Origin of the sequence: Halomonas jincaotanensis (assembly GCF_018448785.1) — a bacterium.
Classification (GTDB): Bacteria; Pseudomonadota; Gammaproteobacteria; order Pseudomonadales; family Halomonadaceae; genus Halomonas; species Halomonas jincaotanensis.
The window spans coordinates 284,904-341,936 of sequence record NZ_JAHCLU010000003.1; the positions used below are offsets into that span (position 1 = coordinate 284,904).

Below are 57,033 nucleotides of genomic sequence, written 5' to 3' on the forward strand. Positions count from 1 at the left end.
GGGCATGATGCGGCGGGGAAGGGCGGCAGCATCCACCGGCTCACCGCGGCTCTGGATGCCCGCCAGTACCGCGTGCACCGCATCGCTGCCCCCAGTGACGAGGAACTGGCGCTGCCCTGGGCCTGGCGCTTCTGGCGTCGTCTGCCCGCCGACGGGCGCATCGCCATCTTTGACCGCTCCTGGTACGGGCGGGTGCTGGTGGAGCGAGTCGAGGGACTGGCCAGCGAGGCGCAGTGGCAGCGTGCCTATGGCGAGATCCGCCACTTCGAGCAGCAGCTCCTGGAGCACGGCAGTGTGCTGATCAAGCTGTTCCTCTCTATCGACAAGGACGAGCAGCTCAGGCGCTTCGAGGCCCGGGCCGCCATTCCCCACAAGCGCCACAAGCTCACCGACGAGGACTGGCGCAACCGTGAGCGCTGGGATGATTACCAGCAGGCCATCGACGAGATGTTTGTGCGCACCCACGCCCCCGGGGCAGAGTGGTTGCTGGTTGCCTGCGACGACAAGCGCCATGCCCGGCTGGCGGTGCTGGAAGGCGTCAACGAGCGGCTCGAGGCGCGCCTCGCCTGGGCCAATTGAGATAGGCTGTCTGGGTGGGGCTATCTCCCATCAGGCCCTCTTCCTCGATCACAACGGAGGTAATCCATGTCTTTCCCCATTCGCACCGCTGGGCTGTTCGCCTTGCCCCTGAGCCTCGCTTTTGGCTTTGGCATAGCTACGCCGGCGCTGGCCGATGCCCAGCGCCTGGAAGCCGATCTGCGGGCGCTATTTGCCGATCGTGGCGAGCTCGAGATCGGCGATGTCTCCGAGGCGGCGGTGCGCGATCGTATCAGCGCCGAGGCGATCCGCTTCGAAAGCGAATCGGGGGAGCGCCTGCTGCTGGAACGCTACGAAGTGCGCGGCAACTACGATAGCCCCGATTCGGTGCATCTCGAGGGCCTGAGCGTGCTCGACGAACTGACGCAGCTGCCGTTGCTCGAGGCCGAGCGCATCGTCATGGAGCAGCCCTCCCGGGCGGTGTTCCCCTTCCACGAGTCGCTGCATTCGGACGAGGTGTCCGTCGGTGAGCTGCAGGTCGACAACCTCTCGGCCGACATGAGCACCGAGGCCGCGCGGCGCTATCTGGATGACGGTCTCGACGCCCAGGGCAGCGGCCGGCTCGAGATCGAAAGCCTGCATGGCGTTGAGCTGACCCCCTCGACCATCGGTCGCCTGGAACTCAGCGGCATCGCCGGCCATGGCGATGGGGGCGATGGGCTCGGCACGGGGCGCTTCACGGTCGCAAGCCTGGTGATGGAAGGCCTCGCTGGACTGGATCAGGAGGGCGAGGAGCGCTTCGAAAGCCTTGAGCTGCGCGAGCTCGATGTTGAGTCCGACCACCTGGTCGCCAGCCTCGAACGGCTGCTGGCAGATGGTAGCGTCGCCCAGGGCGGCGAGATGCGCCTCGATGCCTTGGCGCTGGATCTGGCCCGCATGATCGAGCTTGCACCGGCCGAGGAGCGCACTCGGTTGCGCATGGTCAGTAACGTGTTGACCGATGGCAGCGGCGAGCTGTTGATGGACGCCCTCTTCTCTGGCCACTGGGAAACCGACAACGGCGAGACGCTCCTGCTCAGCGACAGCCACATCGATGTCGACAACGCCTTCCGCTGGAATCTGGACGTGGACCTGCCGGTCAGGCTGCCCGAAGGCGTCGAGCCCGAGCGCTACCTTGCCGGCATCGAGGGTCTCGACGATCTGGAGGGCCTGACGATCCTCGGTGGGGAGATTACCAACGTGCTGTCCAACCAGGGGCTGTTCGGCCGCCTGGCGCCGATCATGGCCGCCACCCAGGGCGTGAGCGAGGCCGACTTTATCGCCCAGGCACGCACCCAGGCCCAGGGGTTCGGCATGATGCTCGGCCCGGAGATCGGTGCGGTGCTGACCGGCCTGGTGGACATGATGGATGGGCGCGCCAGCGAGCTCGAGATTCGTCTCACGCTGCCCCCGGACAGCGAGATCGACGCGCTTTCCGCCGACCCCCTGGGGCTGCCGAGCAAGCTTTCCATGCAGGTCGAGACACGCTGATCAAGTAGATTGAGTGGCGCTGACGCTTGGGCCGACGACGGGCACGGCAATGTTTCAGTCTTACTGAACCCTGCATGAGAAACGATGCAGGTGTACGTGATGGCCTTTCATGTGAAAGGCGCCAGGGGCTGGGGTATCATTCAGGCCTCAGATTTCTTTCGTGATGCGAGGTTACCCGCCGATGTTCAGCCGTGACATGCAGATTGCCGGTTTCGATGATGTCCTGTTCGATGCGATGCAAAAGGAGGTCACGCGTCAGGAAGCGCACATCGAGCTGATCGCCTCCGAGAACTACGCCAGCCCCCGCGTGCTTGAAGCTCAGGGCAGCCAACTGACCAACAAGTACGCGGAAGGCTACCCCGGCAAGCGGTATTACGGTGGCTGCGAGTTCGTCGATGTGGTCGAGCAACTGGCCATCGACTACGCCAAGCAGCTGTTTGGCGCCAGCTACGCCAACGTCCAGCCGCACTCGGGCTCCCAGGCGAACTCGGCGGTTTTCCAGGCGCTGATCAAGCCGGGCGACACCATTCTCGGCATGAGCCTGGATGCCGGCGGCCACCTGACCCACGGCGCCAAGCCCAACTTCTCCGGCAAGCACTACCACGCCGTACAGTATGGCATCGACGATCGCGGCCACATCGATTACGACGAGGTGGCACGCCTCGCCCGCGAGCACCACCCAAAGATGATCATTGCCGGCTTCTCGGCCTATTCACAAATCATCGACTGGGCGAAGTTCCGTGAGATCGCCGACGACGTGGGCGCCTTCCTGCTGGTCGACATGGCGCATGTGGCCGGCCTGGTCGCCGCCGGTGTCTACCCAACACCGCTGCCCCATGCCCACGTGGTGACCACCACCACCCACAAGACCCTGCGCGGCCCGCGTGGGGGATTGATTCTTTCCTCTGAGGGCGACGCCGATCTGGAGAAGAAGCTGCAATCCGCGGTGTTCCCCGGTGGGCAGGGCGGTCCGCTCGAGCACGTCATCGCCGCCAAGGCGATCTGCTTCAAGGAAGCCATGGAGCCCGGCTTCAAGGCCTACCAGCAGCAGGTGGTGAAAAATGCCCAGGCGATGGCCGGCGTATTCATCGAGCGCGGCTACGAGGTCGTCTCCGGCGGCACCGAGGATCACCTCTTCCTGCTCTCGCTGATAAAGCAGGGCCTGACCGGCAAGGACGCCGACGCCGCCCTGGGGCGCGCTCATATCACCGTCAACAAGAACGCCGTGCCCGGCGACCCCCAAAGCCCCTTCGTCACCTCGGGCCTGCGCATCGGCACCCCGGCAGTCACCACGCGCGGCTTTGGTGAGACCGAGTGCCGCGACCTGGTCGGCTGGATCTGCGACATCCTCGACGCCATGGCCAAAGGCGCCGATACCGCCACCGTCGAAGCCGATGTGAAAGCCAAGGTCGAGGTCGTTTGTCGCCGCTTGCCGGTGTATCGGTAAATACTAAATATTATAACTCAAGTATGACTGAGCTATTCGCTGGGCCTTCAGCTTGGCGCCGGAGAGGACTACCAGGAACTCAGGGCCTCGGTCGGCCTGCACCTGCTGGACTTCGATCTGTTCACGGCCACAGAGGCCGAGCGTCAGCAGACGGTGTGGCGATTCGAGATGCGTGATTAACGTCAGCCCGAGGTGTCGCTGGGGAACATCCTGCAGATGAACCTGATCGTTCGTACCGAGATGAATGATGCGATGGTCGCGGAGATTGCAGGGCTTGCCATGAAAGAGGTCGTCAGGCTACGGGCAGAGACTAAGCCCTGATCTGTGCGTTGCCTACGTAACACCGGAAAGGAAGTGGTCCAATTGGACGATGAGGCGTTTCTGGCGTTACGCAGAGCTCAGGCGCTGTTCATCGCCTACGCGGTGAACCTGTTTCTCCCCCAGACCCACCTGCTGTCCCGCTTGGCACGGCTGAACCCCGGTAGCGTGGCCGCCCCGGAGAACCTGGATAGTTTCTTTGATAGCGACGAGGACTTGAGCTTTGATTTCGATGATTAAGTTGAGCGCAGTGATATTGATGGCCGCCATACTGGGCGGGTGCGTGCCGTTCGTGCCGATTATTTGACGGCAGGTTGGCTTAACGGAGTGTAGCCCACGGAAGCCAGGGGGCGCTGTGCTATGCCGAAGTCCATCATGGGCGGCTTCCAAGAGGTAAGTTCAATGCAGCTTGAAGAACTCATTGCTAAGGTCAGCCGACTGCCGACCTTCCGTCAGCAGGAGGTCATGGATTTCGTGGCGTTTCTGGAACAACGTCATGGCGATTCAGCGCAAGCTGAGCAGGCCGATTGGTCAGAGCAACAGTTTCGTGCCATGAGTGTCGAGCAAGCCATGCGTGGGCTGGACGACGAGCCGGAGATCTACTCCGAAGACGATCTCATGGAACGCTGGTAATGAAGCGTGCCGGCCCGCTTGCGCTGATGCCGTTTCTCTATACCGATCTAACGCATAGCAAGAAGCGGCCGGTACTCCTGCTACGTCATCTTGATCATTTCCATGATGACTGGGCTCAAGGTGACCAGCGTATTCCGACTTTCTCGTTTGTCGGTGCTTGATGGTTCACTGCTGCTGGGTCGGATGGGATCGGTGTCCGAGGCCAGGTTATACGATCTAAGACATCGGTTGGGTCACTGGATAACGTGCAAGGACGAGTAACGAGAATTCTTGCTGGGCAATCTGTTGGACTGGCTCAAGGCCCCAGAGGATACGGGGCTGCGACGAGCGTTCGGAGTGGATGTGGTGAGCGTGGCGGTGCTCGCCGACACCCGCGAGAGCTTTCGGCCCACTACATCGCCTCACGGCTACTGACCGGCAGCGCGTTGATGACCTGCGCCAGGACGGCTTCATCGCCACGGTGGGTGGGCTTGTCATCGCGGCGGCGTAGTTTCTCTAACCGACCCTGGGCATTCGGGATGAACGACACGGACGGAGATCCATCCCTTAAGATTGAGCATCAGGGGCCGAGCGGAGCGGTGAGGTTCTACCGAACTCCGAGGCTCCGTCTAGGCCTACGGCACTGGGTCATGCTTAGCGTCCGCCCACCGATCCATGAACAACCCTTCCGAGTTCCAGGCTACCTGTCCAATTATCGGTACACGGATGAAGACATCGCCTATCACCAGCCTGATGATAATGCTACATACACGTGCTTCGATTCCCCAGCGTTCCAGTTTCAGCCACATTGGTGCATCTCCTGGTCTGTCTATTGTTGGTTTGCTTGGGCTTCTCTTGCCACACAGTGAGGATTCTACATCTTATGGCTGAAGAATTTCATGTTATTGAATTAGCCAATCGAGTAATCGATCGGGGGCAGACTCTCAAAACCCTTACGCCATGCAGGCGAATAAGCGCATGCCTTGCGTGAATACTGTTGAGCGTCCGCGACCGCGCTGACGCCTACGCGGTCGGCGAGAGCCAGTGCCTAAGCCTTGTGGTCTTGGGAGTGGCGGGGACGGGTCTTCTTCGTTGAAGGTGCTTGCCTTGCCATGTTTCACCTCGTCTCAGTGTACTGCCTTGACGAGGTGTCCACTGCTGCCGGGCAAGATTACGAACGCCTTGCTCCAGGCCCCGGCGCCTTGTCAATAGCCCATCCGCGGGGTACAGACCAATGAATTGCTAACAGCACCGTCAGAATGGATACCGACGGCGCGTTTCCGTAGAATACCCCGTCATCAAACGATACCGGCATCGAACTCAATCGTTGGCGGTATGCTCGATAGAGGGCAAGGGAATGCGCCCGGACAATCCCCGGGCGGTAGCGTGCCTAAAGCGCTATAATGTTGTACTTCCCGTGTGTTTTGTTTCATCTTTGTATAGAATTTTGCCATATTCGTTTTAATGCATTGGCTGAGCCAAGATTGAGAAACGATATTTTGTTTCTTTAGAATAAGTCAATTTTTTAATCCATCTATCGTTTGATTTTTCGTAATTTAACGATTGCCAAGCAAATGTATAACAAAGAGTTTTTTGACTTCAATGGAGCTAGCGGCCTATCTAACCTTGGCAGTCGTGGTGGCGGTGCTCCTGACGTTGGCCTTCACGCGCATCGCCCCGGACGTGATCGTGATGGCGGCGCTGGCGTTTCTGGTAGTGTCCGGCATTCTCTCCCCTGGCGAGGCCCTGGTAGGCTTCTCCAACCCGGGCGTCATGACGATTGCCGTACTTTATGCAGTGGCGGCGGGCCTGAAGGAAACCGGCGCGATTCAATGGATCGCCCATCGCCTGCTCGGTCAGCCGCAAAAGCTGAAGTACGCCCAGCTGCGGGTGTTACTGCCGGCCTCCGGGCTGAGTGCGTTCATGAACAACACCACGGTGGTGGCGATGTTCATTCCCGCCGTTCAGGAGTGGGCCGGGCGCCTCAAGCTGCCGCCTTCCAAGCTGCTGCTGCCGCTCAGTTATGCCGCCATCATGGGCGGCACCTGCACCCTCATCGGCACCAGCACCAATCTGGTGATAAACGGCCTGCTGCAAAGCGAAAAGGGCATCAGCCTGACGATGTTTTCATTGGCCTGGATAGGGGCGCCCATCGTGTTGGTCGGGGGCGGTTTTCTTTATCTGTTCGCCGACCGGTTGCTGCCGAACCGCCAGGGAGTGCTGGAACAACTCGAGCAGGCCCGGGAATATGCGGTGGAGGTGATCGTCGATGACAAGGGGCCGCTGGTAGGCAAAACCATTGCCGGTGCCGGGCTTCGTAGCCTGAGCCATGGCTATCTGGCCGATATCGAGCGTCAGGGCCGGTTGCTGACCGCGGTGCCTCCCGATACGCAGCTCCAGGCCGGCGACATCCTGGTGTTCATCGGCGCTCCCGAGTGTGCCCGCGAGCTTCGGCGCATTCATGGCCTTAAGCCCGCGGGGGGCGATGTACACAAGCTGGATATCGCCCATCATCGACGGTGCCTGGTGGAGGCGGTGATCGGCCCGGACTTCGGTGGCCTGAATCAGACGGTACGCGAATCGCGCTTTCGCTCCCGCTACCAGGCGGTGATCATTTCGATTTCCCGTCATGGCAAGCGCCTGCCCGGCAAGCTAGGCGCGATCCGCCTGCAGGTGGGCGATACGTTATTGCTCGAGACAGCCCAGGACTTCGTCGACCAGTATCGCTACCGCAAGGATTTCCTGTTGGTCAGCGGGCTGAACGACTCGACACCGCCGGATTTTCGCAAGGCACCCCTGGCACTGGGTATTCTCGGCGCCATGGTCGTCGCCAGCGCCACCGGCCTGCTCAGCATTCTCGAGGCGGCCCTGCTCGCCGGTGGCACCATGCTGGTGACGCGCTGCGTGCCGGCCAGCAAGGCCCGGCGCTATGTGGATCTTTCCGTGCTGGTCGTGATCGCCGCCTCCTTTGCGCTGGGGGCCGCCATGACCAAGACCGGCGCCGCGGCGCAGATCGCCCAATGGCTGCTGCTGATCGACGGTCTGGCGCCCTGGGCGGCACTGGCACTGGTCTACCTGATGACGGTGGTCTTCACCGAGCTGATTACCAACAACGCCGCGGCGGTACTGATGTTCCCCATCGCCGTCGCCGTAGCTGAACAGCTGGGTGTCGATTTTCTGCCCTTTGTCATTGCCGTCATGTTCGCGGCCTCGGCCAGCTTCATGACCCCGCTGGGCTATCAGACCAACCTGATGGTCCTGGGTCCCGGGGGGTACCGTTTTACCGACTATCTGCGCCTCGGCGCCCCATTAAGCCTGCTGGTGGGTGGCACGGCGATCGGCTTGATCCCGCTGGTGTGGCCTTTCTGAGGGTGAATTTTTCTGCAAGGAGCTGTTTTGACGCGATTAGCGACAGATGACCCAGTGACAGATGACATGGCGACGCGCCTGCTCGAGGGCGTACACGCCGCGGGGCGCGAGGTGCTGGCGATTTACCAGCGTGACTTCACGGTGGAAACCAAGGCCGACCAGAGCCCGCTGACCGAGGCGGACATGGCCGCCCACCACGCCCTGGTCGCGCTGCTGGAGAGCGTCTCGCCAGGGGTGCCGATCCTCTCCGAAGAGTCCGGCGAGATCCCCTTCGCCACCCGCCAGGCGTGGTCGCGCTACTGGCTGATCGACCCGCTGGACGGCACCAAGGAGTTCATCGGCAAGAACGGTGAGTTCACCCTCAACGTCGCGCTGATCGAGGACGGCGTGCCGGTGTTCGGCATCGTCCATGCCCCGGTGCTCGAGACCACCTGGGTCGGCCAGCTCGGCCAGGGCGCCTTCAAGCACAAGGGCGGCGAGACGACCCCGATCCGCGTGCGCGCGCTGCCCGACCCCACCGAGACGCCCTGGCAGATAGTCGGCAGCCGCCGCCATGGCGCCGAGACCTTCGATGCCTTCTGTTCGCGGTTGCCGGCGCATGAATGCGTGTCGATGGGCAGCTCGCTCAAGCTGTGCCTGGTCGCCGAAGGCGAGGCGGATCTTTACCCGCGCCTCGCGCCCACCTGCGAATGGGACACCGCCGCCGCCCAGGCCGTGGTCACCGCCGCCGGCGGCGAGGTGCTCGACGCCGAGACCCTCGAGCCGCTGCGGTGCAACCAGCAGGACAGCGTACTCAACCCGTTCTTCATCGTCGCCGGGCAACGCGACCCTCGGTGGGTCGAAGCCTTAAGCACGGCGCTACGCGCCTGAAGCGGTAAGCTGTAAGAAATCCCCTTACGGCACCAAGCACACTTGCTATGGTTTAATCTAAGAAGGGTAGTGCTCTATGAAGAAAACCGTTGTATCGCGGCTGACCATATCGATATTGATGCGGGCGCCCTTGCTAACGAGGTGCATAGAACATGAATACCACTGAAAAGATTACCAACAATATCAACCGACTCCCCGAATCACTTCAGGAAGAAGTGTTGGACTTTACTTATTTTCTGATACAGAAAGCGGAAAGAAGTGAGCTAAAACGTCTTTCTCAGGCCCAAATAACGAGTATGGAAAAGCTATGGGACAATGACGAAGATGAGGTTTGGAATGATGTACCAGTCCGGTGATGTCGTTCTCATCCCTTTCCCATTTTCTGATTTGAAAGCGACGAAGAAAAGGCCTGTACTCGTCTTCACGTCTGCTGATAGCCATGGCGATATGGTTTGTTTGGCTATTACTTCAAGATCAAATCATCAACAATCAGTGCCTATTTACGGCGACAGTTTCAGTGATGGCGTGCTTCCCAAATAAAGCTGGGTCAGATATGGAAAGGTTTATACACTGAATGAATCGGTCGTGGTCGGCCAGTTTGGTGTTTTGAAAAAAGATATTTTTGACAATATATGCGCTAGTTTTTGCCAATATTTTTCCTGCTGATTACATCATCGCCACTGTTAAGCTTCCAGTGTATGGCTTACCGCGACCCCCCGTTATCCTGACTCCTGAACTTCCCGGATATCCTATGACCGAGATCACCCCCGAACGCGCGACCCACCTCAAGCAGCTCGAGGCCGAGTCGATCCATATCATCCGCGAGGTCGCCGCCGAGTTCGCCAATCCGGTGATGATGTACTCCATCGGCAAGGACTCCTCGGTGATGCTGCATCTGGCGCGCAAGGCCTTCTACCCCGGTGTGCCGCCGTTCCCGCTGATGCACGTCAACACCACCTGGAAGTTTCGCGAGATGATCGCCTTTCGCGATGCGATGGCCGCCGACTCCGGGATGGAGCTGATCGAGCACATCAACGAAGAGGGCCGCGCGGCCAACATCAACCCCTTCGATCACGGCAGCTCGAAATACACCGACATCATGAAAACCGCCTCGCTCAAGCAGGCGCTCGACAAGTACGGCTTCGATGCCGCCTTCGGCGGCGCGCGGCGCGACGAAGAAGCCAGCCGCGCCAAGGAGCGGGTGTTCTCGTTTCGTGACAAGCACCACCGCTGGGACCCCAAGAGCCAGCGCCCGGAGCTGTGGAACGTCTACAACGCAAAGGTCAACAAGGGCGAATCGATCCGTGTGTTCCCGCTCTCCAACTGGACCGAGCTGGACATCTGGCAGTACATCTATCTGGAATCGATTCCTCTCGTGCCGCTTTACTACGCCGCCCCCCGCCCGGTAGTCGAGCGCGACGGCATGCTGATCATGGTCGATGACGAGCGCCTGCCGCTCGAACCTGGCGAGGTCCCCGAAGAGAAGTGGGTACGTTTCCGCACCCTCGGCTGCTATCCGCTGACTGGCGCGGTGGAATCCCACGCCGCCACGCTGCCCGAGATCATCCAGGAGATGCTGCTGACCAAGACCAGCGAGCGCAGCGGCCGCGCCATCGACCATGATCAAGCCGGCTCGATGGAAAAGAAGAAGCGCGAAGGTTATTTCTAAGGGAGCGGGACCATGTCACACCAGTCAAGTTTGATCGCCGACGACATCGAAGCCTACCTGCACGAGCACGAGAACAAGGACCTGCTGCGCTTCATCACCTGCGGCAGCGTCGACGACGGCAAGTCGACGCTGATCGGGCGCTTGTTGCACGACTCCAAGATGATCTACGAGGATCAGTTGGCGGCGATCACCCAGGCGTCCAAGACCAGCGGAACCACAGGCGACGAGGTCGATCTCGCCTTGCTGGTCGATGGCCTGCAGTCCGAGCGCGAGCAGGGCATCACCATCGATGTCGCCTACCGCTATTTCTCGACCGACAAGCGCAAGTTCATCATCGCCGACACCCCGGGCCACGAGCAGTACACCCGCAACATGGCCACCGGCGCCTCGACGGCGAGCCTCGCAATCATCCTCATCGACGCCCGCCACGGCGTGCAGACCCAGACCCGCCGGCACAGCTTCATCGCCGACCTGCTGGGCATCCAGCACCTGGTGGTGGCGATCAACAAGATGGATCTGGTCGAGTACTCCCAGGCGCGCTATGACGAGATCGTCACCGAGTACCAGGCCGTCGCCGACAAGCTCAATGCCCGCGACATTCGCTTCGTGCCGATGTCGGCGCTGAAGGGCGACAACGTGGTCAACCGCAGCGAGACCATGGACTGGTACCGCGTCGACGGCCAGCCAGGCCCGGCGCTGCTCGAACTGCTCGAGACGGTCGAGGTGACACACGACCGCAACCTGCGCGACCTGCGCCTGCCGGTGCAGTACGTCAACCGGCCCAATCTCGACTTCCGCGGCTACGCCGGCACCCTGGCCGCCGGCATCCTGCACCCCGGCCAGGCGGTGCGCGCGCTACCCTCGGGCAAGACCTCGACGGTCGAGCGGCTGGTCACCTTCGACGGCGATCTCGACGTCGCCTACCCCGGCCAGGCGATCACCGTGACGCTGAGCGATCAGATCGACATCTCGCGCGGCGACTGGCTGGTCGCCGCGGACGACCCCGTGCCGCTGGCCGCCAGCTTCGAGGCCGACATCGTCTGGATGCACGAGACCGCGCTGGAGCCCGGCAAGCTCTATGACCTCAAGCTTGCCACCCGCGACATCGCCGGCAAGGTCACCGCCATCGACTACCAGATCGACGTCAATATCCTCGAGCAGCGCCACGCCGACCATCTCGACCTCAACACCATCGCCCGCTGCCGCGTCGAGCTGACCGCCCCCGTACCCATCGACGACTATCGCGCGAGCCCCGGCACCGGCAGCTTCATCCTCATCGACCGGCTCAACAACCTCACCGTCGGCGCCGGGATGATCCACCAGCCTTTCGACAGCGAGCTGCCCTACGAATACCGCGACAACGACAGCAAGGCCAACGTGGTGTGGAACCGCACCAGCGTCACCCAGGCCATGCGCGAGCAGCTCAACGGCCACGCCGGCAAGTGCGTATGGTTCACCGGCTACTCCGGCTCCGGCAAGTCGACACTCGCCAACGCCCTGGAAGTCGAGCTCAACCGCCGCGGCTATCACACCATGCTGCTCGACGGCGACAACGTGCGCCACGGCCTGTGCAAGGACCTGGGCATGAACGAAATCGACCGCGGCGAGAATATCCGCCGGGTCGGCGAAGTCGCCCGGCTGTTCGCCGAGGCCGGGATCATCGTCATCACCGCCTTCATCTCGCCGTTTCGCGCCGACCGTGACGCCGCCCGCAAGCTGTTCGACGAGCACGATTTCGTCGAGGTACATGTCGACACCCCGCTGGACGTCTGCGAGCGCCGCGACCCCAAGGGCCTCTACCAGAAGGCCCGCGACGGCAAGCTTCAGGACTTCACCGGCATCAACAGCCCGTATGAAGTGCCGAAAGCGGCCGAGCTCACGGTCAATACCGAAGAACTCAGCCACCAGGACATCATCAGTCGGTTGTTGAAGGTTCTGTAAGATATGAAATCGCCGCACCCTTGGGGCCAGACCCCAGGGGGCTACGGCCTGGCAGCAGGGTGGCACCTGCCCTGACGGAGTGTGAGGACCAACCCATCTTTCAGCAGGGACCAAGCGCCATGCCTCGTCGCGTCAGTCACGACCAGAACTTCAAGAACCTGACCTTTGATCCTGCCCAGTAGCAGTGGACGCCGGAGCAGAAGATTGACATCTACGCCAAGGCGATCGAGGGGCTGCTGACGCTGGAACCGATTATCGAGAAGCAGATCAAATACTTGGATTTTGTCGATATTTACACCGGATTGAGCGACGCCGAACGACGCCTCTATGAATCCCGGTATCCCAAGGAGAGCACCGCCATGACTGGACTGGCTGAGCGGTTACGGACTGAGGGCATGCAACAAGGCATGCAGCAAGGCATTCAGCAAGGTATGCAGCAAGGTATGCAACAAGGTATACAACAAGGCATGCATCAAGGCATGCATCAAGGCATGCAACAAGGCGAGCGACCCTGCTGCGCAAGCAACTGGTGCGCCGTTTCGGCCCGCTCGATGCCGATACGCAGCGACGGTTGCAGCAGGCCACCACCGACGAGCTGGAGCGCTGGGCCGAGAACGTGCTAGACGCCCCGTCACTGGCCGAGGTCTTCGGCGAAGGGTAGAGAGCCCAATACCCGCCGACCGGCGCTGCGGCTTCTCACCTCTCACTCTGCCACTCCGGCAGCAGGGCATTTCCTGCAGCCCGCGGGCGCGGGGTCAGACCACAAGGGCTGCAAACACGAAACACGACGACCAGTTTCTCGCCACATCCGTTACGCACGATGAACGGTTCGGGGTAGGTACCCTGTATGCCTGCTCGACCGTTCAAGCATTCACCAACAAGACACAGGCAACTGCCTATGCCGATCAAGACTCTGTGCGTGTTCGGTACGCGCCCCGAAGCCATCAAGATGGCGCCCCTTGCCCTTTTGCTGGCGGCCGATAAACGCTTTGATGCCCAGGTCTGCGTGACCGGTCAGCATCGCGAAATGCTGGATCAGGTGCTGGAACTGTTCGAACTCAAGCCCGATCACGATCTGAACATCATGACCCCGGGGCAGGACCTCACCGACGTGATGACAGGGATCCTCCAGGGCATGAAAAAGGTACTGGCCGAGGTTAAGCCCGATATCGTGCTGGTACATGGTGATACCGCCACCACTCTGGCAACGTCTCTGGCCGCCTACTACCAGCAGATACCCGTAGCGCATGTTGAGGCCGGCCTGCGCACCGGCAATATCTACTCCCCCTGGCCGGAAGAAGCCAACCGCAAGCTGACCGGAGCGCTGGCCGAGTTGCACTTCGCACCGACCGATCGTTCCCGCCAGAATCTGCTGGAAGAAGGCATTGCACCGGCCAAGGTGCACGTCACCGGTAACACCGTGATCGACGCGTTGCTGGAGGTAGTTCACAAGCTCGAGGATAGCGAGCGATTCCGGCAGCAGTTCGCCGAGCAGTTCGACTTCCTGGATGCCAACCGCAAGCTGATCCTGGTCACGGGGCACCGTCGCGAGAGCTTCGGCGGTGGCTTCGAGCGTATCTGCCGGGCGCTTCACGATACGGCGGCTGCGCACCCCGACACCCAGATCGTCTACCCAGTGCACCTGAATCCCAATGTCCTCGAGCCGGTGAATCGACTGCTCTCGGATATCGACAACGTGCACCTGATCGAACCGCTGGATTACCTGCCGTTCGTCTACCTGATGAACCGCGCCCATCTGATTCTCACCGACTCCGGTGGTGTGCAGGAAGAAGCACCATCACTCGGCAAGCCGGTGCTAGTAATGCGCGAGACCACCGAACGCCCGGAAGCCGTGGAAGCCGGCACCGTCAAGCTGGTGGGAACCGATGTGGCGCGTATCGTCGACGAGATGCATTCCCTGTTGACCGACACCGCCGCTTACGAAGCCATGAGCTATGCCCATAATCCTTACGGGGATGGCAAGGCGTGCCAGCGGATCCTAGAGACACTGGCCAGCACCCTGTAGCGAGCCGGCATCATTCGCGCTGACATCGCATCAGCTCCAGGTTCCTTGAACTCAACCTGTCTTTGGATGGATCCATGAACTTCGACACCATCTCCGTTATCGGCCTGGGTTACATCGGCCTGCCTACCGCCGCCGTTATCGCTTCTCGTCGCAAGCAGGTCATTGGCGTCGATATCAACCAGCACGCCGTGGATACCATCAACCGCGGTGATATCCATATCGTCGAGCCCGAACTGGATATCGTGGTACATGCTGCCGTGAAGGAAGGCTACCTACGGGCGACCACCACGCCCGAGCCGGCGGATGCCTTCCTGATCGCCGTGCCCACCCCGTTCAAGGCGGAGAATGGCAACGACCATGTGCCGGATCTCACCTACATCAAGGCCGCCAGCCAGGCGGTGGCACCGGTACTCAAGCAGGGCGACCTGGTGATACTGGAGTCCACCTCGCCGGTAGGCGCCACCGAGCAGGTGGCCGCATGGCTGGCCGACGCGCGGCCCGATCTCACCTTTCCGCAGACTCATGGGGAAGGGTCGGATATCCGCATTGCCCATTGCCCCGAGCGGGTGCTACCCGGTCACGTGGTGCGTGAGCTGGTGGAAAATGACCGTGTTATAGGCGGCATGACAGCGAAGTGCTCTGCGGCGGCAACGGAGCTCTACCAGATCTTCGTCGAAGGGGAATGCATCACCACCACGGCCCGCACCGCCGAAATGGCCAAGCTCACCGAGAACAGTTTCCGCGACGTGAATATTGCGTTTGCCAACGAGCTCTCCATCATCTGCGACAAGATTGATATCAGCGTGTGGGAGCTGATCCGGCTGGCCAACCGCCACCCGCGGGTCAACATTCTGCAGCCCGGCCCCGGTGTGGGGGGGCATTGCATTGCCGTGGACCCTTGGTTCATCGTCAGCGAAACGCCGGATGAGGCTCGTCTAATTCGTACCGCGCGCGAAGTCAACGATAGCAAGCCGCAGTGGGTGATCGACAAGGTTAACGAAGCCGTCGGCAAGTTCCTGAGTGTCAACCCCGATAAAACGGCCAAGGACGTGACCATCGCCTGCTTTGGCCTTGCCTTTAAGCCGGATATCGATGACTTGCGTGAAAGTCCGGCTTTACAAATAGCGGAGCAGGTTATTCGTGAGCATCCAGGCGAAGTGCTCCTGGTCGAGCCGAACATCCTAGAACTTCCACCCGGCAATCTTGAAGGTGGTAGCCTCGTGAACCAGGACGAGGCCGTCGCCAAAGCTGATGTGATCGCCCTCTTGGTGGACCATAAGCCCTTCAAGGCGACCGGTCGTGATGATCTGAGTGACCACCTTTTAGTGGACAGTCGCGGTATTTGGACGGCTTGAGTTAGTCCTTTCAAGGAGTTTATGCTTGACAGGATTCCAGTCTACCTTTTTAAAAACTATGGGAACGCTAAAGAAAAGATGACAAAAGAACCTGCCGATATGGACAAAGAACCTGTCTCCATGGAAAAAGAGCTTCTCCAAGGAATCAAAGAGAATTCCGGGAAGTTGACTCGCGACCTGCTTATTGTCCAGAACCGTCTCTACACCCAGCTGGAGAGCCTCTCGTGGCTGCAGCGGCGTCTGGCTATCAAGGGCCATTTGCCGCAGTTGCGCGGCTGGGCAGCGTCGCCTGATGTGCTTCTTCGCCTGCATGCTCACATCATCGCTACACGCCCGCAGGTGATCGTCGAATTCGGCAGCGGAGTTTCAACGCTAGTGATCGCTGATGCCTTATGTCAAAACGGTGTGGGTGAGCTGATATCAATTGAACATAGTGAACACTATGGCGCGCAGACCCTGAGCACTCTGCAAGCTGAGCGCCTAGAAGACTGGGTAGACCTGCGTATTTGTGACTTGGAAGCATGGGAAGGTGAGCATCTGAATCCCGACGATGCCGATAATCCGTCGCAATGGTATTCGTTGTCGGTGCTGGAAGATGTCAAGCAAGTTGATCTTATCTGGGTAGATGGCCCACCGGGAATCACGTGCCTATTTAGTCGTTACCCGGCTCTACCTGCGCTGGCCGATAAGCTTTCCCCGAATGCCGAAGTGTGGATGGATGACACTATTCGCCAGGAAGAGAAGGATATCTGCGAACGCTGGGCCAATGTCTATGGATTTGACGTTGAGTTTCTTTCATTAGAAAAGGGGCTTGGGCGATTAACCCGCCCTGGTGCCAAAAAAACTCTTTATTCCGAGCCCACACTTCGCCAACAGGTCTCTCGTCTTGAAGAGAGGTTGTTAGTCGCAAGTAAAACGCATGAACAGATGAGAGCGGAATTCGATGAGTTGTCCGCCAAATACAGGGTCGCTAACGCAAAGTATCGGGAGCTCAGTCACAAGCTCTCGGCTCTGAAATCCAGCCAGACTTACAAAGCCGGCCTGTATGTAAAAAAAGCTTCCGGCTCGGTAATTGATGCAGTCAAACTGCCTGTACGACTGTGGCGTCTTAAGATGCCGAAAAAAAATCTACCTAAACAGCGCATGAACCTTCAGCAATACTTGCGTAAAGTAAAATGGAAGGTTGTGGTTCCCCTCGCAACACGGTTTGGCGTTCCCTATAGTAAAGTTGCCTACCTTAGTTACCCTCAGTCAATGAAAGTCCTCATAGGGGGCGTTAAGCAGCAAAATCAAAAACGCGGTGGAGAAAGTGCGCAGTCCGAAACATTCACTCCGCCTTCTTCCGCGGCACAGGAAATCAGTATTCTTGGCTGGCCCGAGTACCCGCCGAACGACAAGCCTTATGTGATTGGCATCATGGACGAATTCACTTCCGGGTGCTTCGAGCAGGAGGTGAATCTGATCCAGCCTCGCCCTGACAACTGGTACGCTCTTGCGGAGAAATACCGGCCGGCGTTGTTCTTTATCGAAAGCGCCTGGAGAGGCAATCATGGCAGTTGGCAGTACCGAGTGGCGGACTACTCTAACAAGCCTGGTCAGGAAGTGGCGCATATCTGCCAATACGCCCGCGAGAAGGGCATCCCCACGCTGTTCTGGAACAAGGAAGACCCGGTCCACCACGACAAGTTCATGTGCAGCGCCAAACTGGTGGATCACATCTTTACCACCGACGCCAACATGAAGGCCTCCTACCAGGCCAAGACCGGCAACCAAAACGTTCATGCGCTACCTTTTGCCGCTCAGCCTGGGCTGCATAAGCCCGCTCCGCTGGCGGGCCGCAAGCCGCGTTCCTGCTTTGCCGGCAGTTGGTACGGCAACCGCCACGCCGAGCGGGGGCAGGCCATGAAATGGCTGCTACAAGCTGCTAATAAGCACGGCCTGGATATCTACGACCGCAACCACGGCACAGGTCTTTTCCCCTTCCCGGAAGAGTATCAGGCCGGTATTAAGGGCAGCCTGCCTTATAAAGAACTGTGCAACGAATACAGCCGCTACCGGGTATTTCTGAACGTCAACTCGGTGACCGACTCGCCCACCATGTTCGCGCGCCGGGTGTTCGAACTTATGGCTTGCGGCACCCCGGTGGTTAGCACCTACGCCAAGGGCATCGAGAACCTGTTCGAGTCTGATGCCGTATGGATGGTGCATAGCCAGGAAGAGGCCGATGAGGCCATCCGAACCTTGATGACCGATGACACCGAGTGGCGGCGTCGTAGCCTTGCGGGTATCCGCGAGGTGTTCGCTAAACACACCTATGCCCACCGCTTGAACGATATCTTCGTTCAGATGGGCATCGAACACCGCCTGCCCACCGACCCGCAGATGCTGCTGATGGCTGATGCCCACGGCCAGGCGGAGTTAGAGGCCCTGGATCACTTCGCTAAAAAGCAGTCCTACCGCGCCTTCCGTCTGGGTATCACCTGCCCGCCGGGCATCGCCACTCTGGCTGATTCACTTTCCGAGCAAATACTGCTGCTGCAGCCAGGCGAGAAAGACGCTTGGGTGACCGAGCAGCAGGCGGAGCATCCCATCGCGGGCTGGATTACTCCCCACAGCCATTACGGCGAGCACTACTTGCGCGACCTGGCCAACGCCAGCATCTACGAGCCCGATGCCGCCGGCTGGGCCAAGGCGCTCGGCCAAGATCGGTTTGCGTACGGTGAACCAGCCGTCCTCTGCAGCGCCTTGTGGAAAACCGCCGAGTTCCTGAAGCACTATCTCAATACCAGCCCCGAGGTTAGCGTTACCCACGCCAACCTTTATCTGGCCGATAGCGACCAGTTCCAGCCCGTCGATGTTGCACATAAGCAAGTGGCGGGAGGCTGAACCATGAGCAAGCGTGTACTGGTCTGCGGTAATCCCGACCTCAACTTCATCGATGGCTCCTCCATCTGGTCGCAAACCATCGCCTTGGCTACCGCAGCCACCGGTAGCGCCCAAGTCGACTTTTTGGCCAAGAACACCCCGCAGCGCGATGAGCTTTTCGGCCCACTAAAAGGCGTCGACAACCTCACCATTATCGACGGTACTGACCGTCAATACTGGAAGGGCAGGGGCTTTGCTCGCATAACACCGTCGATGATGGCCGAGCTGGCGATCCGGCTGGACCGCGCCAACCCCTACGATGTGATCATCGTGCGGGGACTGGAGATCGCCACCCAGCTATTGGAAGCGCTGGACGTGCTGGCGAAGTCTTGGATATACCTGACGGATATTCCCCAGCGCCTGGAGGAGTACAGCGACGATCAGCGCCGTGGCATGCAGCGTATTGCCCACGGCTGCCACCGCCTGCTGTGTCAGACACGGGGCTTTCAGGCCTTGTGGCAGGCGCTGGTCCCGGACCTCGACGCCGCCAAGGAGCGCCTCTACACCCCGGTGATCCCTGACCTGACCAAGGCGCTGCCGCCGCTGGATGAACGCCCGTTACGTGCCATCTACGCCGGCAAGTTCAAGGGCGACTGGATGACCCTGGAAATGGCCGAGCAGTGGCCCGCCATTCATCACCAGGTGCCCGGTAGCGAGCTAGTAATGATCGGCGACAAGATCCATGACGAGCTGGATCAGCCCGATTATCAACGGCGTATGCGACACGCGCTAGAAACCACTCAAGGCTTGCGCTGGCTAGGTGCTTTGCCGCGTGATGCCGTTCAGCAGCAGCTGCAGCAGGCCCGCGTAGGCCTCTCCTGGCGCGATGAGGGTATGAACGACACCGTGGAGTACTCCACCAAGATTCTGGAGTACGGTGGGGCAGGGTGCGCGGTGATCCTCAATCGCAATCCACTGCACGAACAGCTAGTGGGAGAAGATTATCCGCTGTTTGCCAACAGCGCCGAGGAGTTCGCTCGCCAGCTCACCTTGGCACTCAGCGAGCCGGAGATTGCCCGGCAGGCCGCCGATGCGCTCAAACAGTTGGCCGAGCGACACACCTTCTCCACCCGCGTCAGGGAAATGCGCCAGTGGCTAGATGAGACACCCAAAGCGCCCAAGCTCCAGGCCAAGGCCAAGGTGCTAGTGGCCGGGCACGACCTCAAGTTCTTTACCCCGCTGCAGCAGAAACTGGAAGCCACCGGCCAGTTCGAGTTTCTGATCGACCAGTGGCAGGGCCACAACCAGCACGATGAGACCCAGAGCCGCGCCTTGCTGGAACAGGCTGGCGTGATCTTCTGCGAATGGTGCCTGGGTAATCTCAAGTGGTACTCCCACCACAAGAAGCCCCATCAGCGCTTGGTGGCTCGCTTCCACGCTCAGGAAGCCCGTGTGCCCTATATGAACGAGGCCAACTGGGACAATATCGATCATGTCAGCTTTGTTAGCGAGCACACCCGCCGCCAGGCGCTGGAGGTTTTCCAAGGTTTCCCTATTGACAAGACCTCGGTGATTCCCAATTACCTGGACGACAGGAAGTTCACGCCCAAAAAGAAAACTGGCGATGCCCCCTATACCTTAGGCATAGTTGGGGTAGCCCCCAAGAGTAAACGACTTGATCGCGCTGTTGACCTCCTCGAAGTGTTGCTCAAAGAGGACGATCGTTACTGCCTGCGAATCAAAGGCAAGCACCCCTTGGACTACGGCTGGCTGCTCAAGCGCGAAGACGAGTTGACCTACTACCGTCAGGTATTCGAGCGTATCAATAGCAACCCAAAGTTACGGCATAAAGTAATTTTTGATCCGCCCGGTGACGACGTGAACGACTGGTTCACCATGGTGGGCTTTATCCTATCGCCATCGGACTTCGAGTCTTTCCATATGGCCATCGGGGAAGGCATATTGACCGGTACCACGCCGATCATCTGGGGTTGGAATGGGGCGGCAGAGATTTGGGGCGATGCGTGGGTGGTCAGCTCACTTGAGCATGCCAAGCAGGCCGTGGTGAGCGGCGAAACGACCAAAGGCTTGGCACCATATATGAAAGGCGCGATTTTTTCGCAAGATATAAGCCAGCGTTGGAAACAAGTTATTATACAGAGTTAAGCAGATCCTATGACCACTAAAGAGCTGTTGGCCTGCACGACACCCGAAGCGATTCAGTATATTAAAAAAAACATTAAATCAAAGAATAAGGAAGAATATTATAAGCTGAAAAAACTGGTTGATGAGCAGCAATTCGAAGCTAGGAACTTTGAAGATACTGTACTGGACATTCTCAACTTTGACTGGCAAAGCCTGGAGCGTGATCGAAACTGGTGGTGGCAACTGCAGGCCCTACCTTTTCTCAACTGGTTTTCTAACAGCCTGGAACTGCAAAGCGAAGAAGAGAGATCACGTTATTTTACATACTGCCTGGATGCCATTCAATGCTGGGCCAACAATGCCAAGCACAATGAGGAATCCCCGCTGGCATGGCACGATCACGCCTCCGCGTTCCGTGTGCGGAACCTGACTAACTGGCTGCTGTTCTGCCATGTCGCCGGACTTACTATAAGTGAAGAAGCACGTGCCGAGCCTTTTGCCAGCTTGGTCATCGAACACCTTGAATGGCTCCAAGAAGACAAGCATTACTCAAAACACACCAACCATGGCTTCGACCAGGCGATGATTGCCCTGACCGTAGGACTGATGTTTGCCCGTGATGATTTCGAGCCCTATCGGCAGCGTAACCGCGAACGACTTAAAGATGAAGTGACATTCGCCTTCACTGAAGAGGGTGTGCATAAGGAAAATAGCCCTGGCTACCAAAAGATGATGCTGGGTAGGCTCAAGCAGCTGCGTACTTTTATTCACTTAGGGGAAAAGGATATATCGGAACTGGGTGAACGGTATATCAAAACAGCTGAAGCTTTCTTGAGAGCGATTACATTACCTGATGGCTACTTACCGATGATTGGCGATACTCAAGGCGGGGAGGCAGGCTTACCAGACAATTGTGGTGGTGAAGAGAGCCTTAGAATTTTTAACTATAGCGATTCTGGTTATGTGATTATCAAAGGGAAAAATAAAAACATAGGCGATTTTTTTCTACTAGTAAAAAACTGCCACTTCTCTAACTACCATAGGCATGATGACGATTTAATGGTCTATCTATGGTGTAATGGTGATGTCATTCTCGGGGATGGTGGTTTATATTCTCATAATGAAAAATCTACTATAAGAAAGTTTATGAGATCTCACTTGGCGCATACAGTAGCTTACGTTAAAGGTAAGCCAGTAAGAGATAAATGGAAATTAAAATCATTTCCTAAGATTGGCTTAGACGAAAACTGCAATATTATTTACGCAGACAGCTTTATGTTCGGAGATAAAATTTCAAGAAAAGTAGACGTATCAAGTATAGAGAAAGGGGTTTTTACAGTAAAAGATGAATCATCAGGTGAGCCACTTTTTTTAAATTTTTATTTTGGTGAATGTGCAGAGGTAAAGTCCATAAGAAAAAATCATCTCAAGGTTGATTTTGCATTCTCTTATTGTCACATCGGATCTACAGCTAGGTTTTATGGGTTCTTTCAAGGTAAAAGCAATAAAACCTTTGAGGCCAGTTATTCATCGAGCAAGTATAATGTCGCCAATGGTAATCCGCGTATAGTGCTCTCATCTCTTTCTTCTTGCGTGGAAAGTTCAATAGAGTTCGGGTTTGTAGGCCAAAATCATGAGTAGAGTTATCAGGTTAAAAGAATGGGGTTGCAACCTGAGTACATTTAAGCGGCCGAGCGAAAAGCAAATTGCAGTAGCAACATCAGCTTTAGAAGATAAAGACTATGCTCTAAACACAGACTCTAACGGATTCATAATAAACAGTCTTTTAGTCGGGCGAGATCAAAGGAAAAAGCATATAGTTCTCCTTGGTGATTCATTTGTTGAATCTTTGTTCGTTGATGAAGATAAAAGGTTGAACGCTATAATCGAGAGGCTGGTTCCGGATGTAAATGTTTTGAACGGCGGTTACTCAGGTGCAACGTCACTACATTTAATAAATATTATTATTAACAAAGTAATACCCTTTGCCCCAGACTATACTGTTGTGTTTGTTCCAACAAACGATCAACGGATTCAATCCTTAGAAAATGGCTACTGGAATAAAGATCCAAAACTATCTCCTTTAGTGCCTCTTGGGAAAAAAAATGAGCTGACGGATAATTATAAAAACAATGCACGGCTTAAGTCCGTAGAAAAAGCATTGAAAACGATTCATTTTTTACTTGATAGTTCCCATATACCGCACTGTTTTGTAACGACACCTCATCGACATAACGTAGAAGAAAATGATGAATGGCTAAATAAAACAAGAATCCAATTTAATAGGTATAATGCTAAGGTTGATCAAAGGAAATTGGTGAATCTTGCTTGTCGAGATTTTTGTAAAAAATACTATATCGATCTTGTCGACTTGGAGTCACAGGCTTGCGATAGTAATTTTTTTTACGACGATTTGCATTTAACAATTGGTTCAAGTCAAGTGGTCGGGAAAATTTTGTTTGAAAAGTTGAATAGTTTAGGAATTTTTTGAGGGTGTTGGATGGATATTGAAAAGCCTGTTCATGATTTAAATAGCCATATGTATATATCGCTAAAAAACAGATACCTTTTTCATTCTGTAGGAAAAGCCGCGAATAGCACTGTAAAGTACTTCTTGTACGCTGAAGAGTCGCGTGGAACACGTTTGAAATATGATAACGTTCATGATCGTCGCGCTTCTCCTCTGATTTCCCCTTTTCAACTTTCCGAAGATTGCTTAAACAATGTTTTGACGAGTGATAAATTTTTTAAATTTACATTTGTTCGTAACCCTTACTCAAGATTGCTTTCATGCTACCTGGATAGGATCGTTCCAAAAAAGTCCACTCCATATAAAGAGTTGGTTAGGTATCTTGGTAAAGAGATAGGCTACGATGTACATTTCGCTGAATTTATTGAAGCAATCTGCGAGCAAAGCAATTTCGAACAAAATAATCACTGGCGTTTACAATATGCGGATGCAATGTGCGGTTTAATTAATTATACATTTATAGGCAAGCAAGAAACATTTAATGTTGATATGTTGAAAATATGGAAAAATATTTACCCTAAGTCTAAAATTCCTGACTTTGGATCAAAAAATATGTCTCCATCTAAAACTGGGTCGACTGATAAAGTCAGCCAGTATTGGACAAAACCTCTAAAATCATTAGTCTCCGAACGATTTGAAAAAGATTTTCATTATTTTGGCTACGTCGATAACAACTAATTTAAACTTTCGGGGGCAGTATGGATGAAGTAGGATTTTTGCTTAGTGATTTTTTGGAAAATCTGGATTATTACTGGTGTGGCAATCGCCGCCAAGTTAAAAAAACATCCAATAGGGTCTCAAAAATAAATGATTTTTACGGATGGTCTAAAGATGAGCTGGTGTTTTTTTCTTTGTCGGCAGCTAAAAATAGAATTTATAACAATTACCAAACTGTTTATATATCAAGTTATGGTTCTTCAGGATCGCATCTTCTCCAAAGTATTATGTCGGAAGCTAAGCGCTCGATACCCTTGGGTGAGGTGTATATAGCACCAAATATTATTAATAAAGTTCAAGATTTAAGTGATAGTGACAAAAATAAATTTATGGAGGCCTATCACTTAATTCATTGTGGGGCCGCGAGTAATTTCTTTTGCAACGGGCCTATAATTAACACCGCACATAAAGCTAACTTACAATATTTTTCTGAATGGACAATTCATTACAATTCGTGCTTCTTACTTAGAAACCCTGTTGATTTGGTGATTTCTAGAACATTCCGGAAGAGTGAGTATAAGGAATACCTTCATCCAGAGGGGATATCAAATAAAGAATATCTAAATGAAAATATACGTAAGACGGAAAGATTTTATAACTCAGCGCTAAGATTTCCTTATGATGAAAAAATAAAATTTGAAGATATAATAGAGAATAATGAGCGGTTCCATAAAAGCTTGGCAAATATAATCGGAGGACGTGTAGACTTAGAAAAACTTCCTTTTTTGGTTGAGCAGTCAATTAATAATGGAAAGAAAACTAATAAGCACTCTGGAGCTAAAGAAGAAATTCCAAAAGAATATATCCGGATGTCAAAAACAAATCTTAAAAATGTTGTTTTGAAGGCTGGGTATAATTATTGAGTGGCTTTTGCAATCTTGATATGGATCATGCATTTATTATTGTTACCTATGGTTTCATGGAATAGATGAAGCGCTTTGGGTCACCCGGTAAAAGCAGGAGGGGCTGCGCCATCCTTTGTATTAAACCGGCAATCAAAAAGGTTAGTCGCAATGCTTCGCGTGCCCCATAAATACGGGGTTTGGAGCATACATGAAAGGTTGCTGGGTTAATAATCCAGCTTGATGAACTCGAACACCTGTCACCGCATGGATTTCCGCGTTTCGAATCGCTATCCATTGGTGGTCCCAGCTGGTCTTGCCGACAATGGTGTACAAAACCGGACACCGCGAGCAGTGCGATTGTTTATGAATTCAGGAAACTATCTCAACATGATCCCTACGGTGTGAGCGTCGGTAGCCTATCAGTCTTTGCTCAAGCCTACGGTAAAGGTGGAGAACTTTATTATGAGGTTTTACTCATTTAGACGCCTGATGAGTTATATGCGCGATCTCGCCAAATTACATGAACCAACAAAGAACCTTTTTGATGCTTAATAGCTATGTTTAATAACTTATATATTTCTCTTAAATGGTTCAAGAGTTTGAGTGCCAAATTCTTTCGTGTTGTTCCAGCTTTCACAGCGCTAATTGTGTTGCTAACCCTCGTGTCTCAACTGTCAACGCTATTGGCGTCTTTCCTTCCCCTTAAAGTTGTCATCATGCTGGGTTCCGATAGGGTCCCTCGTTATTTCCCTGCCTCTTTCGCTGAAATCGATCGCGACGTGTTGATTGCAGCGCTGAGTGTAGGAACAGTAGGTTTCTTCCTTTTGTATTTACTTGCCGAGCGAATGATTGCTTGGGTGACATCGTTATCTACATCTCGGCTGTTGGCCATGAGTCAAAAGATGGTGTTGTTCGAAAATCAGGAAGAGTTGGCTGCCAGTTCTTACCAGCGATACTCCCGCGCTTTAGCCAGTGGTGTATTCATTGCGTTGGCGCTTTTCGGGCTCGGCTGGTTTTACCCTTGGATGTCACTTGTCATTACAAGCTACTTTTTTATGGTATTGGTATTATTTTGGGGGTTGCATGAGCAAAGCCCCGGCTTTCGTGAACGTTTGGAGTCGAAATTGCCTCAGACGCTGACCTTGGCAGGGGGGGTTGGGTTTTTCATTGCCTTCGGGTTTCTGGTGGCGGATTTCATCTTCTGGTCTCCTCCCGGAGTGATTATTGCGATCGTATCGCTTTTGCTTAGTCGCCAGATAATGCAGCGTGCTTCCGGAATGATTGGAGATCTGGCTTCGCTGCGCCGCCAGCAATTGAAGCTAGATGCATTGTTTTTTCACGGCAAGGTGCTGCTGCCCCAGCAGACGCGCCCGGAAAAGTCGCTATGGCCACTGCTGGTTCCCGGAGGTCGGCAGGCCTGGGTAGCAGCTGTCTTGAATAAGCTGGTGGGCCCGGAAGAGGGTAACGTTGTTTGCCGTTGGCATCAGTTGGGAATCCCCAATGTGGTGGGGCTAATTGTTAAACGCGGAGAGCGACAATTCCTCATCAAGCTATTCGAAATTAACCGTAGCTCCTGGGCGCTGCATGAAGCGACGCTGATGGCCGAGCCTGCCAGTCGACTATCTGCCCCGCGTTGGGTTGGCGCCACCCAAGTGGAGAAGTTCCATTGCCTAATCTTCGAGCTACCCCAAGGTGAACAACCGCAGGTTCGTCAGGTGAAGAGGCTAAGCCAGCAGCTGCTTGGGGAGCTGCTGGCCGCTCAGCCACATCCAGATGCCGTAAAGCGCTATCTGCGTTCCAGACCATTGCTGTGGCAGCGCCTGGAGCTCAGTCTTGTTGAACGGCTGCGAGTTGCCGCGGATACGGCTGAGCAGCAAGAAGATCTGGCTATGTTGCTCGAACAGCTGCCATTGCTGCAGCAGCAGCTGAAAGCGCTCCCCGTGGTGTTGCACAATCCCGAGATCAACCAGGATGCTATCTGGGTGCCAACAGCGGATACTGGTCAGAGTGTGGCACCTATCTTGCTGAATTGGGGGCGGTGGTCGCTGGAGCCTGTGGGCTCTGGGTGGCCCGAAGCTCAAAAACCGCTGGCTAAACTTGGTGACGCTCTGCAGTTAGCTGTCGAGCAGCGTGCGGAGCTCGGCGACATCAGGGTCGAGCAGGCAGAGCTGGCTGCTCTGGCGTTTGCGCTTGAGCGTGAGTGCAACCGGCAGCGCTATGTGCAGGCGCTGGAGCTCTTGCCTCGTCTACTGGAGCGGCTAGCCACTCTGGAAGCGATTGTTCGACCAGGAGCCGTCAATGCAGAATAATCATCGCCCTGTGACGCGCGCTCGCGAAGTGTGCGTCAGTATGCTGGTATGCAATCCCTTTCTGAATGATGCACGCGTCCGGAAGGAGGCTGAGACCCTGACGCTACCCGGCTATCAGGTGACGGTTCATGCGCTCGCCTTGCCGGGGGTTGCGCCTCGCTCCGAGGTGCTGGGTAGTGGCGTACGGGTGCAGCGCCATGGAGCCAGCGAGGCCAAGCCGGCGAAGCCATATGGCGCCACCAAAGGGGGGCGCTCCAGGCGGGAGGTGCTGGCTCTCGTGGCCTCTCGTGGCAGAGCGCTGCTCAGCATGGCCTGGGCGATATTTCGAGCTCGGCCGGATATCGTGCATGCCCACGACGTGAACATGCTGCCAACCGCCTGGCTGGCGGCCCGCCTGGTCAAGGCACCCCTGATCTATGACGCCCATGAAATCAGTACCGACCGTGAGGGCTATCGGTCGTTTCGAGGCATGGTGGGCTGGATCGAGAAGCAGCTGGTGCCCCGCGTGGCGGGAATGATCACCACGACGGATGCGCGCGCCAAGTTCTTCGCGCGCGCCTATGGGGTTGCGCGCCCTCTGGTACTCCAGAACCGCCCGCGCTTGGTGAAGGTGGAAGTCACTAATCGCATTCGCGAGGAGCTTGGGTTGAGCGAGCCCTGGCCGATCGTGCTGTATCAGGGCGGGCTGCAGCCGGGTAGAGGGCTTGATCGCCTGGTCAAGGCGGCTGCCAAGGTGCCGGAGGCCTATTTCGTCTTCATTGGTGGCGGGAGCCAGGCCGATGAGCTGAAGCTGCTGGCCAAGGCCTCGGGCCTGGGTGGCCGCGTCTGCTTTATCGATACCGTGGCGTTGGACGAGCTGCCTTCTTACACAGCCTCGGCGGATATCGGTGTGCAGCCCATCGAGAACACCTGCCTGAACCATTTCACGACGGACTCCAACAAGCTGTTCGAGTACGTGATCGCGGGGTTGCCGATAGTGGCTAGCCAGTTGCCCGAGATCAGTAAGGTGGTGCGCAAACACGACCTGGGGTTACTGGTGCCGCCCGGCGATACCGAGGCCTTGGCAGAGGCGATTCGCTCGCTGGTGAGCGATCCTGAGTTGCGCTTATGGTATCGTGCCCACGCCAAGCAGGCGGCACAGACACTCAATTGGGAAACTCAGGAGCAGACATTGCTGGACCTTTACGCAAACGTATTGCCGAATCGGGCCGTCGCGGAGTCTCGCCGGTGAGGCAGCATGGCAGAATTCTACTGCTGAGCTTCTACTTCCCGCCCGATCTTGGCGCCGGATCATTCCGCAGTCAGGCCTTGGTCGAGGCGCTGATGAAGCGGTTACCGGCAGGCTATACGCTTGAAGTGATGACCACGGCACCCAATCGCTATGCCCAGTATGCCAGCCAGGCGCCCGCTTTCGAGACTGCCTACGAAGGGCGCCTCACTGTGCGGCGCATAGAGCTGCCCAGTCATCGCAGTGGCATACTGGATCAATCAAGAGCCTTCGCGGCGTATGCTCGCCAAGTGTCGCGACTCACACGAGGTCAGCACTACGACTTGGTGATAGCGACGTCGTCACGGCTGATGACCGCCGTACTGGGCCGTTATGTCGCGGGTCGTGTATCGGCGCGCCTTTATCTCGATTTACGCGATATTTTTGTCGAGAACTTGCCCTTTCTCCTGCCGAAAGGCGCGCGATGGCTTGGCATCCGTTTTTTCAGCGCCCTGGAGCGATGGGCGGTTAGCGGCGCCGCCAAGGTTAATCTAGTATCGCCAGGCTTCGAAGCCTACTTCAAGCCACGTTATCCCGAGCAAGCGTTCACTTGGCATACGAATGGTGTGGATCCGCTCTTTGCCGATTCGACAAGGGGTGACGTCACAGCCCAACCGTCTTCGTTTCAATCGCCGATCCAGAATGAACGGGCGCGAGAGTCGTCGCGTCGTTTACGCATACTGTATGCAGGCAATATTGGCACGTGCCAAGGCATCGACCGTATCTTGCCGACCTTGGCGAAGCGCCTGGAAGATCGTGCCGATTTCGTTTTGATCGGTGATGGAGGCAAACGCGAGGCGTTGGAGGCGGCCCTGAGGATAGAAGGGGTACCTAACGTGGAGATCAGGCCACCAGTGGCAAGGGAGCGGTTGAATGAGGAATACCAAAAAGCCGATATTCTGTTCCTCCACTTGAATGATATGTTCTGCTTTTCACGAGTGATACCTTCCAAGCTTTTCGAGTATGCCGCGACGGGAAAGCCTATCTGGGCCGGTGTGCGAGCCTTTCCCGCACAGTTTTGCAACCAGCATATCGAGAATGTCGGCGTATTCGAGCCTTGCGACTCTGGGGCAGCGGTGAATGCGCTCGAATCGTTAGAACTAACGGCTCGTTCGCGTGAGCCATTCATCAAGCGTTTTCTACGGGATAAAATTATGGAAAAAATGGCTGATGATGCAGTGGAGCTACTGGGGAGTTCGACTAAGCAGGCGACGGCTGCGTCTTTGTGATTTTCGCTTTACTTTTTTAAAATAGTATGAATCTTCTGTCCTCGAGTCACCTGTCAAGCCGATGAGCGATCCAAGACAACAGAGAAACATTACAGACCGTTATCCTGCCCAGATATTCGTGCCCTTGATCGACGCCGGGGCCGTGCTTTTTTCAGGTTTTCTGGCCCATTACATTCGTTTTGGTACAACGGAAGTACATGATCGTTTCCTGTTGGGTATGGTCATCATTGCTATTTTTGTGGTGATGGCAAATTTCATTGATGGTGCCTACGTTCGTTGGCGTACCACACGTCTCTCCAACATCCTTTTCCGGTTGATCGGGGTCTGGGTCATCGTTGCGCTGTTGGCTACATCGATCATCTATCTGGCTGAAGCGTCGGTACGCTATTCGCGGTTATGGTTGGGGATGACCCTGCTCTTTTCGCTGGGTATTGCCGCTGGTTTTCGTGTTCTGGTGATGCTTATGCTCAAGCGAGCGAGGCTATTGGGCAAGAACTTGCGGGGTGTTTTTCTTGTGGGGCCTTCGCAAAACCTGCTCAAGGTAGCCAGGGGGATGCGCAAGATGCCCGGAGAAGGCTTTGCGATTTCAGGCATTCAGCGCCTCAAGGAAGCCCCCGATTCAGATTTCTACGATTGTCTGGCACGCAGGGTTGAGGCTTCTGGGGCACGCGAGGTTTGGCTCTGTCTGCCACTCGAAATGGGTGGCACGGTGCGTAATGTCATGTTCGCGTTGCGCCATCTGACGGCGGAAGTGCGTTACATTCCTGAGTTTCGCGACTTGACGTTGCTCAACCATCGTATCAGTGAAGTGGCAGGGCATTTTGCCATTGATCTGAGCGTTACCCCCATGACCGAGACGGCACGCTTTCTCAAGCGTGTTGAGGACTTGGTGTTGGGTACGGTTTTCTTGATTGTGTCGCTGCCCATTTGTGCTGTCATCGCTGTAATTCTGAAAGCCCAGTCCTCAGGCCCTGTATTGTTCAAGCAGTACCGCATGGGAAGTAATGGCCGGCATTTCAAGGTCTACAAGTTTCGGTCGATGGAAGTTCACGATGAAGCCTCGGGTAAAGTGACTCAGGCGCGCAGGGGGGATCCGCGGATCACGAAGTTTGGTGCTTTTCTTCGCGGTACCTCGTTAGACGAACTGCCACAGTTCTACAATGTGCTGCAGGGGCGGATGTCCATTGTCGGCCCGCGTCCCCATGCCTTGGTACATAACGAGCAGTACAAGGAGTTGGTTGAATCCTATATGAAACGCCATAAGGTCAAGCCGGGTATCACGGGTTGGGCCCAGGTGAATGGGCTTCGCGGCGAAACCGATACCATTGAGAAGATGGTAAAACGCGTAGAACATGATCTTTGGTATATTGATAACTGGTCTCTTTGGCTGGACTTGCGAATTATCGGGCTGACGATTCGAAATGAGTTTTTTAATTCGAACGCTTATTGATCGGATTATCGCGTTAACGATCATCAAGGGGCTTAAAGGGCCGAATGCGTATTGAAGAGCGGGTAGCAAACCGTGCCGGGGATAGGAATGGCTCGGTATGAGGTTCAGTGATATCTGGGAGGACAACCCTGCCTGGAAGAGTCCTGCGGTCCTCTCGTGGCTCGGCGTATGGGCGCTTGTGCTGTATGCCGGGTTCGGCATTTTAATGCCGTCGGTGGGTAGTCCGGCAGAAACCCTTTGCGCACTGCTCGGGTTGGGAGTGGTCTTGGGGTACGGCAATGGTTTCCGGAGTAGCGGGCCCATGTGGCTGCTCCTCGCTGCACTGCTTGTCCAAACTCTCTCCTGGGGCCTGGGGGTGTGGCACCATCCCGAGTGGGTGGGAGATAACCCCAAGCTGGATCGCCTCGCCAAGGTGTTCATCTTCATCGCGGTTGCGTGGTGGTTGGGTGGAAGTACCCGCAACACCCTGCTGGTATGGTCGCTGGCCTTGCTGGGGTACCTCATGGCCTCGTTCACCCATGGTAATGGGCTGCAGGAGTGGTCGGCCGGGCTACAGGGACAGCGTGTTGGTTTCGGTATCCGTAACTTGCAGCATGGTTCCATGCTGTTTGGTGTGGCGCTACTGGGGCTGGTCGTGTTTACCACACGCTTCGGACGTGTTGGCAGGCACTGGGTGCCATGGCGGTTGGCGATATCCCTGGTGCTGATCTGTGTGTGCCTGGTTGGCATTGCCATTGGCCAGACTCGGGCCGTATGGCTGGCATTGATACTGGCACTGCTGGCAGCGGGTGTGCTGTGGCTGGGATGGACTCTTACGTATTCGCGTGGCAACGCAGCGCATCTGGTCAGACCGGTTGTGCTCGCTGTCGGTGGCCTGCTGGTGGTTTTCATCGCGCTGGCTGCTGCCTTTCAGGGTACCTTGACTGAGCGGTTGTCACATGAAAGCTCGGTAGTGGCAGAAGTTGCCCAAGGCGAGTTCGACTCCGTGCCCTACACCAGTATCGGAATTCGCATTCATAGCTGGCGAGCGGCCCTGGAGTGGATCGCCGAGCGCCCCTTGGTGGGGTGGGGCAGTGAGGGGCGTGGGCTGGTGATGGATCACACTCCATGGCTTCCTGCCGATGTGAAGGAGCGATTCGGCCATCTGCATAACTACCTGCTCGAGGTATGGGTGGCCTACGGCTTGCTCGGCGTGCTGGTGATCGCTGCTTTGGCGGCATGGATCGGCCGAGGTACCTGGCTGGCCTGGCGCGGCGGTGTGATGCCCAACGACGTGGCGCTGTTCGGCGCCGCCTTCTTCGTCTACTGGATGGTGGTCAACCAGTTCGAGTCCTATAACTCCTTTGGGACGGGGGTTTATGTACATAATCTGGTGGTAGGGGGGCTGGTGACCCATATCTGGCGCTGGCGGCGGGAGACCGGCCAGCGTGTCTTTCCCTCCTTGGCACGTAAGGTGACCCCCTGATGCGCACACTGGTAGTGGTCCGCTCGATGAAGATGGGGGGTATGGAGCGGGTAGCGGTAAACCTGGCGGATGCCTTCGCGCAGGCTGGACACGAGAGCCACTTGCTCAGCTTTCGTCGAGTTAACACCCCCTTGGCCCCGGAACACCCCGAGGTGGAGCAACACCATCTGGCGTTACGATGGTGGACACGGCTGACCGGGTTAGGCCTGGTGCTGGAGCTGCTGGTCCGGCTGTTCCTGAACCCGATCGTGAAGCGTTCGCTGTTCCTTGGCACCGGCATCATGGGGGGGGTGGTGTTCCGGCTGTGGCTTAGTGCCTTCGAGCGGCGTCATGGTCGGGTGGACCGTATCGTCTTCCGCGGGATCGGCACGTTCGAACTGGTGTGGAGCTTTCGGAATGTCCGGGCACGCTACGTGCTGGAGAACATCCTACACGTGCGTGGCACCAATTGGCGACGCAGGCTTTTCGCGCGCTGCCTCTATCATGGGCGACACCTGGTGACGGTGACCGAGGGGGTGACGGAGAGCGTGCGGGAGGCGATGAGGGCATGGCACTTCCAGCCGGCTTCGCTTGAGGTGATCGTCAATCCCTGTCCGGTCGAGAGCATTCGTCGGCAGATGCGAGAGCCCGAGCCCGATCTGCCTGATGGGCCCTATATCGTCAACGTGGCGCGCATGGTGCCGGCCAAGGATCATGCCTTGCTGCTGCGCGCCTATGCCCGTTCCGGCATTACCCTGCCACTGGTGCTGGTGGGCGATGGCCGTGAACGTGGCCCGCTAGAGGCCCTGGCGGGAGAACTGGGAATTGCCGAACGGGTGCTCTTTGCCGGCCAGCGTGCCAATCCCTATCCCTGGTTGCATCATGCCCGGCTGTTCGTGCTCAGCTCGCGCTTCGAAGGTATGGGGATCGTACTGTTCGAGGCGCTGGCCTGCGGCACCCCAGTGCTAAGCGTGGACTGCCCTGGTGGCATTCGCGAGATTCTCAAGGGTGAGTTGGCGAGTTGTGTAGTACCACACGACGAAGAGAGCCTGGCCGAGGGCATCCGCACGGCCGTGAAAGACGAGAAGCCGGCCATCAAGGAGAGATGGCTGGATGATTTTCGGCCGGAGACGGTGGCGAATGCATTCTTAAAGTACGCTCCACGAACCCCATCTGTTCCCGCCTGACTCAGCCCGGTAGGGTGTCCTTCCACTGCCAGGGCAGCAGGGTGTTGAGATCATCTTCTTCGCCCAGTATCGGCAGCGTCTCGAACACGAACTGAAGGTAGTCGTAGGGCGAGAGGCCGTTGGCCTTGACCGTTTCGATCAGGCAGTAGATCGCCGCGCTGGCGTGGGCACAGCTCGGCGTGTGGCTGAATAGCCAGTTTCCGGCCTGACCAACGCGCGGCTGGAGGGCATGAATGGCCTGTTCCAGGCCGCCCGGTCACGTGCACGCGGCTACCGGAACGAGGCCAACTTCATCGCCATGATCTACCTGATTGGTAGTTCCGTGGGGCGCATGCTTGATCAGGCCAAATCCACATGAAACGACGAAGAGCCTAATTAAAGAACGATAGCAGGTAGCGTTTGGCGAGACGGGGATTGAGTTGCACCTTCCGCTGCCTGATGGCATCTCTCAATGTGTGCCGAAATTGCTGACCTCGCTTCAAACGGTACAGAGACTGAAGAATCGATTTTGTGTCGTCTTCTACAAGCCGAGTGAGCTGGGCGTGGGTTAGAACCTCGGTCAGTGCGGCATTTGCTTGGATGGCTGCAATAAAACGCTCCCCTTGCTCGATAATACGGGGGTGGTCGTGTCGCGCCCGTTGTGAATCCATACTGCGCACCATACAGCAGGAACCACCAGCATACCGTGCTGGCTGATCGACGAGTGCACGTAGGAAAAATTCAATATCCTCTTTTTTCCGTAGATGTTCATTGAAGCCCTTCAATTTGTTGAAGGTGCTTCGCTTGATGAGAAAACTGTTGGTATGCAGCCAGTTCCCGTTCTCGATGAATTCGCTGAGTGGTAGTTCGGCACCAACTACTTTCTTACCGGGAAGCAGCGAGGCGCCAGTGGTTTCAGCGATTTTATCGCTAAAAATGATTCCTTCGAAAGCTGGATGTTCCAGAGCAAGCCGCATGCGGTTTTCGACGGCGGTAACTACCAACAAATCATCAGAGTCGAGAAATCCGATATAATCGGCATCAGAAAGTTCTACACCGCGATTCCTGGCAGCCGACTGCCCTTGGTTGTTTTCCAGTTGATGGATCGCGACCCTTGGTACTCCGCTGTAGCGTTCGCGGAGACGGGGGTAGCTGTCATCGGTGGAAGCATCATCCACGATGATGCAGCGTGTATTCGGCCAAGTCTGCTCGAGCACGGAATCTATCGCTTCAACAACATAGGGCCACCGATTGAAACAAGGAATGATGATGGCCACCGAGGGCTGTAGATCATGCATGGAGCTTTACCGTTTCGGGTTTTTGGATTGTGGGTCGGAGGGCATGAGCCACGCGGCTTGGAGTCGTTGCTCTACGATGTTGCGGTACTTTTCACCACGCAGCTTGTTCACCGTCAGAGATTTCTTGAGCGCCGGCCACTGGTCGGTACTTTTCGTTGGCAGTGGGCGGACATGCGTGTCGATCCAGAGAATATCGCCGTTGCTAGCGATCAATAGGTTGTTGTAGTGCAGGTCGCGATGCACATAGCCGGCACGGGCGAGTTGCATAACCTCTCGGCACAGTTGCTCCAGGAACGTCAGTCGAGCTTCCTCGTCCAAGGCATCAAAGACCTCTCCACCAGACCGTGTATCTTGTACATGTTCCATCAGCAGTAGCGAGGCGTTACGGTTGCCAGGGTTAAGCGATAAGCCCCAGCCGAGGCAATCGGGTGTCTGTAGGCCTGCTCGGCGCAGAATATTTAGGCTCAGGTATTCCTTGCGGGCATCGGACTGGCCAAGCCAGCGTTTCTCCAGATAGTCGTGCAGGAACCACTTGATGGGCGAGCATGCCTTGGAAAATTTATCCGGCACCACCTTGGCGAGGATGCGTTGGTTCCGGGACACAAAAAACCGGCTGCTGCCGATGGATTCGAACATCTTGGTCGTGGTGGTGCTCTGCAGGGCTAGACGATCTGGCAGGCGATTCGGGTGGAAGACCAGATAGCGCCGGCGGCGATCATTGAAGGGGATATCGAGAAGCTTCACTGAGCAGGCCTGTCACAAGGTTTCGAACTGAGGAAGGACGGTCTCAGCCAGAAATTGTCCATAATGCTTGGCTTCCACTGTTACCGGGGCCTGGTCCATGCGTCTTATCGCATCGGCCAGGCCCTTTTCGTTTTCGGGGGAGATGAGAAAGTCGGCCAGATCCTGGGTCAATATCTCGCTGGGGCCGCTGGGGCAGTCGACACTCACCACTGGGGTACCGAGCAGCAAGGCTTCGATCAATACACGCGGCAATCCTTCGGCATCGGAGGTCAGGATGAGCGCCTTGGCGCCCTGGATGTAGGGGTAGGGATTGGCGCGATAGCCGAGCAGCGTGACGCGGTCCTGCAAGCCAAGCTCCTCGATCAACGTGCGAATTGCCGCTTCCTGATTGCCTTTCCCCAGCAGGATCAGCGGTGTTTGCACGCCACTGGCGAGATAGGCACGCAGCAGGCGGTCATGACGCTTGACCGGAGTGAGCGCGCCGACGTGTATGAAATACTCCCCGTGTGGCAAGTCTGCGCTCTCTTGGGCCAGCGCGAGGAAAGGTGCACGTTCGTAAGGATTGTAGATGGCGCGGATTTCGGCGGGCTCGAGTCTGACCTCGTTCAAAAGGCTTTCTTGCACGCCACGCGACACGGCAATGACCTTGCGATGATCGTACTGTCGGCGCTGCCTGGCAAAGACCCTGTCGCGCTTGGGGGAGTCTCGAAAGCGAGCCGAAATATCGCTCTTGATCCAGAAATGCAGATTGGGGTGTTTCAGGTGACGTGTGATCTTGTCACACGAACAAGAAAGAACGACATCTGCCCTGAACTGGTTGAGCGCATGGCCGATGCGACTGGCTTGCCATTTTTCCACCAACACGTTGTTCAGTGCCTTGGTCAGGTCGGTAATAACGCCAAGGTTCCCGACTTCGAGCCCCGCGGGAATATCCTGCTCGATACGATCACGCAGGATGAAGACCTTCACGATGTTGCCGCGCTGACGCAGCCCTTCGGCGGTGTACAGCAGTGACTTTTCCGCGCCGCCGCCGTAGAGATCGGAAACCACAAAGGCAAAACGTTTAGGCTCAGGCATAGGGACTCAAACAGGCAGCGTGTCATTCGAAACAAGCCGGCATGTTACCAGCTGGGAATAGCCAGCGGAACGATGTGCCTGTTTGGTGCGCGTGATGCACTGATATGAGTCGTTCGACGCTGGGGCCTGACGACAAAGTGTTTTCGTGGATGATCAAGGCCCCCTCGTCCCTTGAGATATCGCCGCTTCCGGTGCCCTCTGCTACGTTGTGGCTGTGTGGGCTCGGGTGATTTGGCCTACGCAAACACTGCTTTTGGCATGTTAGCTGCAAGCCTTATAGCGAGCTTCCTACCTGGACCCTGCCCATGCCGCTTTCACGAGACCCGCTCTCCCCTGATTCCGCCTCGCGACCCCGCCTGGTCTTCTCCGACCTGGACGGTTCCTTGCTCGATCATCACAGCTACGACTGGTCGCCGGCCAAGGAATGGCTCGAGCAATTGTGCGCTTGCGGGGTGCCGGTGATTCCCGTGACCAGCAAGACGCGCAGCGAGCTGATGTCGCTGCGTCAGGCGATGAGGATGGAAGAGGCGCCGTTCATTGCCGAGAACGGGGCCATCGTGGGGCTTCCTCCCGCCTGGTGCCACGCCCGGCTTGACCGAGGTGCCGGCCCTGATGGGTTGGTGATACGCACGCTTGGGGTGGATATCGGCTTTATCCGCAAGCGGCTTACCGTGTGGCGCGAACGCCTGGACGCCATGTTTTCCACGATGAGCGAGATGACATTGGAGCAGGTCATAGAGGTGACTGGGCTGACAGAGCCCGAGGCGCGCCTGGCCCGGCTGCGCGAGGGCAGCGAACCGCTGATCTGGGAAGACGATAGCGCCATGCTGGCGCGTCTACGCGAAGGCCTGCGCGGGGATGGCCTGCGAATGGTGCAGGGTGGGCGTTTCTGGCATGTCACCGGGGAGTGCGACAAGGGCAGCGCGGTCGGCTGGTTGATCGAGCGCTTCGAGGCGCTCCGCGGTCATCATCCCTTGACCCTGGCGCTGGGCGACGGCCCCAACGATGTCTCGATGCTCGAGCGAGTCGACCAGGCGGTATTGATCCGCGGCGGCCATGACCTTGAGGTATCGCCTGACCAGCCAGCTCTCTATCGCAGCGAGGCGAGCGGTCCTGCGGGTTGGGTCGAGGGCTTGGCGTATTGGTGGGGGCCCATGGCCACCCAGGGAAGCGACGCTCATGAGTGATTTTCACCAGAATGGCATCATCACCGACTTCCATAACCTGACACGCCGACCTGTGGAAGAACTCGAGGCGGACCTGGTGGTGTTTTCCGTTCGTCGGCCGATGAGTCTCATCTTGCCTTCGCTGTTTTCCGAGCTGGAAGGCCCGGCGTTGTCGCACATCGTCGACGAAATCGCCCAGGTGCCTTACCTCAACGAGGTGGTGATCGGGCTGGACGGTGCCGATCGCGAGCAGTTTGGGTATGCCCGGGAGTTCTTCGCCAGGCTGCCCCAGCATCACCGCTTGCTGTGGAACGATGGACGGCGCTTGCGGGCACTGGACGCCGAACTCGATGAGCGTGGATTGGCCCCCCAGCAGCCCGGCAAGGGGCGTAATGTCTGGTACTGTGGGGGCTACGTGCAGGCCTCCGGACGCGGTACCGTGGTAGCACTGCACGATTGCGACATCCTCACCTACGAGCGCGGCATGCTGGCGCGACTCTTCTATCCGGTGGCACACCCGCATCTCAATTACGAGTTCTGCAAGGGCTATTACCCCCGCATCGCGGAGGGGCGGCTGAACGGACGGGTGTCGCGGCTGATGGTCACGCCGCTGCTGCGGGCGCTCAAGCGGATGCACGGCGCCTTGCCCTATCTGGAATACCTGGATAGCTATCGCTATGCGCTCTCCGGCGAGTTTTCCATGCGCACCGAAGTGCTCGACGGCATTCGCATCCCCGCCGACTGGGGGCTGGAAATCGGCGTGCTGTCCGAAGTGCATCGCAATTATTCCATCAAGCAGCTCTGCCAGGTGGACCTGGCCGATACCTACGACCACAAACACCAGCCGGTATCGGAAGACGATCCCTCGGGTGGGCTGAACCGCATGAGCCTGGACATCGCCAAGGCGCTCTATCGCAAGCTCGCCACCCAGGGCGTCATCTTCAGCGCCGAGGGGTTTCGTACCCTGAAGGCCACCTACTATCGGCTTGCGCTGGATCTGATCGAAGCCTATGACCACGACGCCGTGATGAACGGCCTGAGCCTGGACCGTCACGGCGAAGAACGTGCCGTGGAGCTGTTCGCCGCCAATCTGCTCGAGGCGGGCAATACCTTCCTGGATAATCCTGGCGAGCGACCCTTCATCCCCAGCTGGAACCGGGTCAAGGCGGCGATACCCGACCTTCCGGCCCGCCTGTTTGAAGCCGTGGAACAGGACAACGTCGGCGGGAGATAGCCGGCCAAAAAAGGCGCAGGGCTTGGCCGGGGCCGATCGCCTCAGAGGCGCTGCTCTAGCCCCATCTGCCAGAAGTCGATCTCAAGGCGCGTGGCATCGCGAAAGATCGTCGCGAGTTCATTGAAGCGTGCCGGCGTGACGTCGGCCAGTCGCGCGTCGAGCCAGCCGAGTTCGGCGTGCATGGCGTCCTGAAAATCGTCGCTCTCGTACATGGCGATCCAGGCCTCGAACGGATTGGCTTCGCCGCGTTGCGTGAATGACTGAGTGCCCAGCCAGTTGGCAATCTCGCCGTAGCCAACCAGGCAGGGAGCCAGCGCCACGTGCAGATCGAGCAGGTCGCCGCGGTTGCCGGTGTCCAGCACATAGCGGGTATAGGCCAGGGTGGCCCGCGCCTCGGGTAACCGGGCGAGGTCGTCTTCGCTGATGTCCCAGTCGCGGCAGTAGCCCACGTGAAGGTCGAGCTCCACATCGAGAATCGCCTTGAGCCCTTCATGGGCCTGACGCAGGTCCGCCAAGCTACGGCTCTTGTAGGCGGCCAGGGCAAAGGCCCGGGCGAAGTGAATCAGGAACAGGTAGTCCTGCTGCAGATAGTGGCGAAAGGCGCCACGGTCCAAGGTGCCTGCACCGAGCCCGCGCACGAAGTCGTGCTCGATATAGGCACGCCAATCGTCCCGGCAGGCGGTGGTGAGGTCGTCGAAGCGATAGCCCATTCTTTTCCTCTGAAAGTGACGATCCGGAGCACAACCAAGCCCCGTCAAGTTATCCCCGCCAGTCTATCAGCCCGTCGACGACTTGCCACACTGCGCCCTGCCTGGCAAGCGTGGCGGCCACCCTCGAGCGCTGCGACAACCCCCGCGACCCGTCCTCGGAAAAAGGTTTGATATGGATCAAGCTGCGACCACTTGTCTCGTGTCATGAGGCGGCAAGACGGCTATACTGCGCGTATTGGATATATGGTTATTACGTTAGAGGCAAAAGTTATGAAAAAGACCTTGATACCCTTGTTGGCCTCAATGGGGCTCTCAATGTTCTTGGGAGCCGCCCCTTCCCTTGCCGAGGAGGTCGAGGCCTACCGGGAGACAAAATTGGGCCTCTACGTCACGGCCACTGAGGCCCATGAACTCATGCAAGAGAACGATCGCGCCGTACTGATCGACGTACGCGATCCCGTCGAGATCAAGTTCACTGGCTTTGCCGAGCCCACCGATATCCATGTGCCCTGGGTGCTGGCTGACCGCGATAACTTCGATGAGGAAGCGAAGACCTGGCCCATGGTCAAGAATCCCGACTTCGAGGCGCAGGTGAAGGCCGAGATTGAAGCGCTGGGCGTGGCCGAGGACGACCCGATCATCGTCATGTGTCGTTCCGGCGCCACCCGCAGTGCCCCCGCTGCCGATGTGATCACCGAGATGGGGTACAGCGAAGTCTACTCAATGACCGACGGCTTCGAGGGGAGAAAGCTTGAGGAGGGTGATTCGCAAGGCGTGCGCGCCCTGGATGGCTGGCGTAATTCGGGCCTGCCGTGGGGTTACGAGATCAACCCCGACGTAGCCTGGCGCCAAGCAGACTGATGTTCCGAAACCTGGTTTTTAGCCTTGCCTGGTGGAGCCAGAGAGATTGACCAAGCCCAATGAGGTGACCACATGACTATCAAGACAACCTTGACCCTGGTACTGGCAGCCGCCACTACTGCCATGGGTTTCTCCGGCCTCGCCATGGCCGACAGCCACGGCGCTGAAGAAGCCAAAGACCAGGCGCTAGTGATCCTCACCAGCGACTCGCTGCAGACCCAAGGTATGGCCATGATCCTCTCCAACGCCATGCAGCAGCAGGGCACCGACCTGCATATCCTACTCTGTGATGCCGCGGGTGATCTGGCTGTCGACGGTTACGAAACCGCCGAGGCAATCAACACACCACCAAGCAACCCGGCGGGCCAGGTCAAGCCGGAAGGCATCCTGCAGATGATCATGGGTAAAGGCGCGAAGGTAGATGTGTGTGCCATCTACCTGCCCAACAGCGAGTACGACGAGGACGACCTGATCGAGGGCGTGGGTGTGGCGGCTCCCGGTCCCATGGCGGAAATGATGCGCGATCCGAGTGTCGCCGTATACACCTTCTGACGCCTGCCATCAGCGAGTTGACACCGCGCCGAGCCTTACTTCCGAATACAGGAGGTCAGCATGAAGACCTTTGCACTTTCCCGCAGCACAGGCCCCGGTAGCCCCGACGTGGCCGGGTTCTTCGACCCGCGCACCTTTAGCGTCCAATACGTGGTGAGCGACCCGGCCACCAGCAAATGCGCGATCATTGACCCGGTCTACGACTTCGACGAGAAATCCGGCGCTACCGCCACCCATCACGCCGATGAGCTTCTCGCCTACGTAACCGAACAGGGGCTCGAGGTGCAGTGGATCCTCGATACCCATCCCCATGCCGACCACTTTTCCGCGGCCCACTACCTGAATGAGAAGACCGGAGCGACGACGGCGATCTGCAAATACGTGACCGACGTGCAGGAACTCTGGAAAGGCATCTACCACTGGCCGGACTTCCCGGCGGATGGCTCCCAGTGGGATCGGCTGTTCGCCGAAGGTGATACCTTTCAGGTGGGTGAACTTGAGGCCAGCGTGATGTTCTCGCCGGGCCACACCCTGGCCTCGATCACCTATGTGATCGGCGATGCTGCCTTCGTCCACGACACCCTCTTCCAGCCGGACTTCGGTACCGCCCGCGCTGACTTCCCGGGCGGTGACGCCCGTCAACTGTGGCGCTCCATCCAGGCAATCCTGGCGCTGCCCGGCGAGACGCGGGTATTCACGGGCCATGACTACATGCCGGACGGTCGCGAGCCGGAGTGGGAGAGTACGGTAGACGAGCAGCGCCGGTACAACCCGCACCTGGCGGGGGTAAGTGAGAACGACTACGTCGCCCTACGTCACAAGCGTGATGCCGGGCTGCCGATGCCCAATCTGATCCTGCATGCCCTGCAGGTGAATACGCGGGGTGGACGCCTTCCCGAGCCCGAGGCCAATGGCAGGCGCTACCTGAAGATCCCCCTAGATGCGCTGGAAGGGGCCGCCTGGGACTGAGACGCCAGGGTCGTGGTGTGTCGGGCTTGCAGCGTTTTGATCGGTCCGATAACGGAGAACTCGCCTCCAAAGGTTTTTATAGCCATATATTTTTATATAAATAGGTTCTTATAGCCATAGGTGTTTATACCCACAGGCACAAATAGTTCTAAATAATATAACGTTAGAACTTTATTGGGTTATACTGTGCATAGATCGTAAGGCAGCGAAATTCACGGAGATCAGACCCATGTCCGCGCCCATTGTGAACCACTTCTTCGACGAGCCGACCAACACCTTCAGCTATGTGGTGCAGGACCCCGACAGCAAAGCCTGCGCAGTCCTCGATTCGGTGCTCGATTTCGACTATGCCGCCGGGCGCACCGATGTGAGCTCCGCCGATGAGATCATTGCCTTCATAAAGGCCGAGGGACTGACCGTGGAATGGATCCTCGAGACCCATGTGCACGCCGACCACCTGTCCGCTGCGCCCTACCTGCACGACAAGCTAGGTGGCAAGACCGGTATCGGCGCCAGGATCATCGAGGTGCAGGAGATTTTCGGCAAGGCCTTCAATGCCGGCACCGAGTTTGCTCGTGACGGTAGCCAGTTCGACCGCCTCTTCGAGGAGGGTGATACCTTCACCATCGGCAACCTGGAAGGACGCGTGCTGCACACCCCGGGCCATACCCCGGCCTGCTTGACCTACGTGATCGGCGATGCCGCCTTCGTCGGCGATACCTTGTTCATGCCGGATTACGGCACGGCCCGCTGCGACTTCCCGGGCGGCGATGCCCGCACCCTATACCGTTCGATCCAGAAGGTGCTGGCGCTGCCGAGCGAGACGCGGCTGTTCCTGTGCCACGACTACAAGGCGCCGGATCGAGACGAGTACCTGCACGAGACCAGTGTGGCCGAGCAGCGTGCCCACAACGTCCACGTCCACGAGGGGGTCAGTGAGGACGCGTTCGTGACGATGCGTACCGAGCGCGATGCCACCCTGGACATGCCCAAGCTGATCCTGCCGTCGGTGCAGGTAAATATGCGCGCCGGCCACATGCCACCGGCCGAGGACAACGGCCAGGTCTATCTCAAGGTGCCGATCAACAAGTTCTAACCCAGCCCAATCGGTCCAACGCTTCCCAGGGAGAGATCACCATGCAAATCCATGAACTCGAGCCCGGCTTCGCCATCGCCGACGCCGTGACACCCTCCGACCTTGATGAGGTCGCCCGTCGCGGCTTCCGCTCGGTGATCTGCAACCGCCGTCCCGGCGAGACCGAGGACTACCCCGACGACCCCACGCTGAGAGCTCGGGCCGCTGAGCTCGGCCTACAGTGGCGTTGTATTCCGGTCGCCCCGGGCGAGTACGGCGACGCCGATATCGATGCCTTCGGTCGTGAACTCGACGAGTTACCTGCACCGATCCTGGCCTTCTGCAAGACGGGCAAGCGGGCCGTGCACCTCTGGGCGCATGCTCGCAGCCAAGGAGCGAGCTGCGATATCCCGGCACTGCTCGCCGCTGCCCGCGCTGCCGGCCATGATCTGGAGGAGCGGCGCCCGCAGTTGGAAGCCGCTGCCGGACAGCGCTGAGCGATGAACCCGAAGCGCTACCTGCCGATCCTGCAATGGTTGCCGCATTACGGCCGCGAGACGTTTTCCAGCGACCTGCTGGCGGCGGTAATCGTCACCGTCATGCTGATCCCGCAGTCGCTGGCCTATGCCATGCTGGCAGGCCTGCCGCCGGAGGTGGGGCTCTATGCCAGCATCGCGCCGCTGGTGGTCTATGCGGTGTTCGGTACCAGCCGCACCCTGGCGGTGGGGCCGGTGGCGGTTGTCTCGCTGATGACTGCCGCGGCGGTAGGGCAGGTGGCTTCCCAAGGCAGCCCTGAGTATCTCGGTGCGGCGCTGGTGCTGACGCTGATGTCGGGGCTGATCCTGACCGCGATGGGCGCAGCGCGGTTGGGTTTTCTGGCCAATTTCCTGAGCCACCCGGTGATCTCCGGCTTCATCACCGCCTCGGGCCTGATCATTGCCGCCGGCCAGGCCAAGCACCTGCTGGGCATCGAGGCGAACGGCCAACACCTGCCCCAGCTACTGGCCAGCCTGATGGGCCGCCTGGGTGAGGCAAATCTCCCGACCCTGGCGATCGGTCTGTCGGTGTTGGCCTTCCTGTATGCCGCGCGGCGCTGGCTCAAAGCGAGCCTGCTGCGCGTAGGGATGCCGGCACGCCCGGCGGACATGTCGACCAAGGCGGCACCAATTCTCGCTGTGGCGGTGACTACACTCGCCACCTGGGCGCTGGGTCTCGACCAGTATGGTGTGGCCGTGGTCGGCGAGGTACCGGCCGGCCTGCCGCCGTTGACGCTGCCGGGGCTGGACACAGGACACTGGCAGGCGCTTTTCGTGGCGGCGCTGATGATCAGCATCGTCGGCTTCGTCGAGTCGGTGTCGGTGGGCCAGACGCTTGCCGCCAAGCGCCGCCAGCGCATCGACCCCGACCAGGAACTGGTGGGGCTTGGCACCTCGAACATTGCCGCCTCGTTGACCGGGGGCATGCCGGTGACCGGTGGTTTTGCGCGTTCGGTGGTGAACTTCGAGGCCGGCGCCGAGACCCCGGCGGCGGGGGCCTTTACCGCCGTGGGTATTGCCTTGGCGGCGCTGCTGCTGACCCCGCTGATCGCCTACCTGCCAATTGCCACGCTCGCCGCCACCATCATCGTGGCGGTGCTCTCCCTGGTAGACCTGGGGACGGTGAAGCGGACCTGGAGCTACTCGCGAAGCGACGTGGCGGCCATGCTGGCGACCATCGCCATGACCCTGCTGCAGGGCGTCGAAGTCGGCATCACGGTCGGCGTGGGACTGTCGTTGGCGCTGCATCTCTATCGCACCAGCCGGCCCCACAGCGCCATGGTCGGCCGGGTGCCGGGCACTGAACACTTCCGCAACGTCGAGCGCCATGCCGTCGAGACCGATGAGCGCCTGGCAATCCTGCGGGTGGACGAGAGTCTCTACTTCGCCAATGCCCGCTTCCTCGAGGACACCGTGATGGATATCGCCACCCGCCAGCCCTGCCTCGAGCACTTGGTATTGGCCTGCCAGGCGGTCAACGTTATCGATGCCTCGGCGCTTGAGAGCCTGGAGGCGATCAATGCCCGTCTGAAAGACGCCGGTGTGATGCTGCACCTGGCCGAGGTCAAGGGACCGGTGATGGATCGCCTGGAGCACACCGATTTCTGTCATGAGCTGTCTGGGCGCGTCTTCCTGAGCACCTTCGAGGCCTGGCAGGCGCTTCGCGGCCACAGCGACGGTAGCCTGTCGCGGCGCTGCGCCGAGCTGCAGCGGCTCGGGATGCCCCCCGACCCCATCAATGACATCCCAAAACCGCATCTGCGGATGCACTGAAGGACTCACTTAAGGAGAAAAACGTGGATTGGAGTGCAACCCTGCATGGGCTGATCGGCGGCGTACTGATCGGCCTGTCCGCCACCTGGCTGATGGCGACGTTGGGCCGAATCGCCGGCATCAGCGGCATCCTCGGCCAGCTCTTCACTGTCCGCCCTCAGGGCGACAGCGCCTGGCGGCTGGCCTTCCTGGCCGGCTTGGTCAGCGGCCCCCTGGTGCTGATGCTCGCCGGCGGTGGCTTGGGCAACGTGGTCGGTGCCCCTGGTAAGGTGATCGGTGAGCCCGCCGGCGGAGTAGCGCTGATGCTGGTGGCCGGCCTGCTGGTGGGTCTGGGTACTAGCCTGGGCAGTGGCTGCACCAGTGGGCACGGTGTGTGCGGTCTGGCTCGACTGTCGCCGCGCTCCCTGGTCGCCACCATTACTTTCCTGGTGGCGGCGATCGTCACCGTCTACGTGGTCCGGCATATGATCGGAGGTGGCGCATGAAGACCTCCCACCTCAAGACGCTGGCGGGCTATATCGCGGGGCTGATCTTCGGCCTCGGCTTGGCAATCTCTGGCATGACCGACCCGGCCCGGGTGCTCGGCTTCCTGGATGTCGCCGGCGCCTGGGACCCGACCCTGGTGTTCGTGCTGGGCGGCGCCGTGGTCACCAACTTTATCGGCTATCGGCTGGTGCTGCGTCGCCCCAACCCGTTATTCGGCGAGCGCTTCCAACTGCCCACCCGGCAGGACCTGGACGGCCGCCTGATCGGTGGCGCCGCCCTGTTCGGCATCGGCTGGGGGCTATCGGGCTATTGCCCGGGTCCGGCCTTCGCCTCCATCGCCGGTCTAACGCTGCCGCTCGCCGCCATGCTTGTCGCAATGATCGCCGGTTGGTTTCTGGCGAGAGCGGTGCCCACCAGCGCCCGATAACCGGGCTTTTCCCCAACGATAGCCTATAACGATAGGAGATTACGTCGCTTGAAGAGAGCTGTTCTTCAGGATGTGAGCGAACGGAAAGCCCACCTGGCTTTCCTGGTCCAGGTGAGCCGTTGAGCTGACCGCGCAAGGGTCGGTGACAACAAGAGAGGTAACTATGATGATCAGCAAGTGCATCATAAGTGGGCTCGGCCTGCTGCTGGGCCTCGGCCTGGTCGGCGGCAAGGCCGAGGCCCAGGAAGGCAACGTCGAGCGTGGCGAGACAGCCGCGGGGACCTGCGTGGCTTGCCACCAGGCCGACGGCAGTGGCATGAACGTGCCCGACGGTGAATCCTGGCCCCGTCTGGCCGGTCTGGACGCCGACTACATCGCTAAGCAGCTCCACGACTTCAAGGCAGGCCGTCGTCATAACGCCAGCATGCAACCCTTCGCCAACATGCTTGATGATCAGCAAATTGCCGACGTGGCCGCCTACTACGGCGAGATGCCGGTGACCGCGGCCCAGGGCGGCGGCGATGCCGACGAGGCGCTGCTGTCCCGCGGCGAGCAGCTCGCCCTGCGCGGCGACTGGAATCAGTACATCGTCTCCTGCAAGAGTTGTCACGGCCCGCGCAACGAGGGCGCAGGCGACACCTTTCCGGGTATCACCAGCCAGCACGCCGGTTACATCGAGAGCCAGCTGCATGCCTGGCAGGCAGGCGAGCGTAATAACGACCCGCAGAACCTGATGGGTGCCATCGCCAAGCGCATGAGCGATGACGACATACGCGCCGTTTCCGCCTGGCTGGCCAACCAGTCCGTGGCGTCCGAACAGGGGGAAAGCCAATGACCGCTCACAAGATACCCCTGGCCTTGGCCAGTGCAGCCCTGACCGCCGGGATGAGCCTGGCCGCCCTTGCCGAGTCTGTGCCGTCGGCGGTTGAGACGTTGGTGGAACTTGGTTACCCGCCACCTCAGGAGGGCGAGCTTGTCCACGTTCCGCCGACCATGGCAGATCTCGAGAAAGCCGACCTGCATCCGGAAACCAAGGAGGTCATCCGTCGCGGCTACGATCTCTTCACCAACACCCAGCAGCTGCGTGGTGAGAATGTCTTCAACGAGATGAACTGCTCCAGTTGCCATCTCGGCGAGGGGCGCCAACCGTTCAGCGCGCCAATCTGGCCGGCGGTGGTCACCCTGCCCAGCTATCGCGGCAAGAACGACCACGTCAACAACCTGGAGGAACGCATCGCCGGCTGCTTCGCCTATTCCATGAACGGCGTGCCGCCCGAGTACGGCAGTGACGACATGCTGGCGTTGTCGGCCTATCACCAGTGGCTGGCCAAGGGCGCGCCGATGTATCCCGACCAGCCGATCTATGGCCGCGGCTTTCCGGCACCGGAGCGTCCCGACGAGCTGAATTACCAGCGTGGCGAGGAGCTCTACCAGGCGCAGTGCGCGATCTGCCACAGCGAGAATGGTTCCGGCCTCTATCAGGATGGCGAGTACATTTTCCCGGCGCCTTGGGGCGATGGCTCCAATAACTGGGGGGCGGGGATCGTGCGGACCGAGACCGCGGCCGGGTTCATCAAGAACAATATGCCGCTGGGCAAGCCGCTCTCACTCTCCGACCAGCAGGCGTGGGACATCGCCTACTACATGACCCGGCAGGAACGCCCGCAGGATCCGCGCTACACCGGTAATGTGGAAGAGACCCTGGAGAGGTTCGGGCCCACCTTCCACAAGAACTCCAGCTACGGTCAGGTGCGCGAGCATGACGGCCACGTGCTGGGCGACCACGCCAATTGGGGCGAGAAGGGCGGCGAGGTCACGCCCTGGAACGTCGGCCAATCGCGCTTCGAAGGTCTAAAAGAAGAGTAACTCCCGCTGCCTTCGCGGCAACGCGAACCTCCCGCCTGGCCAAGCCAGGTGGAAGGTTCGTGTTTCGGATAGCGAGGTAAAGAAACTTCAGGGGGCTTCGCCGCCCATCATGTCGATCAGGCGCTCCTCGCTCGGCATGCCTTCCACTCTCCGGCTGCGCTCGCCGTCACGGTAAAAGGTCGAGGGTGTAGCGATCAGCCCCAGCGATTCGAACAGCTGGTTGTTATCGTATACCTGCTCTTCGATGTCGCGGGGCTGGGCGGAGGCCTCGATTTCCTCGCGGCCGGCGTAGTGAGCGTCAAGTGCTGCGACCGGGTCCTCGGCGCCCAGCAAGGCGGCGGCCTTGGCGGGGCTATCCTGGGCGAGAATGCCCACCATGACATGTCGAATCTGCACCTCGCCGGCGTCGACCCAGAGGCGGGTTGCCTTCCAGAGTTCCCGGCAGAAGGGGCAGTTGGGGTCTGAAAAGGTGTAGATCACACGCGGTGCCTGGCTGTCGCCATCGCGAATCCACGCCCCCTTCTCGACCTCTTCCCAGGCGGCGGCGTCCTGGGCGGCGCGGATATGCTCATCTAATGCGGCATTGGAGAGATCCGTGCCCTCGGCGTCCACCAAGGTACCCACTACTGCATGCTGACCATCGGCGGTCAGGTAGATGGCAACCTCGCCACCCTCGTAGCTGGCTGCGTAGCCGGTCAGCCCGGCGGGCGCCTCGAACTCGGCATGAATGGTCAGCCCCTGGGCGGTGAGCGCCTTGACCGGGCCCGGCCAGTGATCATCGGCCGAAACCGGCAGCGCCAAGGCGCAAGCCAGGACCAGGGCAACGGGAGACGGTAGGGAGAAACGGGCAGGCAAGGACATGGCGATTTCCTGACGATAAAGTTTTCTGACATTGAAAAGCGTCAGATTCTGTCATGAAGCGGGTCCTGTCACGAACCTGGCCATCGCTATGGCGGCCTCGGCGGGAGAGGCGTTGCCGGAGACGAAACGTCGCATTCGCCAGCACCCCGCGGCGATAGTGCGGTATAACAGTCGACTGACACGTACTGAGGAGACAACGATATGCGGTTATTCCTGCCATCCCTGACAGCGTTGATGCTCGCGCTGGCCAGTCACATGGCGGTGGCCCAGTCGGTCACGGTGGAGAATGCCCAGGTGCGTGCGGTGCCCCCGGTGTCGACTACCTCGGCAGCCTTCATGGTCCTGCATAATGCCGGGGACGAGGACGTCGAGATCGTCGCGGCATCGTCGCCGGCGGCCGAGGTGCTCGAGCTGCACGAGCACCAGCACGCGGATGGGGTGATGCAGATGCGCCACGTGTCCGAGGTGAGCATTCCCGCCGGTGGCAGCACCGAGCTGGCCCCTGGCGGCCTACACCTGATGCTGATCAACTTGACGCAATCCTTGGACGAAGGCGAGAGGGTGGCCATCACGCTGGAATTCGCCAACGGCGAGACGCTGTCTTTCGAGGCTCCGGTACTGCCGGTAAATACCCGGCAACAGGCGTCGCACGGCAAGGCTCACTGATCCTCGCTGACTAGCCAAAGGCTGCGGTAGGGCGCGAGGCTGTCGATCCGCTTCACGGTGGCCTTCTCCAACAGGTCATACCAAGATCGCGCGTCGAGTTCGGACAGGGCCAGTGGCTGGCGCCGATCGGTGATGTTATGGATCGCCAGCAACCGACGCCCATCGCTCAGCGGGCCACGCTCCAGCACCAGCAGCTCGGGCGGTGAAGGGATCACGCGTTGGGGTGCATCCGGGTGGAAACAGGGTTCGCTACGGCGCACCGCCAGTCGGCGCTTGAGGGCCATGAAGACCTCCCGCGTCGGCGTGTTGCGGCTGTCGAGCAGCTCGTCGAGATCCTCGCGCTGCCAGCGGCGTCGGTTGAGCGAGCGCAATCGTCCGCTGCGCTCGACGCCTTCGTGATCGTTGAGCGATGCGGTCAGGGAGTGGAGGTACAGTGCGGGAATGCCCTGCAGCGCCATCATCAGGTTTTGGCTGCACAGGAAACGCTCGACCTGCCAGGGATCGGCGCCACGGCGCGTGCCTTTCATGGCGTCGAACCAGGTGATGTTGATCTCGTAGGGTGTGTCCTCGCCACCGGGGTTGGCGCGCATGCTGACGAAGCCGCCGAAACGATGCATCAGCTCCGTCAGCGCCTCGATCTCGTGGGTGGGCATCCGGCCTTCCAGTGGCCGCACGCCGATACCGTCGTGGCTGGCGGTGAAGTTGAGATAACTGCAGCCCGGCGGCAGTTCGGGCAGGCTCGAGAGCCAAGTCGCCAAGGTGCCGGCTTCGCCACTGGTGAGGGTATGCAGCAGCAGCGGCGGTAGCGGGAACTGATAGACCAGGTGCGCCTCGTCCGGGGTGTCGTCGGGGCCGGAAAGACGATCCAAACCGAAGTAGCTGATGTTCTCGCGATGCGGGACATTGGTCTCGGTCAACAGCAGGGTGCCCGGCGCCAGGTAGTCGACGATGGCCCGCATCAGGCGCACGACCTCGTGGGTCTGGGGCAGGTGAACACAGCTGGTGCCGATTTCCTTCCAGAGATAGGCGATGGCATCGAGGCGGATGATTCGCGCGCCTTGTTGGAGATAAAAAAGCAGGATGTCGATGAACTCCAGCAGCACGTCGGGGTTGGCGAAGTCGAGATCGATCTGGTCATCGGAGAAGGTCGCCCAGAGATGCCGGGTGCCACGGCGAGTGGCCACCGGTACCAGCAGCGGGCTGTTACGTGGGCGTACGACCGCCGAGAGATCGGTGGCCGGGTCCATTTCGATGAAGAAGTCGCGTCCCGGCTTGCTATCGCTCAGGTAATCGACGAACCATAGCGACTCGCGCGATACATGATTGAGCACCAGGTCGAACGCCAGGGCGCCGTGCTCGGCCAGGCGGCGGATGTGCGACCAGTCGCCGAGCGAGGGTTCGACCTGTCGATAATCGATCACCGAGAAGCCGTCGTCGCTGCTCCAGGGAAAGAATGGCAGGATATGCACGCCGCTGAAGGTATCCGGCAGGCGGGTGTCAATAAAGGATTCCAGTGCCTCCAGCGGTGGGCGGTCGCCATCGAGCAGGCTGTCACCATAGGTGATCAACCATTGGTCTCGCTCGCTCCACAATGGCGGTGGAGTGTCCGGTCGCCGGGCGAGCAGTGCACTGCCCTGGTGCGCTACCAGCGTGAGAAGGCGCTTGAGCACTTCCTCGGCGCGTTGGCCGTAAATGAGGGCCAGGCGCGCGCGGGCGCGATTGACGAACTCATCGTGATCGAGATGGCGAGGGAGAGTAGGAGTCGTGGGCATTGGAGGGTTCCGGTCAGGCGTCTGGACAATCACGGCTTGCATGGAAGCTTTTCTTGCATAGTATGTGCCAGCTCGGCTTCTCGCCTGCGCCAAGTGGGCGTCGGCTGGGCGTATACATAGGGAAACGTTACACTGTGGCAACACCTTCTCCCTGCCGACTCTGGAATCCTTCGATGCACTGTCCCTTTTGTGGAACCCATGACACCAAGGTGACCGACTCGCGCTTGGTCGCCGAGGGCGATCAGGTGCGCCGCAGGCGCCAGTGCGCGGCATGCGGTGAACGTTTTACCACCTACGAGACAGCCGAACTGGTGATGCCGCGGGTGATCAAGGGTGATGGGACGCGAGAGGACTTCAACGAGGCCAAGTTGCGTGCCGGCATGCTGCGCGCCCTCGAGAAACGCCCGGTCAGCGCCGAAGCCATCGAGGCGGCAGTGGAGCGTATTCGCCAGGCGTTACGGGCTCGCGGCGAGCGGGAAATCAATGCCCGGATTATCGGCGAGGAGGTCATGAGCGCACTCAAGCGCCTCGACCAGATCGCTTTTATTCGCTTCGCCTCGGTGTATCGCCGCTTTCAGGATATCGACGAGTTTCGTGCCGAGATCGACCGGTTGTCTCAAGAGCCGGGAACCCCTCACGACACGACCAATCGCTGAATGCCAACGCTTGCAAAAAGGGAGTCAATGGCCAAACAGTCCCCGGAAACTTGGATGGCCCGCGCCCTGCAACTGGCGCGTCGTGGCCTTTACACCACGCATCCCAACCCACGGGTCGGCTGCGTGCTGGTCAAGCGCCGGCGTGTGGTCGGTGAGGGGTATCACGTCCGCGCCGGTGAGCCGCATGCCGAGGTTCACGCGCTGCGCGCCGCCGGAGAAGCCGCCCGGAGCGCCACGGCCTATGTCACCCTGGAGCCCTGTTCGCATCAGGGGCGTACCGGCTCCTGCGCGCTGGCGCTGATCGAGGCGAAGGTGAAGGCGGTGGTGATCGCCATGGTCGACCCCAACCCCGACGTGGCGGGCCGCGGTATTGCCATGTTGCGCGACGCGGGAATCGACGTGTCGGTCGGCTTGCTGGAAGACCAGGCGCTGGCGCTCAATCCGGGCTTCGTGATGCGCATGGAGCATGGCCGTCCCTTCGTGCGCCTTAAGATGGCGATGAGCCTCGATGGCCGCACCGCCATGCAATCGGGCGAATCGCAGTGGATCACCGGCCCTCAGGCGCGCCGTGACGTGCAGCGCCTGCGGGCGAGGTCGAGCGCGGTGCTGACCGGTGTCGACTCGGTTATCTTCGACAACGCACGGCTCACCGTGCGGCCGGAGGCGCTCGAGCTGGAAGATGCCGAGGAGATTGCCCGGCATCAACCCCTGAGAGTGGTGGTCGATACGCAGCTGCGCCTGCCCCAGGCGGCGGCGTGTCTGAGCGAGCCGGGGCGAACCCTGGTCGCGACCTGCGCAGGCTTCGATGCCGACAAACGCCAGCGACTCGAGCGTGCCGGCGCCGAGGTGCTGGAAATGCCGGCAGGGGCGGAAGGACGGGTGGACCTGCATGCCTTGCTGCGTTACCTCGCCGAGACCGAACACGCCAACGAAGTGCTGCTCGAGACCGGGGCGACCCTGGCGGGCGCCATGCTCGATGCCGGCCTGGTCGACGAGATGCAGCTCTTCGTCGCACCCACCCTGCTGGGTGGCGAGGCGCGGCCATTGTTCGCGTTGCCGGGGTTGTCGGAGATGGCCCACCAGCGACCGCTCGAGATTCTCGATATCCGTGCCGTGGGTCGCGACTGGCGGATTACCGCGCTGCCGCGTTAAACGTGGGCGACGAGCCTGGCGCCCGCCGCCGTGCCACGGTGCTCTCTACTGGCGTCCGCCGCCGCGCCACGGTGCTCTCCACTGGCGCCCGCCGCCGCGCCACGGTACCCTGACGCCGTTTCGAGGCAGGCCGCGAGGCCTGCCACGCTGAATCACTGGAGATCCCATGGTGCAAACCTCCTCCGGGGGCATGGCCCCCATTGCTGAACTGGTCGAGGATATTCGCCAGGGCAAAATGGTGATCCTCATGGATGATGAGGATCGCGAGAACGAAGGCGATATCATCATGGCCGCCGAGAGGGTCGAGGCCGAGCACATCAACTTCATGGCGCGTCATGCGCGTGGCTTGATCTGTTTGCCAATGACCCGCAGCCGCTGTGAGTACCTGCAGTTGCCGCTGATGGTGCGCGACAACAACTCGGGGTTCGGCACCAAGTTCACGCTCTCCATCGAGGCCGCCGAAGGGGTCACCACCGGCATTTCTGCCGCCGACCGGGCCCGCACCGTGCGGGCTGCGGTGGCACGCGATGCCAGGCCCGAAGATATCGTTCAGCCGGGGCATATCTTCCCGCTGATGGCCGAGCCGGGCGGCGTACTGCGTCGCGCCGGGCATACCGAAGCGGCGTGCGACCTGGCGGCGCTGGCTGGCTTCGAGCCGAGCGGGGTGATCTGCGAGGTGATGAACGACGACGGCAGCATGGCGCGTCGTCCGGAACTCGAGCAATTCGCCGCCGAACATGGACTGAAGATGGGCACCATCGCCGATCTGATCCACTATCGCATCCACAATGAGCAGACCGTGGAGCCGGTGGAGTCGACCCCGGTCCAGACCGCCTTCGGCGAACTGACGCTGCATGTCTTTCGCGATCGCATACAGGGCGCGCACCATCTGGCGCTGGTCAAGGGACAACCGACACCCGAGACACCGACCACCGTGCGTGTGCACCTGGCCGATACGCTGCGTGATCTGCTCGGACTGCAGAAAGGTGAGGGCGGCCATTGGTCGACCCACGCGGCCCTCGAGGAGATCGCCCGTGTCGACCAGGGCGTCTTTGTGCTGCTCGATGATGGGCGTCCCCATCAGGATTTCCGCGATCAGCTCGAAGTTTTCCTGGAACGTCGTCGAACCCCGCGCAGCAGCGACTCCGATGGTGCCGGCAACTACCTGACCATCGGCACCGGGTCGCAGATTCTGCGCCATCTCGGCGTGGGCCGGATGCGCCTGCTCAGCTCACCCTGGAGATTCTCGGCGCTGTCTGGCTTCGATCTGGAAGTGGTCGAGCGCTTGGGCCCCGAGGATCTCCCCGTCAACCAGGCCGCTGCCGGCGGATGAGCGCAACATTCACTCATGTCAACGGCATGGCCTGGCCGTGCCAGAATTCAGCCGGACAGAGTTCACGAGGAACCTGAAACCATGCAACCGATTTCCCAAGTCGAAGGTACCTTTGTCGACATCGACGGTCGCTACGTGATCGTGGTGGGCCGCTTCAACCATCATGTGGTCGACAGCCTGGTGGAAGGGGCGGTGGATATCCTGATGCGTCACGGCGTTGAGGGCGACAACATTGATATCGTTCATGTGCCAGGCGCCTGGGAACTGCCCCTGGCAGTCAAGAAGGTCCTCAAGGTGGCGCATCCGGATGCAGTGATCGCGCTGGGGGCGGTGATCCGTGGCGGCACGCCTCACTTCGAATACGTGGCGGGTGGCTGCAACGCCGCGCTTGGCAACCTGCAGCTCGAGTTCGAGACGCCCATCGCCAATGGGGTGCTCACCGTCAATTCCATCGAACAGGCCATCGAGCGTGCCGGCACCAAGGCGGGCAACAAGGGCGCGGAAGCGGCCATGGCCGCCATGGAGATGGTCTCGCTGCTGCGCTGTTTCGGCGACGATGACGATCATGATCAGCACGCAGAGGACAAGGCATGAGCGGCGACAAATCCCGTGCCCCCTCGGCCGCTCAGCAGTCGCGGCATGCCGCACGCGAGCTGGCGGTGCAGGGGCTGTATCAATGGCAGATGACCGGTAAGTCGATCACGGCGGTTGAGGCGGAATTCCGCAGCCAGCTGGCCGACGAGGATATGGAAGACCACGAGAACTGGCACAAGGTCATGGAGTTCGCCGACCTGGCGCTGTTTCATGAGCTGCTGCATAACGTGGTGCGCTTCAAGGCGGACCTGGACGCTGACATTTCGCCCTTGCTCGACCGCCGACTCGAGGAACTCGATCCCATCGAGCTGGCCATTCTGCGCCTTGGCGCTTATGAGCTGTCGCGCCGCCTCGAGGTGCCGTATCGTGCGGTGATAAACGAGGGCGTCGAGCTGGCCAAGTCTTTCGGTGGCACCGACAGCCACAAATACGTCAACAGCATTCTCGACAAGCTCGCCGGCCGCTTGCGTGGTGCCGAGGTGGCCGCCCGTCGCCGCTGATGGGTGATACCTGATGCACAGCGAATTCGATCTGATCACGCGCTTCTTGACTCCCGCGTCGCCGCAGGCGGGCGCCGGGGTCTCTCTGGGTGTCGGCGATGACTGCACGCTGCTGTCACCGACGCCGGGCCAGCGCCTGGCGGTCAGCGTGGATACCTCGGTCGTCGATGTGCACTTTCCCGCCGGCGCGCCCGCCGAGGCCATTGGTCATCGAGCGCTGGCGGTCAGCCTGAGCGATCTTGCCGCCATGGGCGCCCATTCGCGTTGGTGCTTGATGTCGCTGACCCTACCGACTGCGGATGATACTGACTGGCTCGAAGATTTCGCCAGAGGCTTTCATGCCCTGTGCGATGCCACCGGGACAGCGCTGGTCGGCGGTGACACCACACAGGGCGAACTGGCCATCGGTGTGACCGTCATGGGTGAGGTGTCTCCTGCCTTGTCCCTGACTCGCGATGGCGCACGGCCCGGCGATCTGCTGGCGGTGACCGGAGCCCTGGGTGGGGGCGCCGGGGGGCTTGCCCTTTGGCAACAAGGCGAGCGCGATCTCGGCCACCCGCTGCTGGCGCGTTACCTCTTGCCTCAGCCACGTCTCGCCGCTGGCGAAGCGCTGGCAGGGCTTGCCACGGCGGCGATTGATATCTCCGATGGATTGCTTGCCGATCTCAAGCATCTGCTGGCAAGCTCTGGCGTCGGTGCCGAGCTGGAAGCCGCCTCATTGCCACTGGCCGAGGGGCTGGTCGAGGCGCTGGGCGAAACGCGTGCACGAGACGCGGCACTGAGCGGCGGCGATGATTATGAACTACTGGTAAGCTTGCCCGCCGAGCATCTGGATGAGGCACGCAAGCGGCTGGCGGCGAGCGACCTTGCGCTGTCGATCATCGGACATATCAGCGCCTCCCCAGGCATCACCGGCATCGCCGAGGCGGTGCGGGGAGGTTGGCAGCATTTTTCCGGCCAAGCTGACGACGGAGTGACGCCATGAACCGCGCCCCGGCCAGCGTCTGGCATCGCCCGACCCACTTTCTCGCCTTCGGGCTGGGCAGCGGTGCCGTGCCCTTCGCGCCAGGAACCTTCGGTACCC

At 59.0% G+C, this 57,033-nt stretch carries 56 protein-coding genes and 1 pseudogene (2 of these 57 running past the window's edge); 49 read left to right on the forward strand and 8 right to left on the reverse strand.

Annotated elements, in window-relative coordinates; all coding sequences use genetic code 11:
* From KG088_RS04580 to KG088_RS04610, 7 genes are all read left to right on the forward strand, one after another.
* On the forward strand, window positions 1-579 hold the end of the coding sequence (locus tag KG088_RS04580; RefSeq protein ID WP_213824312.1) for a hypothetical protein. Its footprint begins 849 nt before the window's first position; the window shows 579 of its 1,428 coding nt (coding positions 850-1,428); its start codon lies beyond the left edge, outside the window; its stop codon occupies window positions 577-579.
* A 66-nt stretch (window positions 580-645) separates the two neighbouring features.
* Window positions 646-2,067, forward strand: coding sequence for a hypothetical protein (locus KG088_RS04585; protein WP_213824313.1), 1,422 nt, complete (start codon window positions 646-648; stop codon window positions 2,065-2,067).
* Between the two features lie 181 nt (window positions 2,068-2,248).
* Window positions 2,249-3,514 (forward strand): serine hydroxymethyltransferase, encoded by a 1,266-nt coding sequence (gene glyA / locus KG088_RS04590; RefSeq protein WP_213824314.1) that lies wholly within the window; start codon window positions 2,249-2,251, stop codon window positions 3,512-3,514.
* Window positions 3,515-3,868: 354 nt separating this feature from the next.
* Entirely contained in the window at window positions 3,869-4,072 is a 204-nt protein-coding gene (locus KG088_RS04595) for a hypothetical protein (protein ID WP_213824315.1), read from the forward strand.
* A 162-nt stretch (window positions 4,073-4,234) separates the two neighbouring features.
* A complete protein-coding gene (locus KG088_RS04600; RefSeq protein WP_213824316.1) occupies window positions 4,235-4,465 on the forward strand; it encodes a DUF2281 domain-containing protein in 231 nt (76 codons plus the stop codon).
* Window positions 4,465-4,626 (forward strand): hypothetical protein, encoded by a 162-nt coding sequence (locus KG088_RS04605; RefSeq protein ID WP_213824317.1) that lies wholly within the window; start codon window positions 4,465-4,467, stop codon window positions 4,624-4,626. Before KG088_RS04600 ends, KG088_RS04605 begins: the two co-directional genes overlap by 1 nt.
* 109 nt (window positions 4,627-4,735) lie before the next feature.
* Window positions 4,736-4,879, forward strand: coding sequence for a hypothetical protein (locus KG088_RS04610; protein ID WP_213824428.1), 144 nt, complete (start codon window positions 4,736-4,738; stop codon window positions 4,877-4,879).
* Here the strand turns inward: KG088_RS04610 and KG088_RS04615 are convergent.
* Window positions 4,857-4,994: a hypothetical protein gene (locus KG088_RS04615; protein WP_213824318.1), complete on the reverse strand. Its 138-nt coding sequence runs from the start codon at window positions 4,992-4,994 to the stop codon at window positions 4,857-4,859. The genes KG088_RS04610 and KG088_RS04615 overlap by 23 nt on opposite strands.
* Window positions 4,995-6,046: 1,052 nt before the next feature.
* Here KG088_RS04615 and KG088_RS04620 point away from each other — a divergent pair.
* From KG088_RS04620 to KG088_RS04715, 21 genes are all read left to right on the forward strand, one after another.
* Window positions 6,047-7,813, forward strand: a complete 1,767-nt coding sequence (locus tag KG088_RS04620; protein WP_213824319.1) for an SLC13 family permease — start codon at window positions 6,047-6,049, stop codon at window positions 7,811-7,813.
* A 66-nt stretch (window positions 7,814-7,879) separates the two neighbouring features.
* On the forward strand, window positions 7,880-8,683 hold the full coding sequence (cysQ, locus tag KG088_RS04625) for a 3'(2'),5'-bisphosphate nucleotidase CysQ (RefSeq protein ID WP_213824320.1): 804 nt from the start codon (window positions 7,880-7,882) through the stop codon (window positions 8,681-8,683).
* A 152-nt stretch (window positions 8,684-8,835) separates the two neighbouring features.
* On the forward strand, window positions 8,836-9,039 hold the full coding sequence (locus tag KG088_RS04630) for a DUF2281 domain-containing protein (RefSeq protein WP_213824321.1): 204 nt from the start codon (window positions 8,836-8,838) through the stop codon (window positions 9,037-9,039).
* Window positions 9,023-9,223 carry a type II toxin-antitoxin system PemK/MazF family toxin gene (locus KG088_RS20000; protein WP_406565586.1) on the forward strand — a complete coding sequence of 67 codons (201 nt, stop codon included), beginning with the start codon at window positions 9,023-9,025 and terminating at the stop codon, window positions 9,221-9,223. The genes KG088_RS04630 and KG088_RS20000 overlap by 17 nt, the downstream gene beginning before the upstream one ends.
* A gap of 211 nt (window positions 9,224-9,434) precedes the next feature.
* Window positions 9,435-10,352, forward strand: coding sequence for a sulfate adenylyltransferase subunit CysD (gene cysD / locus KG088_RS04635; protein WP_213824322.1), 918 nt, complete (start codon window positions 9,435-9,437; stop codon window positions 10,350-10,352).
* A 12-nt stretch (window positions 10,353-10,364) separates the two neighbouring features.
* Window positions 10,365-12,293 (forward strand): sulfate adenylyltransferase subunit CysN, encoded by a 1,929-nt coding sequence (gene cysN, locus KG088_RS04640; RefSeq protein WP_213824323.1) that lies wholly within the window; start codon window positions 10,365-10,367, stop codon window positions 12,291-12,293.
* 511 nt (window positions 12,294-12,804) lie between these two features.
* Window positions 12,805-12,954 carry a DUF4351 domain-containing protein gene (locus KG088_RS04645; protein WP_264759033.1) on the forward strand — a complete coding sequence of 50 codons (150 nt, stop codon included), beginning with the start codon at window positions 12,805-12,807 and terminating at the stop codon, window positions 12,952-12,954.
* A gap of 243 nt (window positions 12,955-13,197) precedes the next feature.
* Window positions 13,198-14,319: a non-hydrolyzing UDP-N-acetylglucosamine 2-epimerase gene (gene wecB / locus KG088_RS04650; RefSeq protein ID WP_406565587.1), complete on the forward strand. Its 1,122-nt coding sequence runs from the start codon at window positions 13,198-13,200 to the stop codon at window positions 14,317-14,319.
* Between the two features lie 74 nt (window positions 14,320-14,393).
* Entirely contained in the window at window positions 14,394-15,674 is a 1,281-nt protein-coding gene (wecC, locus tag KG088_RS04655) for a UDP-N-acetyl-D-mannosamine dehydrogenase (RefSeq protein ID WP_213824326.1), read from the forward strand.
* 21 nt (window positions 15,675-15,695) lie between these two features.
* On the forward strand, window positions 15,696-18,560 hold the full coding sequence (locus tag KG088_RS04660) for a glycosyltransferase family protein (protein ID WP_213824327.1): 2,865 nt from the start codon (window positions 15,696-15,698) through the stop codon (window positions 18,558-18,560).
* A 3-nt stretch (window positions 18,561-18,563) separates the two neighbouring features.
* Complete coding sequence (locus KG088_RS04665) at window positions 18,564-20,705, forward strand: glycosyltransferase family protein (RefSeq protein WP_213824328.1); 2,142 nt, start codon at window positions 18,564-18,566, stop codon at window positions 20,703-20,705.
* Between the two features lie 9 nt (window positions 20,706-20,714).
* On the forward strand, window positions 20,715-22,325 hold the full coding sequence (locus tag KG088_RS04670; RefSeq protein ID WP_213824329.1) for a heparinase II/III domain-containing protein: 1,611 nt from the start codon (window positions 20,715-20,717) through the stop codon (window positions 22,323-22,325).
* Complete coding sequence (locus tag KG088_RS04675; protein ID WP_213824330.1) at window positions 22,318-23,175, forward strand: SGNH/GDSL hydrolase family protein; 858 nt, start codon at window positions 22,318-22,320, stop codon at window positions 23,173-23,175. The genes KG088_RS04670 and KG088_RS04675 overlap by 8 nt, the downstream gene beginning before the upstream one ends.
* Before the next feature lie 9 nt (window positions 23,176-23,184).
* Window positions 23,185-23,892, forward strand: coding sequence for a sulfotransferase family 2 domain-containing protein (locus KG088_RS04680; protein ID WP_213824331.1), 708 nt, complete (start codon window positions 23,185-23,187; stop codon window positions 23,890-23,892).
* Between the two features lie 20 nt (window positions 23,893-23,912).
* Window positions 23,913-24,794, forward strand: a complete 882-nt coding sequence (locus tag KG088_RS04685) for a hypothetical protein (RefSeq protein ID WP_213824332.1) — start codon at window positions 23,913-23,915, stop codon at window positions 24,792-24,794.
* 698 nt (window positions 24,795-25,492) lie between these two features.
* Entirely contained in the window at window positions 25,493-27,085 is a 1,593-nt protein-coding gene (locus tag KG088_RS04690) for a hypothetical protein (protein WP_213824333.1), read from the forward strand.
* Window positions 27,075-28,316: a glycosyltransferase family 4 protein gene (locus tag KG088_RS04695; protein ID WP_213824334.1), complete on the forward strand. Its 1,242-nt coding sequence runs from the start codon at window positions 27,075-27,077 to the stop codon at window positions 28,314-28,316. The genes KG088_RS04690 and KG088_RS04695 overlap by 11 nt, the downstream gene beginning before the upstream one ends.
* Window positions 28,313-29,581: a glycosyltransferase family 4 protein gene (locus KG088_RS04700; RefSeq protein ID WP_213824429.1), complete on the forward strand. Its 1,269-nt coding sequence runs from the start codon at window positions 28,313-28,315 to the stop codon at window positions 29,579-29,581. The genes KG088_RS04695 and KG088_RS04700 overlap by 4 nt, the downstream gene beginning before the upstream one ends.
* Before the next feature lie 61 nt (window positions 29,582-29,642).
* Window positions 29,643-31,031 (forward strand): undecaprenyl-phosphate glucose phosphotransferase, encoded by a 1,389-nt coding sequence (locus KG088_RS04705; protein WP_213824335.1) that lies wholly within the window; start codon window positions 29,643-29,645, stop codon window positions 31,029-31,031.
* A gap of 301 nt (window positions 31,032-31,332) precedes the next feature.
* Window positions 31,333-32,496, forward strand: a complete 1,164-nt coding sequence (locus tag KG088_RS04710; RefSeq protein ID WP_250148062.1) for an O-antigen ligase family protein — start codon at window positions 31,333-31,335, stop codon at window positions 32,494-32,496.
* A complete protein-coding gene (locus KG088_RS04715; RefSeq protein WP_250148063.1) occupies window positions 32,496-33,662 on the forward strand; it encodes a glycosyltransferase in 1,167 nt (388 codons plus the stop codon). Before KG088_RS04710 ends, KG088_RS04715 begins: the two co-directional genes overlap by 1 nt.
* A 1-nt stretch (window position 33,663) precedes the next feature.
* Here KG088_RS04715 and KG088_RS04720 read toward each other — a convergent pair whose 3' ends face one another.
* Window positions 33,664-33,909: a transposase domain-containing protein gene (locus tag KG088_RS04720; RefSeq protein ID WP_406565588.1), complete on the reverse strand. Its 246-nt coding sequence runs from the start codon at window positions 33,907-33,909 to the stop codon at window positions 33,664-33,666.
* Between KG088_RS04720 and KG088_RS04725 the strand changes: the two are divergent.
* Window positions 33,868-34,020: pseudogene (locus KG088_RS04725) on the forward strand (transposase); the annotation flags it as partial. The gene KG088_RS04720 and the pseudogene KG088_RS04725 sit on opposite strands and share 42 nt — an antisense overlap.
* A 13-nt stretch (window positions 34,021-34,033) precedes the next feature.
* On the opposite strand, the gene KG088_RS04730 reads toward KG088_RS04725, so the two are convergent.
* The 3 genes from KG088_RS04730 to KG088_RS04740 are packed head-to-tail and all read right to left on the reverse strand — an operon-like array spanning window position 34,034 to window position 36,760.
* Window positions 34,034-34,939 carry a glycosyltransferase family 2 protein gene (locus KG088_RS04730; protein ID WP_213824337.1) on the reverse strand — a complete coding sequence of 302 codons (906 nt, stop codon included), beginning with the start codon at window positions 34,937-34,939 and terminating at the stop codon, window positions 34,034-34,036.
* A 6-nt stretch (window positions 34,940-34,945) separates the two neighbouring features.
* On the reverse strand, window positions 34,946-35,683 hold the full coding sequence (locus KG088_RS04735; RefSeq protein ID WP_213824338.1) for a lipopolysaccharide kinase InaA family protein: 738 nt from the start codon (window positions 35,681-35,683) through the stop codon (window positions 34,946-34,948).
* Between the two features lie 12 nt (window positions 35,684-35,695).
* Window positions 35,696-36,760, reverse strand: a complete 1,065-nt coding sequence (locus tag KG088_RS04740) for a glycosyltransferase (RefSeq protein WP_213824339.1) — start codon at window positions 36,758-36,760, stop codon at window positions 35,696-35,698.
* A 305-nt stretch (window positions 36,761-37,065) separates the two neighbouring features.
* Here KG088_RS04740 and KG088_RS04745 point away from each other — a divergent pair, with 305 nt between their 5' ends.
* Window positions 37,066-37,947 carry an HAD-IIB family hydrolase gene (locus KG088_RS04745; RefSeq protein WP_213824340.1) on the forward strand — a complete coding sequence of 294 codons (882 nt, stop codon included), beginning with the start codon at window positions 37,066-37,068 and terminating at the stop codon, window positions 37,945-37,947.
* On the forward strand, window positions 37,940-39,160 hold the full coding sequence (locus KG088_RS04750; RefSeq protein WP_213824341.1) for a glycosyltransferase family protein: 1,221 nt from the start codon (window positions 37,940-37,942) through the stop codon (window positions 39,158-39,160). The genes KG088_RS04745 and KG088_RS04750 overlap by 8 nt, the downstream gene beginning before the upstream one ends.
* A gap of 41 nt (window positions 39,161-39,201) precedes the next feature.
* Here the strand turns inward: KG088_RS04750 and tenA are convergent, their stop codons facing one another.
* Window positions 39,202-39,870: a thiaminase II gene (gene tenA, locus KG088_RS04755; RefSeq protein WP_213824342.1), complete on the reverse strand. Its 669-nt coding sequence runs from the start codon at window positions 39,868-39,870 to the stop codon at window positions 39,202-39,204.
* A gap of 270 nt (window positions 39,871-40,140) precedes the next feature.
* Here tenA and KG088_RS04760 point away from each other — a divergent pair, with 270 nt between their 5' ends.
* From KG088_RS04760 to KG088_RS04805, 10 genes are all read left to right on the forward strand, one after another.
* On the forward strand, window positions 40,141-40,731 hold the full coding sequence (locus KG088_RS04760; RefSeq protein WP_213824343.1) for a rhodanese-like domain-containing protein: 591 nt from the start codon (window positions 40,141-40,143) through the stop codon (window positions 40,729-40,731).
* A gap of 72 nt (window positions 40,732-40,803) precedes the next feature.
* On the forward strand, window positions 40,804-41,283 hold the full coding sequence (locus KG088_RS04765) for a hypothetical protein (RefSeq protein WP_250148064.1): 480 nt from the start codon (window positions 40,804-40,806) through the stop codon (window positions 41,281-41,283).
* A 60-nt stretch (window positions 41,284-41,343) separates the two neighbouring features.
* Window positions 41,344-42,252, forward strand: coding sequence for an MBL fold metallo-hydrolase (locus KG088_RS04770; RefSeq protein WP_213824344.1), 909 nt, complete (start codon window positions 41,344-41,346; stop codon window positions 42,250-42,252).
* Window positions 42,253-42,481: 229 nt separating this feature from the next.
* The gene (locus KG088_RS04775; RefSeq protein WP_213824345.1) at window positions 42,482-43,348 is read left to right on the forward strand and encodes an MBL fold metallo-hydrolase; all 867 of its coding nucleotides are present in this window, start codon (window positions 42,482-42,484) and stop codon (window positions 43,346-43,348) included.
* Window positions 43,349-43,389: 41 nt separating this feature from the next.
* A complete protein-coding gene (locus KG088_RS04780) occupies window positions 43,390-43,824 on the forward strand; it encodes a TIGR01244 family sulfur transferase (RefSeq protein ID WP_213824346.1) in 435 nt (144 codons plus the stop codon).
* Between the two features lie 3 nt (window positions 43,825-43,827).
* Window positions 43,828-45,636 carry a SulP family inorganic anion transporter gene (locus KG088_RS04785; protein ID WP_213824347.1) on the forward strand — a complete coding sequence of 603 codons (1,809 nt, stop codon included), beginning with the start codon at window positions 43,828-43,830 and terminating at the stop codon, window positions 45,634-45,636.
* Between the two features lie 23 nt (window positions 45,637-45,659).
* On the forward strand, window positions 45,660-46,121 hold the full coding sequence (locus KG088_RS04790; RefSeq protein ID WP_213824348.1) for a YeeE/YedE family protein: 462 nt from the start codon (window positions 45,660-45,662) through the stop codon (window positions 46,119-46,121).
* Window positions 46,118-46,549 carry a DUF6691 family protein gene (locus KG088_RS04795; protein WP_213824349.1) on the forward strand — a complete coding sequence of 144 codons (432 nt, stop codon included), beginning with the start codon at window positions 46,118-46,120 and terminating at the stop codon, window positions 46,547-46,549. The genes KG088_RS04790 and KG088_RS04795 overlap by 4 nt, the downstream gene beginning before the upstream one ends.
* A 163-nt stretch (window positions 46,550-46,712) precedes the next feature.
* Entirely contained in the window at window positions 46,713-47,384 is a 672-nt protein-coding gene (locus KG088_RS04800; RefSeq protein ID WP_250148065.1) for a c-type cytochrome, read from the forward strand.
* Window positions 47,381-48,415: a c-type cytochrome gene (locus tag KG088_RS04805; RefSeq protein ID WP_213824350.1), complete on the forward strand. Its 1,035-nt coding sequence runs from the start codon at window positions 47,381-47,383 to the stop codon at window positions 48,413-48,415. Before KG088_RS04800 ends, KG088_RS04805 begins: the two co-directional genes overlap by 4 nt.
* Before the next feature lie 87 nt (window positions 48,416-48,502).
* Here KG088_RS04805 and dsbG read toward each other — a convergent pair whose 3' ends face one another.
* Entirely contained in the window at window positions 48,503-49,276 is a 774-nt protein-coding gene (gene dsbG / locus KG088_RS04810; protein ID WP_213824351.1) for a thiol:disulfide interchange protein DsbG, read from the reverse strand.
* A 201-nt stretch (window positions 49,277-49,477) separates the two neighbouring features.
* Here dsbG and KG088_RS04815 point away from each other — a divergent pair, with 201 nt between their 5' ends.
* On the forward strand, window positions 49,478-49,942 hold the full coding sequence (locus KG088_RS04815; RefSeq protein ID WP_213824352.1) for a copper chaperone PCu(A)C: 465 nt from the start codon (window positions 49,478-49,480) through the stop codon (window positions 49,940-49,942).
* On the opposite strand, the gene KG088_RS04820 is transcribed toward KG088_RS04815, so the two are convergent.
* Window positions 49,936-51,714 carry a sugar phosphorylase gene (locus KG088_RS04820; protein WP_213824353.1) on the reverse strand — a complete coding sequence of 593 codons (1,779 nt, stop codon included), beginning with the start codon at window positions 51,712-51,714 and terminating at the stop codon, window positions 49,936-49,938. The genes KG088_RS04815 and KG088_RS04820 overlap by 7 nt on opposite strands.
* A gap of 173 nt (window positions 51,715-51,887) precedes the next feature.
* Here KG088_RS04820 and nrdR point away from each other — a divergent pair, with 173 nt between their 5' ends.
* From nrdR to KG088_RS04855, 7 genes are all read left to right on the forward strand, one after another.
* Window positions 51,888-52,370 carry a transcriptional regulator NrdR gene (nrdR, locus tag KG088_RS04825; protein ID WP_213824354.1) on the forward strand — a complete coding sequence of 161 codons (483 nt, stop codon included), beginning with the start codon at window positions 51,888-51,890 and terminating at the stop codon, window positions 52,368-52,370.
* A gap of 27 nt (window positions 52,371-52,397) precedes the next feature.
* Window positions 52,398-53,522 (forward strand): bifunctional diaminohydroxyphosphoribosylaminopyrimidine deaminase/5-amino-6-(5-phosphoribosylamino)uracil reductase RibD, encoded by a 1,125-nt coding sequence (gene ribD, locus KG088_RS04830; RefSeq protein ID WP_213824355.1) that lies wholly within the window; start codon window positions 52,398-52,400, stop codon window positions 53,520-53,522.
* Window positions 53,523-53,688: 166 nt separating this feature from the next.
* Window positions 53,689-54,855, forward strand: a complete 1,167-nt coding sequence (gene ribBA / locus KG088_RS04835) for a bifunctional 3,4-dihydroxy-2-butanone-4-phosphate synthase/GTP cyclohydrolase II (protein ID WP_213824356.1) — start codon at window positions 53,689-53,691, stop codon at window positions 54,853-54,855.
* An 81-nt stretch (window positions 54,856-54,936) separates the two neighbouring features.
* Window positions 54,937-55,449: a 6,7-dimethyl-8-ribityllumazine synthase gene (ribH, locus tag KG088_RS04840; RefSeq protein ID WP_213824357.1), complete on the forward strand. Its 513-nt coding sequence runs from the start codon at window positions 54,937-54,939 to the stop codon at window positions 55,447-55,449.
* Window positions 55,446-55,949, forward strand: coding sequence for a transcription antitermination factor NusB (gene nusB, locus KG088_RS04845; RefSeq protein ID WP_213824358.1), 504 nt, complete (start codon window positions 55,446-55,448; stop codon window positions 55,947-55,949). Before ribH ends, nusB begins: the two co-directional genes overlap by 4 nt.
* 13 nt (window positions 55,950-55,962) lie before the next feature.
* Entirely contained in the window at window positions 55,963-56,934 is a 972-nt protein-coding gene (gene thiL, locus KG088_RS04850) for a thiamine-phosphate kinase (RefSeq protein ID WP_213824359.1), read from the forward strand.
* On the forward strand, window positions 56,931-57,033 hold the 5' portion of the coding sequence (locus KG088_RS04855; RefSeq protein ID WP_213824360.1) for a phosphatidylglycerophosphatase A family protein. Its footprint extends 371 nt past the window's final position; the window shows 103 of its 474 coding nt (coding positions 1-103); it begins with the start codon at window positions 56,931-56,933; its stop codon lies off the right edge, out of view. The genes thiL and KG088_RS04855 overlap by 4 nt, the downstream gene beginning before the upstream one ends.

Coding starts and splice junctions, on each gene's coding strand:
- KG088_RS04585 (WP_213824313.1), top strand. CDS start 646: ATGTCTTTCCCCATTCGCACCGCTGGGCTGTTCGCCTTGCCCCTGAGC.
- glyA (WP_213824314.1), top strand. CDS start 2,249: ATGTTCAGCCGTGACATGCAGATTGCCGGTTTCGATGATGTCCTGTTC.
- KG088_RS04600 (WP_213824316.1), top strand. CDS start 4,235: ATGCAGCTTGAAGAACTCATTGCTAAGGTCAGCCGACTGCCGACCTTC.
- KG088_RS04605 (WP_213824317.1), top strand. CDS start 4,465: ATGAAGCGTGCCGGCCCGCTTGCGCTGATGCCGTTTCTCTATACCGAT.
- KG088_RS04620 (WP_213824319.1), top strand. CDS start 6,047: ATGGAGCTAGCGGCCTATCTAACCTTGGCAGTCGTGGTGGCGGTGCTC.
- cysQ (WP_213824320.1), top strand. CDS start 7,880: ATGGCGACGCGCCTGCTCGAGGGCGTACACGCCGCGGGGCGCGAGGTG.
- KG088_RS04630 (WP_213824321.1), top strand. CDS start 8,836: ATGAATACCACTGAAAAGATTACCAACAATATCAACCGACTCCCCGAA.
- KG088_RS20000 (WP_406565586.1), top strand. CDS start 9,023: ATGTACCAGTCCGGTGATGTCGTTCTCATCCCTTTCCCATTTTCTGAT.
- cysD (WP_213824322.1), top strand. CDS start 9,435: ATGACCGAGATCACCCCCGAACGCGCGACCCACCTCAAGCAGCTCGAG.
- cysN (WP_213824323.1), top strand. CDS start 10,365: ATGTCACACCAGTCAAGTTTGATCGCCGACGACATCGAAGCCTACCTG.
- wecC (WP_213824326.1), top strand. CDS start 14,394: ATGAACTTCGACACCATCTCCGTTATCGGCCTGGGTTACATCGGCCTG.
- KG088_RS04660 (WP_213824327.1), top strand. CDS start 15,696: ATGCTTGACAGGATTCCAGTCTACCTTTTTAAAAACTATGGGAACGCT.
- KG088_RS04665 (WP_213824328.1), top strand. CDS start 18,564: ATGAGCAAGCGTGTACTGGTCTGCGGTAATCCCGACCTCAACTTCATC.
- KG088_RS04670 (WP_213824329.1), top strand. CDS start 20,715: ATGACCACTAAAGAGCTGTTGGCCTGCACGACACCCGAAGCGATTCAG.
- KG088_RS04675 (WP_213824330.1), top strand. CDS start 22,318: ATGAGTAGAGTTATCAGGTTAAAAGAATGGGGTTGCAACCTGAGTACA.
- KG088_RS04680 (WP_213824331.1), top strand. CDS start 23,185: ATGGATATTGAAAAGCCTGTTCATGATTTAAATAGCCATATGTATATA.
- KG088_RS04685 (WP_213824332.1), top strand. CDS start 23,913: ATGGATGAAGTAGGATTTTTGCTTAGTGATTTTTTGGAAAATCTGGAT.
- KG088_RS04690 (WP_213824333.1), top strand. CDS start 25,493: ATGCTGGGTTCCGATAGGGTCCCTCGTTATTTCCCTGCCTCTTTCGCT.
- KG088_RS04695 (WP_213824334.1), top strand. CDS start 27,075: ATGCAGAATAATCATCGCCCTGTGACGCGCGCTCGCGAAGTGTGCGTC.
- KG088_RS04705 (WP_213824335.1), top strand. CDS start 29,643: ATGAGCGATCCAAGACAACAGAGAAACATTACAGACCGTTATCCTGCC.
- KG088_RS04710 (WP_250148062.1), top strand. CDS start 31,333: ATGTGGCTGCTCCTCGCTGCACTGCTTGTCCAAACTCTCTCCTGGGGC.
- KG088_RS04715 (WP_250148063.1), top strand. CDS start 32,496: ATGCGCACACTGGTAGTGGTCCGCTCGATGAAGATGGGGGGTATGGAG.
- KG088_RS04730 (WP_213824337.1), bottom strand. CDS start 34,939: ATGCATGATCTACAGCCCTCGGTGGCCATCATCATTCCTTGTTTCAAT.
- KG088_RS04740 (WP_213824339.1), bottom strand. CDS start 36,760: ATGCCTGAGCCTAAACGTTTTGCCTTTGTGGTTTCCGATCTCTACGGC.
- KG088_RS04745 (WP_213824340.1), top strand. CDS start 37,066: ATGCCGCTTTCACGAGACCCGCTCTCCCCTGATTCCGCCTCGCGACCC.
- KG088_RS04750 (WP_213824341.1), top strand. CDS start 37,940: ATGAGTGATTTTCACCAGAATGGCATCATCACCGACTTCCATAACCTG.
- tenA (WP_213824342.1), bottom strand. CDS start 39,870: ATGGGCTATCGCTTCGACGACCTCACCACCGCCTGCCGGGACGATTGG.
- KG088_RS04760 (WP_213824343.1), top strand. CDS start 40,141: ATGAAAAAGACCTTGATACCCTTGTTGGCCTCAATGGGGCTCTCAATG.
- KG088_RS04765 (WP_250148064.1), top strand. CDS start 40,804: ATGACTATCAAGACAACCTTGACCCTGGTACTGGCAGCCGCCACTACT.
- KG088_RS04770 (WP_213824344.1), top strand. CDS start 41,344: ATGAAGACCTTTGCACTTTCCCGCAGCACAGGCCCCGGTAGCCCCGAC.
- KG088_RS04775 (WP_213824345.1), top strand. CDS start 42,482: ATGTCCGCGCCCATTGTGAACCACTTCTTCGACGAGCCGACCAACACC.
- KG088_RS04780 (WP_213824346.1), top strand. CDS start 43,390: ATGCAAATCCATGAACTCGAGCCCGGCTTCGCCATCGCCGACGCCGTG.
- KG088_RS04785 (WP_213824347.1), top strand. CDS start 43,828: ATGAACCCGAAGCGCTACCTGCCGATCCTGCAATGGTTGCCGCATTAC.
- KG088_RS04795 (WP_213824349.1), top strand. CDS start 46,118: ATGAAGACCTCCCACCTCAAGACGCTGGCGGGCTATATCGCGGGGCTG.
- KG088_RS04800 (WP_250148065.1), top strand. CDS start 46,713: ATGATGATCAGCAAGTGCATCATAAGTGGGCTCGGCCTGCTGCTGGGC.
- KG088_RS04805 (WP_213824350.1), top strand. CDS start 47,381: ATGACCGCTCACAAGATACCCCTGGCCTTGGCCAGTGCAGCCCTGACC.
- dsbG (WP_213824351.1), bottom strand. CDS start 49,276: ATGTCCTTGCCTGCCCGTTTCTCCCTACCGTCTCCCGTTGCCCTGGTC.
- KG088_RS04815 (WP_213824352.1), top strand. CDS start 49,478: ATGCGGTTATTCCTGCCATCCCTGACAGCGTTGATGCTCGCGCTGGCC.
- KG088_RS04820 (WP_213824353.1), bottom strand. CDS start 51,714: ATGCCCACGACTCCTACTCTCCCTCGCCATCTCGATCACGATGAGTTC.
- nrdR (WP_213824354.1), top strand. CDS start 51,888: ATGCACTGTCCCTTTTGTGGAACCCATGACACCAAGGTGACCGACTCG.
- ribD (WP_213824355.1), top strand. CDS start 52,398: ATGGCCAAACAGTCCCCGGAAACTTGGATGGCCCGCGCCCTGCAACTG.
- ribBA (WP_213824356.1), top strand. CDS start 53,689: ATGGTGCAAACCTCCTCCGGGGGCATGGCCCCCATTGCTGAACTGGTC.
- ribH (WP_213824357.1), top strand. CDS start 54,937: ATGCAACCGATTTCCCAAGTCGAAGGTACCTTTGTCGACATCGACGGT.
- nusB (WP_213824358.1), top strand. CDS start 55,446: ATGAGCGGCGACAAATCCCGTGCCCCCTCGGCCGCTCAGCAGTCGCGG.
- thiL (WP_213824359.1), top strand. CDS start 55,963: ATGCACAGCGAATTCGATCTGATCACGCGCTTCTTGACTCCCGCGTCG.